This window comes from Leifsonia sp. 1010 (assembly GCF_031455295.1).
Lineage (GTDB): Bacteria > Actinomycetota > Actinomycetes > Actinomycetales > Microbacteriaceae > Leifsonia.
In genome coordinates, this window is sequence record NZ_JAVDSL010000001.1 from 562,569 (window position 1) to 620,239 (window position 57,671).

A 57,671-nucleotide genomic window follows, 5' to 3' on the forward strand; every position below is an offset into this window, starting at 1 on the left:
GACCGGCTCACGGTGAAGAAGGACGGGCGCCGCTTCGTCACCCCGATGCTGCTGACCATCATCGCGATCAGCCTCATCGACGTGGTCTTCGCCGTCGATTCCATCCCCGCGATCTACGGTCTCACCAGCGAGGCGTACATCGTCTTCACCGCCAACGCCTTCGCCCTGATGGGACTCCGCCAGCTGTACTTCCTCATCGGCGGCCTCCTCGAGCGGCTCGTCTACCTGTCGCAGGGCCTCGCGGTCATCCTGGGCTTCATCGGCGTCAAGCTCGTCTTCCACGCGCTGCACGTCAACGAGCTGCCCTTCATCAACGGCGGCCGGCACGTGGAGTGGATCCCCGAGATCCCGACCTGGTTCTCGCTCCTCTTCATCGGAGCGACGATCGCGGTGGCCGCCACGGCCAGCCTCCTGAAGACGCGCGGCGACCGCCGCGCCGAGATCCAGGACGAACCGGAGCTCAGCTCGGACGCGCGTCCGCAGCGGTGACCGGGGAGGTCGAGGGGTCGTTCCGCCACGCACGCAGGGTGTGACGGAAGCCGACGAGCTCGTGGCCGACCACCTCGACCACCGCGCCGAGCGCGACCAGCCCGATCACGGTGCTCAGGGCGGTGAGCTGGCCCGGCTGTTCCAGGTCGACGGGCTCGCCGGGATGCGTCAGAGCGCCGACGACGACCGCCGCGGCGAGAGGCGCGAGGGTGATCAGCAGGAGCGGCAGGTGCGTGAGGTCGAACGACCGGAGCAGCACGCTCCAGATCAGGAAGATCAGCACGATCGTGGCGGCCAGGGGGACCGCGAGGGCGAGCGCGACACCCAGCAGTGAGACGCCTCCCTTCTCCACTGCGATCGTGGTCAGGTGCAGGCCGGCGCCGATGGCCGCGATCGTCCCGAACAGGGCGAGGTGCGCGTAGCGCCAGCCGAACGCCCGCTCCGGCCGCCGTTCCAGCACCAGCCGCGACGGCACCAGGAAGTAGCTCCACCAGACGGCGGCCGCCATCACCAGACCGGAGGAGGCGATCAGCACGGCCTCGGGCGACCATCCCGCCTCCTGCGTGAGTGCGCCGACGGCGGCCGTCGTCCCGGCGATGACCTCGCCGATGGTGATCAGTGTCAGCAGGCCGAACCGTTCGGCGAGGTGACCGGGGTTCCAGGGCGAGAAGCCGTACAGCCGGGTCGCCGCCACCGGGGCGATCATCTCGGCGAGCGCGAGCACCACGATCGCCGAGACGGTGGCTCCCACCGGCAGCGGCACGATCGCCGTCAGCAGCCAGCCCACCTGCGCCACCGAGATGATGACGACGTACGAGATGGCGTTGCGGCGATGGTCGGGGTCGGTCCGCGCCGCCCGCAGCCACAGCACGATCAGCGGCACCCGCATGATGATGTAGCCGATCACCATCAGCAGGTTGTTCGGGCTCTCGCCATCCGCCGCGCGCTCGAAGCTGACGGGAAGGCCGTACGTGAGCACGATCACCCCGATCATCTGCACGATGGTCGCCAGACGGATGAGCACGTCGTCGTTGCCGTAGGCGGACGAGAACCAGGTGAAGTTGAGCCACGCCCAGCTGACCGCCCACACCGCGAACGCGTAGGCCCCGAGAGCCGGCCAGACGTCGCCGTGCGCGAGCTGCTCGGCGAGCTGATCCGACGCGGCGGCGAAGGCGACGACGTACGTGAGGTCGTACAGCAGTTCGAGGGGAGTCGTGGTCCGGCCGCGCTCCTTCGGGTTCCTCCCGGGCATGGGGCGGATGCGATGCCGCAGCTCCAGCCGCAACTGGTCAGTGAAGTCCGATTCGCCGCCCACGCGCCCTCCCTGGTCAGAGTCTTGCGCATCCCGGGCGGCGGAGGGTAGCTCTCGGCCTAGGGGGCGCCGATCCGCTCGGTGAGCAGGTCGAGCAGCGCCTCCGCGGCACGGCCGGGGCGTCGACGGGCGATGGCGCTGAGCCGCCAGTCCACGGGTTCGGTCAGGGGGCGCACGACGGCTCCCTCCGCCGGGATGATGGTCAGCTCCGGCAGGGCGGCCACGCCCAGTCCCGCGGCGACGAAGCGCGGGATCTCGCCCAGGTCGGACAACTCGGTGGGCACCCGACGAGTCAGGCCGAGGGCCTGCAGCGCGCGATCGAGGGTGACGCGGTTGCCGAAGCCGACACGCGAGTCCACCCAGGCCTCCTCCGCCAGGTCGGCGAGCGCGACAGTGCGGCGGCGGGCGAGCGGGTGATCCTCCGGCAGCACGGCGAGGAACGGGGAGTCGACCAGCGGTCGCATGATGAGGTCGGGAACCGCGTCGGGCAGGCCGTGGAACGCGATGTCGAGCCGCCCCTGGCGCACCTCCTCCACCAGGCCGGTGGATCCGCTGGGCGACGGGCCGAGGCGGAGGTCGACGTGTGGATGCCGCCGGTGGAACTCGCCCATGATGCCCGGCAGGTCGATGGTGGTCAGGTTCGTGAAGATGCCGACCCGGACCGTGCCGCGCAGGGGGCCGTGCTCGTCGGTGAACTCGCGCATCCTCTCCACGGCGTCGATCGCGCTGCGCGCCTCGGGCAGCACGGTCCGGCCCGCCTCGGTGAGCCGCACGCCGTGCGCATCCCGCTCGAACAGCGCCGTCCCGAGTTCCGATTCGAGACTCCGGATGCCCGCAGAGACAGTCGACTGCGCCGCGAAGACGCGGGCAGCGGCGCGCGTGAAGTTGAGCTCGTCGGCCACGGCGACGAGGTACTCGAGCTGGCGCGTGTCCATAGATGCAGCCTAGCGTCGACGATCGCTCATATCGATCGTCAGCATCGGCTATTTCCGTTGGACTCGATGCTCGCCGAGGAGCACCATCGAAGCATGACCAGCACGCTCGACTTCTCCGCCCCCACCGGCTCCGCTCCCCGGATGGAGGCCGCACCGGGCCGCACCCGGCGCTCCTTCCGCCTGCGCCACGGCGCCGGCTTCTGGGTCATCGCGGCGGCGTTCCTCGCCGTGATGGCCTTCTCGACCATCCCCACTCCGCTGTACGCGTTCTACCAGGCACGCGACGGCTTCCCGACCTGGGTGGTGACCGTCATCTTCGCCGCGTACGCGGTCGGCGTCATCGCCAGCCTCTTCCTCATCGGCCACCTGAGCGACATCGCCGGCCGACGCAGGATGGTGCTCATCGCCGTGCTCATCGAGATCGTCTCCGCCGCCCTCTTCCTGGTCTGGAACGATGTCGCCGGCCTGATCGTCGCGCGCACCCTCTCCGGAATCGGTGTCGGCGCCTTGACGGCGAGCGCGACCGCGCACCTCAGCGAGCTGCGCGCCGTCGCCCGGCCGGACGAGGGGCCCGCGACCGCCGGGACCGTCTCCACGGTCGTCAACACGGGCGGACTCGCGCTCGGCCCGCTGATCGGCGGAGCGTTCGCACAGTTCCTGCCCGAGCCGCTGCTGCTCCCGTACGCGGTGTTCCTCGTCGTGCTCGCGGTCGCGGCCGTCGCCGTCGCCCTCGTTCCGGAGACTGTGGAGTGCGCGGAAGAGCGTCCGGCGTACCGCCCGCAGCGGATCTCGCTGCCCGCCGAAGCGCGAGGAGCCTTCTCCGCCGCGGCCGTCGCCGCCTTCGCCGGCTTCGCGGTCTTCGGGCTGTTCACGTCGCTGGCCCCGAGCGTGCTCGTCGTCACCCTCCACCAGACCTCGCACCTGCTGGCCGGGTTCGTCCCGTTCGCGGTGTTCGCAGCGTCGGCGATCTCGCAGATCGTCTTCGCCCGGGTCTCCTCCCGCGCGCAGCTGATCCTGGCCCTCGTCCTCATGCTCGTCGGGCTCGCGGGCCTCGCGGCCGGCGTGCTGACGGCCTCGTTCGCGGTCTTCCTGGTCAGCGGTGTGCTGGCGGGCGCCGGTGTCGGTCTCCAGTTCCGCTCGGCGATCGCCGCGGCGGCCTCGCTCGCCGCCCCGGAGCGCCGCGGTGAGGTGCTCGCCGCGATCTTCCTGATCGCGTACATCGGTCTGGCGGTGCCCGTGCTGCTCGTCGGCATGGCCCTCATCTTCTGGCCGCTCGTGCCGGTGCTGGTGGTGTTCGACGCCGCGGTCGCGGCGCTGTCGGTTCCCGCTGGCCTGCGGATGCTGCGCCGGGCTTGACCCGTCCGGTCTCAGTGGACCGAGGTGAACGTCCCGAGCGCGTCGTCCGCGAGGGCGGAGCGGAGAGCCGGGAGGGTCCCCTCATCCACGTTGACGATCGACTGCCCGTCGGATGAGGTCCCGGTTCCGGCGGTCGGCATCGTGAAGGCGTGGATGCTGGACGGGCCGTCGAGGCGCATGCTCGCCGCGAGCCCGATCATCGTCGGGAGGTCGAACTGCTCGTCGAGGCTGAGGTACCGGCCGGTCGCTCCGGCGAACGACGTGACGGCGGCCGGGTCGGCGAGCGTCCCGCGGCTGAGCAGCTTGGCGACGATGGCCCGCAGGAGCGCCTGCTGGTTGGCCACGCGCTGGTAGTCGGCCGTCGGGAACGCGTACCGCTCCCGGGCGAAGGCGAGAGCCTGGGCGCCGTCGAGGTGGTTCATGCCCTGAACGAAGGTGTAGTGCGGCTTCTTGACCGTGGTGAAGCCGACCGGGCTGTCCACATCCACTCCGCCGAGCGCGTCCGTCATCCCTTCGAGGCCCTGGAAGTCGATGATCGCGACGTGGTCGATGTGCGTCTGGAGCAGTTGCTCGACCGTCTGGATCACCAGCGGCGTCCCGCCCCAGGCGAGCGCGGCATTGATCTTGGCCGTGCCCTTGCCGGGGATCGGAACCCAGAGGTCGCGCATGATCGACATGATGTAGACGTCTTTGCGGTCGGCGTCGATGTGCACGAGCATCATGGTGTCGGAGCGCTGGTCGGACTCGGTGCTCTGCCCGACGGTCGTCGGATCTCCGCGGGAATCGGAGCCGATGAGCAGGATGTTCATGGCGCCGGTCGAGACGGGGGTCGGCCGGGTCGCGGCGGGCGGGAAGGCGCGCGGGATGTGCGTCACCGTGGAGTTGAAGGTCGATGCGACGCTGCCGGCGTAGTACAACCCTCCGCCGACCACGGAGCCCGCCACGACGGTGGCCACGGCGAGCAGCGTGGTCGCGACGATGGAGACCACCGACCGACGACGCGGCTCCTTCCGGGTGCGGCGGTGCCAGCGGTGAGGTGAACGTGTGGTCTGCGCGATCATGATGACCGTCTCCGGCACTCCCCCAGGAGCGTCTCATCTGACTTCGCTCGAGCTTTCGGGCGAGATGAGGATTTCTCATCTGCGCTTGAGGCTACGCTTGTTATCCCCAGAAGTCCCCGTTAATGAGGACATAATTTGTACCCCGGTTACCCCCAGTTCGCGGGGCTCAACTCAGGGCCATACCCGGAACCCGCGCGCGGATCGCGTTCATCGTCGCCTCGTCCGAGACGCCCTGGAAGTCGTACCGCGGGGTGCACGGAGCGATCAGCGCCGTCACCTCGTCCTCCGTGAGCTCGACATCCCTGTATCGGCACTTCCCCACCCGCGAAGCGCTGCTGCTCGCCGTCTACGCGGCGGAGATCGACGGACTCGAGGGCGCGGTGGACGAGCTGCTGGCGAAAGAGGCGCCGCTCGACGCTTTCCGCAGCTGGTCGCGGCAGCTGGCCGAGCTGGTGCGCATCAAGCACGGGCTCGGGAAGCGCTGGCCAGCCCCTCGGCGTAGGCGGTGATCGACGCCACCTACGCGCCGGTGACCAACGCGATCGGACGGCTGCTGGATGCGGCGGTCGCCGACGGCGACATCGGGCCGGGAGCCGACCCCGGCGACATCCTGCTTCTGCTCAGCGCGCTCTGGCGGGTCCCGGCCGGGCCGGACGGCCTCGCGCAGGCGGACCGGCTGCTGGAGGTGGTGGTCGCGTCGCTGCCGGCACCCCGCGGCCGGAGCTGACATCCAACTCCGGCCGCGGGTGATGCGTCAGATGCCGCGCGCGAGGCGGTAGTAGGCGGCGTTCGCGTCGAGATCGCGGCGCACCGAGCGGAGCGTCGTCGTGTCGTCGATGACGATGAGCTCGGTGCGCAGCATGCGGGCGAAGTCCTCGAAGACCTCGACCCCGACCGCGGTGCTCATCACCGTGTGGTGCGCCGCGCCGGCCTCGAGCCACGCGGTCGCCGACGTCGTGAAGTCGGGCTGCGGCTTCCACACCGCGCGGCCGACCGGCAGCTTCGGCAGCGGAGCCGACGGCTCGACCACCTCGACCACGTTGGCGACCAGGCGGAACCGGTCGCGCACATCCGACAGCGCCACGACGACCGCCGGACCCGGGTCCGCCGTGAAGACGAGTCGGACCGGGTCGTCCTTGCCGCCGATGCCGAGCGGGTGCACCTCGAGCGTCGGCGTCGCCGAGCTGAGCGACGGGCTCACCTCGAGCATGTGCGCGCCCAGGATGCGCTCGTCGCCGGGCGTCAGGTCGTACGTGTAGTCCTCCATGAGGGATGCGCCGCCGGGCAGGCCCGCGCCCATCACGTTGGCCGCGCGCACCAGGACGGCGGTCTTCCAGTCGCCCTCAGCACCGAAACCGTAACCCTCGGCCATCAGCCGCTGGACGGCGAGCCCGGGCAGCTGCTTCAGGGCGCCCAGATCCTCGAAACTTGTCGTGAACGCGCCGAAACCGCCCTCCTCCAGGAAAGAACGCAGGCCCAGCTCGATGGCCGCGCCGTCGCGCAGTGACTGGTGGCGCTCGCCGCCGCGGCGCAGCTCCGGAGCGACGTCGTACTGCTCCTCGTACTCGGCGACGAGGGCGTCGACGGCGTCGGCCGGCGCCGCGGCGACCGCATCCGCCAGCTCGTTCACGCCCCACGTGTTCACCTGGACACCGAAGATGTGCTCGGCCTCGGTCTTGTCGCCCTCGGTGACGGCGACGAAGCGCATGTTGTCGCCGAAGCGGGCGAGCTTCAGCGTGCGGGTGGCGGCCCGGCCGGCCGCTGCGCGCATCCACGTGCCGACGCGTGCCGAGACGACCGGGTTCGAGACGTGCCCGGCGACCGTGGTGCGCGGCACGCCGAGGCGCGTCAGGATGTAGCCGAACTCGCGGTCGCCGTGGGCGGCCTGGTTGAGGTTCATGAAGTCGAAGTCGATCTCGGCCCAGGGCAGCTCGACGTTCGCCTGCGTGTGCAGGTGGAGCAGCGGCTTCTGCAGCGCGTCGAGGCCGGCGATCCACATCTTCGCGGGGCTGAAGGTGTGCATCCACGCGATCACGCCGATGACGCGGTCGTCGGCGTTCGCCTCGAGCATGATGCGGCGGATGGCGTCGGCGTCGGTGAGGACCGGCTTCCACACGATCTTCACGGGCACGTCGGGCGACGCGCCCAGCTCGTCGGCGATGGCGCGGGACTGCTCGGCGACCTGCGCGAGGGTCTCCGGTCCGTACAGGTGCTGGCTCCCGGTGATGAACCAGACCTCGTAGACGTCGAGGGAGGTGATGAGCTTCGGCATCAGGCGGTGGGTCCTTCCGGGGTCTGTCCGTAGACGTTCTGGTAACGGTCGAAGAGGCGGTCGATCGCCTCCTGAGGAATGGGGACGACATCGCCGCCCTGGCGCGCGATGTGCATCGTGCGGGCGACATCCTCGGCCATGACGGCGGCCTTCACGGCGTCGCGCGCGTCGGAGCCGATGGTGAAGACGCCGTGGTTCTGCATGAGCACGGCGCGGCTGCGGTGACCGGTGAGCGTCGACACGATGCCGCGGCCGATGGAGTCGTCGCCGATGATCGCGAACGGCCCGACCGGGATCTCACCGCCGAACTCGTCGGCCATCGCGGTGATGGCGCACGGGATGGGCTCGGCGCGCGCCGCCCAGGCGGTCGCGTAGGTGGAGTGCGTGTGCACGACGCCGCCGACCTCGGGCATGCTGCGGTAGACGAATGCGTGGGCGGCGGTGTCGGACGACGGCGACCGCTCGGAGCCGAGCGACCCGGGGACGACCTCGCCGTCGAGGGTGCAGAGGATCATGTTCTCGGGCGCGAGGTCGTCGTAGTCGACGCCGCTCGGCTTGATGACGAACAGGTCCTCGCCCGGCACGCGGCCGGAGACGTTGCCGCCGGTCCAGACGACCAGCTGGTAGCGGACCAGCTCGGCGTGCAGGGCGGCGACGCGCTCGCGGACGGCGCGGACGGCCGGGGACTCGGGGGTCGGAGTGGCGGCGTTTGCGTCGGTCGGGGTCTGGGCGTCGGTCACTGGTCGGATCCTTCCGTTGGGCGATCGGCGGAGGCGGTGGTGTCGGGCAGGGCGGTCACGGCCGCGCGCTCCACGGCGAGGCCGGCGTCGTAGCGGTCGAGGTAGGCGGCGAAGCCGGCGACGTCCTCCGGCCGCGGCTCGGCGGTCTCGAAGGCGACATCGCGGAACACGCGCTCGCGCAGGTAGGTGTCGAGGTCCTGGCCGTTCTCGGCTCGCGCATCCAGGTAGGCGGCGAGGACGGCGATCCCCCAAGCCCCGCCCTCCGAGGCGGTGTGCGCGACGGAGACGGGAGCGTCGAGGGCACCGGCCAGGAAGCGCTGGGCGACGCCGGCGGTGCGGAACACGCCGCCGTGGGCGAGCATCCGGTCGAGCGCGACGCCCTCGCGTGCGAGGACGCGCATCCCGAGCGCCAGGGTCGCGAACACCCCGTAGACCTCCGCGCGCACCAGGTTGCCGAGGGTGAAGCGGCTGCCCGGCGTGCGGACGAGGAGCGGACGACCCTCGGTGAGCCCGGCGATGGGCTCGCCCGCGAGGTGGTTGTAGGCGAGCAGGCCGCCGGCGTCATCGTCACCGGTCAGCGCCTCCCGCAGCAGGGTGTCGAACACGGCGTCGGGATCGGCGGGGCGGCCGGACGCGGCGGCGAAGCGGCCGAAGAGTCCGGCCCACTCGGCGAGCTCACTGGCACCGTTGTTGCAGTGGACCATGGCGACCGGGTCGCCTGCGGGGGTGGTCACCACATCCAGCTCGTCGTGCACCTCGGCCAGCGGACGCTCCAGTACAACCATGGCGAAGATGCTGGTGCCGGCGCTCACATTGCCAGTGCGCGGTGCGACGGATGCCGTCGCGACCATGCCGGTGCCGGCGTCGCCCTCGGGCGGGCACAGGGTCGCGCCGGGACGCAACGTGCCGGACGGGTCGAGGAGCGCAGCACCCTCAGCGGTCAGGTCGCCCGCGGGCTCTCCGGCGGAGAGAACTTCGGGCAGCAGGTCGCGGAGCGGAGGGATGCGGCCGGCGGCGAGCCGGTCGTAGCGGCCGACGAGCTCGGCGTCGTAGTCGCCGGTCGCGGGGTCGATCGGGAACATGCCCGACGCATCCCCGACCCCGAGCACCTGGCGCCCGGTGAGCCGACGGTGCACGTACCCGGCCAGCGTGGTGACGGACCGGACGCCCGGGAGGTGGGGTTCGGCGTCGAGGACGGCCTGGTGCAGGTGGGCGATCGACCAGCGGAGCGGGATGTTGACGCCCAGCAGGTCGGTCAGCTCGCGTGCCGCCGCTCCCGTGTTCGTGTTGCGCCAGGTGCGGAACGGCACGAGCAGCTCGCCCGCCTCGTCGAAGGCGAGGTAGCCGTGCATCATCGCCGAGACGCCGAGGGAGCCGACGGTGGTCGGCGCGACGCCGTGGCGGGTCTGCGCGTCGGCGGCCAGGGCGGCGTACGCCGCTTGGAGGCCGGACCAGACCTCCTCGATCGGGTAGGTCCAGAGGCGGTCGACGTAGGAGTTCTCCCACTCGTGGGCGCCGACGGCGAGGACGACCGACGGGTCATCCGCATCCACCAGGCAGGCCTTGATGCGGGTCGAGCCGAACTCGATCCCGAGCGCGGTGCGGCCCGACTCGATGGCCTCGCGGGCGCGGGCGGCGGCTGCGTCTCCGGGAGCCGCAGGGGCGGCGTCGGCTGGCACCATGGTGGCATCCACTCCTTTGTGACCGGTCACATTGACGGTTCGAGTGTACGGCACGCGCCCGTCGGCGCGCCACTCCGCGCGGGCGGCGCTCGGCGCGGGCGCCGCGTCTCCCTGGCGGCCGCGCATATTCGTGCCGAATGTGCGGAATGGCGCGAGCATTCCGCACATTCGGCACGAATCTGGGCGGTGGCAGCACCGGCGGGACGAAGATTTGGCCCAAATTGTCGGAAAGACAGTCGCTATCCCGCGATTTGGCACAAATGTGCGGAGCGGCGCTGGGTCACCGAGATTCGTGCTGAATGTGCGGAATGGCGCGAGCATTCCGCACATTCGGCACGAATCTGCGGCGGCGGCACCGGCGGGATGAAGATTTGGCCCAAATCGTCGGAAAGGCCGTCGCTATCCCACGACTTGGCGCAAATCTACGGAGCGGCTGGGCCACGAGATTCGTGCCGAATGTGCGGAATGGCACGAGCAATCCGCACATTCGGCACGAATCTGCGGCGGCGGCACCGGCGGGACGGAGATTTCGCGCAAATCGTCGGAAAGACAGTCGCTATCCCACGATTTGGCGCAAATCTCGCGCGGCGGAGGGGCGCGCGGCGGAGGGGCGCGCGGCGGAGGGGCGCGCGGCGGTCAGGCGGAGTCGCGGACGACGAGGACGGGGGCCACGGGCTCCTCGAACGCGAGGTCACCGCCCTCCAGCAGCGCGACCAGGCGCGCGACACAGCGGCGGCCGAGCTCGGCGAACTCCTGCCGGACCGTCGTCAGCGGCGGCGCGAAGAACGCCGCCTCGGGGATGTCGTCGAAGCCGACGACGGCCAGATCGTCCGGGATCGAACGCCCCGCGACCCGCGCAGCGTGCAGCACGCCGAGCGCCATCTGGTCGTTCGAGGCGAAGACGGCGCGGATGGAGCGGTCGGCCACGAGTTCAGCGCCGATGGCCGCGCCCGAGGCTGCCGTCCAGTCCCCTTCGCGCGACACCACGGCGTCGGCGCCCGCGGCCGCCATCTCGGCGAGGAAGCCGTCGCGCCGGGCGCGCGCCTCCGTCCAGTCGCCCGGTCCGCTCAGGTGCGCGATGCGGCGGTGCCCGGCCGCCAGGAGATGCCGCGTGGCGAGGCGTGCGCCGAGCTCCTGATCGACGAAGACGCCCTCGTCGCCGGCGCCGCCCGCGCCGTGCAGGGTCACCGACGGCAGGGAGAGCGAGAACTGGCCCATCGCATCCTGAACCCGCTGCTGCGGTGCGATCACGACGATCCCCTCGACGGCCTGCTCGCGCAGATGCCCGATGGCCGCCTGCAAATCGGACGGGTCGAGGGACGCGGCGTGGGCCACGGTGACGGTGTAACCGGCGGCGCGGCCGGCATTCTCCACGGCGTCGATGCTCGAGGCCGGGCCGAAGAGGGAGGAGGCCGACGCGGCCAGCACCCCGATGGTCCGCGAGCGCGCAGTGGTCAGCATGCGGGCAGCGCGGTTCGGCCGGAAGTCGAGGTCGGCCATCGCGGCGAGCACCCGGGCACGGGTCTCCGGCCGGATGCTCGGGTGGTCGTTGAGCACGCGGGAGACGGTCTGGCGCGAGACGCCGGCGGCCGCGGCGACCTCGCGCACGCCCGGGGGCCGACCGACCTCGCTCACGCCTGCACCTCCGACACACCCACACCCTAGGGGGCGGCGGGTTCAGAGGGCCAACCGGGGCCGACCGCAGGAGCGATCGGCCGTAGTGTCGAAGGCATGACCACATCCACACCCTCCGACACGTCGTCAGCCGCATCCGCCGCGTCCTCCGCACCGAAGCGACCCATCGCTCTCGTCACCGGCGCCTCCCGCGGCATCGGCAAGGCGATCGCCGTCGAGCTCGGGCGCTCGCACCACATCCTGGTCGGCGGGCGGGACGCGGCGGCCGTGGATGCGGTGGTCGCCGAGCTGCCGTCGGCCGAGCCGTACGTGGCCGACCTGGTCGCCGACCTGTCCGGCGCCTCGTTTCCGCCGCTGCCCGACCGACTCGACGTGCTCGTCCACTCGGCCGGCGTGGAAGACGGCGGCACGATCGAGGAGACCGACGCGGACGTGTGGCGGCACGTCTTCGAGGTGAATGTGTTCGCCGTCGCCGCGCTCACGCGGCGAGCGCTTCCGGCACTGCGGGCCGCGGAAGGGCTGGTGGTCGCCATCAACAGCGGCTCGGGCCTCTCCAGCGGGCCAGGCGGCGGGGTCTATGCGGGCTCCAAGTTCGCACTGCGGGCGCTCACCGACGCGTTGCGCGAGGAGGAGCGTCCCCGCGGGGTGCGCGTCAGCAGCATCCACCCGGGCCGGGTCGACACCGACATGCAACGTGCTCTCGTCGCCCGCGAGGGCCTCGACTACGACACGACGTACACGATCACGCCCGAGATGGTCGCGGCGACCGTCCGCACCGCGGTCGACCTGCCCCCCACCGGCACCGTCGAGTCCCTCAGCGTGCGCCCCGTCCACCGCCGCTGACCCATCCCGCCGCTCGGCCCCGACCGTCGAGTACACAAAAACTGCACGCCGGAGGGCTCCGAGGCGTGCAGTTTTTGTGTACTCGACGGGGGATGGGAGGGAGGGGGGGCTACTTCGAGGGGTCCTCGGGGCCGCCGCCGGAGGTGGTGTCCTCGCCGGGCTCGGGGGCGCTGCCGTCGGAGCCGGAGCCGTCGGGCAGGTCGTCGGCGTCGGGGCGGTTCTTCTCGTCGCTCATTGCGTGTCCTTCCGTTTCTGTCCTGACCGCGCGACGGTACGCCGATCCGCCGCCGAGGTCCATCGGGGCTGCGGGCGACGGCGCGCCGGAGTACGGATGGAGGCGACGGAACGGGAGGAGCACCGATGGCATTCTTCGTGATCACCGGCGGCAGCGGAACGATCGGCACGACCATCGCACCGCGGCTGATCGCCGACGGGCACCGCGTGCGCACTCTGGATGCGGTAAAAGCACCCGACGACGCCACCTGGGAGCACGTGGTCGCCGAGATCCAGGACGTCGACGCGCTCACAAAGCACTTCGCGGGCGCAGACATCGTGCTGCATCTGGCGGGCTACCCGACCGAGCGCGCGTGGAACGACATCCTCACCGTCAACATCGACGGGACGCGGAACGTGCTCGAAGCGGCGCGGGTCGCGGGGGTGCAGCGCGTCCTGCTGGCGAGCTCCATCCACGCGGTCGGCTTCGCGCGCGCGGCCGACGTGCGCGACGTGGAGGTGCTCCCGCCCCGCCCGGACACGTACTACGGCGTGAGCAAGGCGGCGATGGAAGCGCTCGGCAGCCTGTACGCGGACCGGTTCGGCATGACCGTCGTGTCGGCGCGCATCTGCCAGTTCGGCGACCGCCCGACCGACACGCTCGGCGTCGCCACGTGGTTCTCGCCGGGCGACGCCGTCCGGCTCATGGAGGCCGCGGCGGCGCTGGACCGGCCGGGTCACGCCGTGGTGTGGGGCGTGTCGGCGAACCGCCCCGGCTGGTTCTCGACGACGGCGGGCGAGTCGATCGGATTCGTGGCGCGGGACGACGCGGTCGCCGTGCTGGAGCGCGACGGCGAGGACCGGGGCATGCCGGACGAGCGGGGCGTCATCGGCGGGTCCTTCGCCTCTGACGACCACCCGGTCGGTCAGGAGTGGTGAGGCCGTGTTCGACGAGCACGGTGACGCCGACACCGAACCGGCCCCCTGGGCGGTAGCCACCACTCACCGCGAGGCGACCATGACCTCCGCGAGCGAGAGCTGGCTACCTCGATCGAGGGCGACGCGGAGGTACCGGTAGTCGCCGTCGAGCTTCACCGCCGTCGTAGCCGCCCAGGGCTCGTAGACATGCACGGCCGTGATCTGGCTGCCTCCGAGGTACGCCGGATTCGAATTGGGGATGGGGCTGTTCGAGGCCAGCACGTAGAACTCGTTGTACGAGGGATGAGAGCCCGCGGCGTGATGGATGGTGACGGTGCCGACGGCCGTCGGATCTCCGAGATCGAGCTGCCACCACGAGTACGCGTCGCTCCCTGACGTGGCCGAGACGGAGCCTGCGGACGGGTTCGCGTCGGTGTTGCCGTCGACCGCCTTGGCGGCACCGGACGAGTACGGGTCGAGGGTCGACGACTGCGTCGGCGTGCCGAGCGCGGCCAGGTTGGCGACCCCGGGTGTGTTGGTGGACGCCGGCTCCGGCGACGGGTTGGGCACCGCCCGCCACAACTGGTTGGTTCCACCGTTGCATCCGTGCATGCCGATGGTGGTGTTCTCGGAGTCCTGAGCCCACCAGAGATCGAGGCACTCTCCGGTGTACTGGTTCTGGATCTTCCAGGCGCCCTTCACCTGCTGCGTCGGCGCCCAGCGGTACGAAGCGTCGTTCCCGTCACAGGCCCCGTCGAGGACGGCCTCCGCGCCCTGCGCTTTCCAGCGCAGACACGTTCCCGTCTCCGCGTTTCGGATGAGACCGCCCCCGTTGCTGCCGGCGACTTCTTCCCACTGGAACCGAGCCTTGTCGGTCGCCGGGTTCTTCGACAGTACCGACCGCACGCGCTGGTCGGGGTTTCCGCCCGGAGCGGGAGCCGTCGACAGCACGCCGCCCGCGGACGAGACAGGGGCGAGCGACACGAGACCGCCGGCGGTGAGGAGCTCCGGCGAACTCCACACCATGTTGGATTCGGTGGAGCACGGATACAGCATGAGGCGCGAGTCGTCCTTCGTGGCACCGCCTCGGACGTTCAGGCACGTCCCGGTCCCCTGATTGCGTAGCGTCCCATCCGGAGCGGCCGTCCACGTCGTCGCCGCCGATCGCACGCAGGGCAGCGTGCTGACCGACTCGCCCGCTCCGGTCAGGCACATCGTTCCGGATGCGACGGACTCGTCGACCAGGATGTCGTCAGCGTCCGGGACCACGGGGTCTTGGAACACGCTGATCCGGAAGCCGCCCGTAACGGGCTTGAACAGCCACTTCTGGGCCGCCGTTCCTGCGCACGAGAAGATGGCCACCTCCCGCCCCGGTGAGTACAGGCCGCCCTGGGCAGTCAGGCAGCGATCCGACCCTGCTCCGACGATCGGGCCGCCGACCGACGTCGCCTCCGGCAGAGACCGCTTCGTGCGCGTCTGCGTCGTCTTCGCGATCTGCAGGAGCGAGTCCGGATGGGTACAGTCCACCGTGGTGGCGTGGTCGGGGAACCCGGGTTCGAACTTCGTCGCTCCGAGGCAGTAATTGGTCGCCTTATTGAGCAGCCTGGCGCCGTTCGCACCGGGACGGACCAACCAGCGGGCGGAGTCGTCCTTGCACCACCCCATGTGCGTGGAACTCGTTCGCGACTCGCGCTTGAGGCAGTAGCCGGACGCGGAATTGACGATCCAGCCCCAGCCGTCGTTCGCCTTGTCCTTGACGAACGTCCAGTCCCAGTAGCCGTCCGGCGACGCTGGACGGAAGCCCACCGGGCGCGCCCAACCGGACGTCGACGCCCAGGACGACGCCAGGTGCCGCCTGGAGTCCGACGCGACGTTGATGCGGGACTCGGCGGGAAACCCCGGTGTGGCGTTCGGACGCCAGATCGCCACCACCCCGGCGACGTCGTCCACATAGGGGCCGCCGTTGTCGCCGCAGATGGAGTCTTCGGTGTTCACCGCTGACATGACCGTCGCGCACACGTTCTGGTCCTCGTTGTGCCCGAGGCCGATGATGTGGCCGATCTCGTGCGTGAAGATGGTCTGGCGAAGCGTATCGGTCGCCGTCTCCATCCACACGGTCGCGATGTTCAGGACTCCGCCTGCGAACCTTCCCGTGCCCCTGGCGCACTTCGGTGACGCGTTTGCGTAGGTTGCCGGCCCCAACTCCTCCTGGACGTTGAACTTCACGCTGACGCCGCCGGCCGGGACCGGGGCCGCCTCATCGATCACCGAGATGCTCACACCGGTGGTGCCGGACCATGCCGACCACGCAACCGCCGCCCGCGTCAACGACGAGCGGTAGGTTGCGGGTGCCGCTGCCGGGTACTTGATGTAGAGCGCCGCCGAGCCGGAGTACTTGCAGGTCGTCGACTTGCGTACCCACGCGGCTGCAGGATCCGCCGCAACTCCGACCGGCACGAGTAACGCTGCGGCCGCCACCGGCGCCGCAAGAAGACCCACCAACCGAGACCATCGCGATCTGCGCATCGCAGATACCACCTTCGTTCCACCCAGACGCGTCGACCCCCGTCCCTCACCCGGCACGCCGGAAGGAACCCTGTCTACGACCGTGACGGGCAGAGAAGTCCCGTCATAGACGAGGACGCGCAACACCCGCCGGTCGTGACGCCTGCGCCGCACGGCTTATTTGTCCTGAAATCCACGTCACCCGCGTCCCGTACACTGCGAGCGTGACCGCCGCATCCAGCCCGGATCGGGGAGGCGCCCTCCTCCGACGGCTCACCCTCGGAGACGCCATCGGCATCGGCCTAGGGTCGATGATCGGCGCCGGGGTCTTCGCCGCTTTCTCCCCCGCCGCTTCCGCCGCGGGCGCGGGGCTGCTCGTCGGGTTGGCGATCGCGGGGTTCATCGCGTTCTGCAACGCGACGTCGTCGGCCCAGCTGGCCGCCCAGTACCCGACCTCGGGCGGCACCTACGTCTACGGGCGTGAACGCCTCGGCGAGTGGGCGGGCTTCTTCGCGGGCTGGTCGTTCGTCGTCGGGAAGACGGCCAGCTCGGCCGCGATGGCGCTGACTTTCGCGACCTACGCCGTGCCGGGTCCGTGGGTGAAGCCGGTCGCGATCGCGGCGGTCGCCGTGCTCACGCTGGTCAACAGCGTCGGCGTGACGCGGACGGCGCTGCTGACGCGCATCCTCGTCGCCGTCTCGCTGGTCGCGCTGACAGTCGCGGTCGTCATCGGTTTCACGCACACCGCGCCGAGCGCCGCGCAACCGGGACCCGCGGTCACCGCCTACGGCATCCTCCAGTCGGCGGGGTTCCTGTTCTTCGCGTTTGCCGGATACGCCCGCATCGCCACCATGGGCGAGGAGGTGGTGGAGCCGGAACGCACGATCCCGCGGGCCATCGTGACGGCACTCGGCATCACGCTCGTCGTCTACGTGCTGGTCGCGCTCGCGACGCTGCACGCTCTCGGCGCGGCCGGGTTGGCCGAGGTGGCCGCTCCACTCGGGGCGGTGGCCGACACCAGCGGCGCGGCCTGGCCGGGCGTCGTCATCCGGATCGGCGCAGCGGCCGCAGCGCTCGGCGCCCTGCTCGCGATGATCGCGGGGATCGGGCGGACGAGCCTTGCGATGGCGCGCCAGAGCGACCTCCCCTCGTGGTTCGCGGACGTGCACCCGCGCTACCGGGTTCCGTACCGGGCCGAGCTCGCCGTGGGACTGGTCGTCTGCGTGCTGGTCGCCGTCACGGATCTGCGCGGCGCGATCGGCTTCTCGTCCTTCGGCGTGCTGCTCTACTACCTGATCGCCAACGCGTCCGCCTGGACGCAGGACCGCGCGCACCGCAGGTATCCGCAGTTCCTCGCCGTCGCGGGCGCGATCGGCTGCGTCGTGCTCGTCGCCACCCTCCCGGTCGCCGCCATCGTCGCCGGGATCGTGGTGATCGCCGTCGGGATCGGCTACCGTTTCGTGCGACTGCGGGTGACCCGGCGACCGCAGCGCGGAGAGGAGAACCGATGACCGTCCGCATCGAACTGATCGGCGGCCCGACGGCCCTGATCGAGCTGGGCGGCCTCCGCATCCTCACCGATCCGACGTTCGACCCGCCGGGCGACCACCCTGTCGGCGAACGCGTGCTGGTGAAGACGACCGGGCCGAGCCGAACCCCGGAGCAGATCGGCGCAGTGGATCTGGTGCTCCTCTCGCACGACCAGCACCCGGACAACCTCGACGACCGGGGGCGCGTGTTCGTCCGCGACGCACCGCTGACGGTGAGCACGACAGCAGCCGCCGAGCGCGTCGAAGGGACGGTTCGCGGGCTCGGCCCGTGGACGCACCTGACCATCCCGCGCCCGGACGGTTCGGAGTTGCGGGTGCACGCCGTGCCCGCACAGCACGGGCCGGACGGCACCGAGGCGTCGTCGGGTCCGGTTCTCGGATTCGTCCTGGCCGGCGACGGGATGCCGACGGTGTACGTGAGCGGCGACAACGCCTCGCTGCGTGTCGTCGAGGAGGTCGCCGAGAACCTCGGGCCGATCGACGTCGCGGTGCTCCACGTCGGCGCAGCACGCACGGCGCGCTTGGATGCGTTCCTCACGTTGGCCGCGGAGAAGGCGGCCCGCGCGGCTGCCCTGTTGGGCGACGCCGTCGTCGTCCCGGTGCACGCGGAGGGCTGGGCGCACTTCACCCAGGGCCAGGAGGACGTGCGTACCGCGTTCGCGGAGCACGGCTTGACCGCTCGGCTGCGTATGGTCCCGCCGGGCGGGATCGTGGAACTCGACGAACGCACCGAACAGACCGACGACCCCGACGACACCGACCACACCGAGGAGCCGCGATGACCGACCACGCCCGCACCGAAGCGATCGACCCGAGCGTTCCGCCCTCGGGCCCCGGCTGCGTCGAATGCACGCAGACCGGCAGCTGGTGGCTCCACCTCCGGCGCTGCGCCGCCTGCGGTCACGTCGGCTGCTGCGACGACTCGCTGAACACCCACGCAACGAAGCACGCAGAGGCCACGGGGCATCCCATCATCCGCAGCTACGAGCCCGGCGAGGACTGGTTCTGGGACTACCGCCGTCAGGGCTTCGTCGGCGGCCCCGAACTCGCGCCGCCGCTCAGCCACCCGGAGGACCAGACCGTCCCCGGCCCCGCGGAGCGCGTTCCGCACGATTGGGAGCGCCAGCTGGAGCAGCGCCCGTAACGCGAATTCCACCGCGTCGACAACATATTCGCTATAGTCCCGATCAGCGACGTGCGAAAGGGGGAATCGTGACCGACCCGGTCGAACCTCTGCCGCGCGCCGCAGACGAGCCCCGCCGCAGGACCCTGCGCCTCGCTCTCCTGGGACTCGCGGGAGCCGGTCTGCTGACCGCTCTCGGCTTCGCCCTCCAGCCTGCCTCCGCCTCCGCGGACGAGGCTCCTCCGCCTCAGCACTCTCTGCTGGGATCCGTCGTCAACGGAACGGTCGGTGCGCTGCTTCCCGGCAGCTCGCCGTCGCCGAGCGCCGGGTCCGGCTCGTCAGGCGGGCTCGTCGGTTCGGTGCTGGCGCCGGTCACCGGTGCCGTGGATCCGCTGGTCACGTCGCTGCCCGTCGTGGGCGGTGTGGTCGACACGCTCCTCGGCCCGACTCCGACGGGTTCGGTCGTCGGAGTCGTCGACGGCGTCGTCGGCGGGGTCACCGGCTCGGGAGGCGGCACGACATCGCCCACTCCGCCCCCGCCACCTGCGGGTGAGCCGACGCCTCCCCCCACCACGACTGCCCCCGGAGACGGAAGCGCCACCCCGGGCACCGCGACGGGAACCGTCGATCCGGTGGCCGCGCCCGTTGCCGCCCCAGCTGCGGCCGGCGCGCCCGCGGCCACAGAGTCCGACGCGGACTCCGCAGCCGACCACGCCGCGGAATGCCCCGCTCCGACCGCCACTCCCGCGCCCTCCCCGGACGCTGCTTCGGCCGTGGCCACTCCGGCCGACGGCCCCATCCACGGGCCCGCGTTCAGCCCCACCTCGTCGACCGAGGGCGTGCTCACCTCGTCCGGCTCCGGTGGCTCCGGCTCCGCAGCCGAGCCGGTCGACGCCTGGATCCCGCCGTTCGCGCCGTACGACACGTCGTGCGCCGCGCGCTCAACCGAACCCTCCTCCGCTCCGCCGGGCGACCACGACGTCAGCCCCGGCTGATCCCCCTCCTCCGGATGGAGGCTTGACGCCTCCACTCACAGCAGCGGCCCGAACATGCTTCGGTGTCGCGCCGGTTCGAATGACGCCCGCGCTGGGCGTGAGCCGACGCGCCGACCCGCGCTCCTGAGACCCCGGAGAAGGGCGACCCCTCTGCGCGGGCGCCTGCATCCTCCTGGTTCCCGGACGCGTGGACGCGCGTCATGAATCTCGGAGGACAGCTCGTGGAACGAGCAGAAAGCACAACGGAAGAACGTGCGACCGGCCGCGGAGAGCGAACACTGTTCGACCAGGCCTGGTCCGAACTGGATGACGCCCTCGCGTCCGATGGTCCTGATGCGGCGACGGAGGTGGCCCGTCGTCGATGGTTCGACCTCCTGGCCGGCCCGGTTCCGGATCGCGCCGCGACGATCCAGGGGCTGCCACGCGGGTCGCTGACCGGGCGGCCGCTGCTGGCGCTGCTGGCCGGCCACACCGACCCCACCACGCTCCCGCACCGCGCGGGTGGTCTGCGGCGGGTCGGCGAGTCCACCGCCGCGCTCCAGGACACCGGCCCCGAACTGCGCCGGATCGATCGGGCCATCCTGCTGGCCGACCAGGCGCAGGTGCACCTCGCGCTCGGCCGTGCGCAGAGCGCCGCGGCCGCGGCGCGAGGTGCCGCGACCGAGCTCGAGCACCTCAGCGCGGACGACCGCCGGAACGCGGACACGGTGAGCGGCCTGCACACGCACGTGGGCACGAGCCTGCTGTACACGGGCAACGGCGGGGAGGCGCTGGCCGCGTTCGAACGCGGCCTGGCGCACGCTCATCCTCTCGCCACCGGGCCGTCGCTCGGCAACGTCGTGATGCTCGCCCTGCTCAACGCGAGGAACGGCGACGGCGGAGAGGCGAGAGAGCACATCCGCACGGCTCGCTCGCGTGCTCGGCAGCTCCGGCACGACGACGCCATGCTGCTGAGCGTCGCCGAGGCGATCCTCGCCCTCGACGACCTCGATCAGGATGCGGCGAGGGAGCACCTCGCCGACGCGGCGGTCGACCTGCGGACGACCCCGCACTGGATGCCCTACGCCGTCACGGCCGCGACGCTCGAACTGGTCTGCGGTCACCCCGGCCGCGGACTCGCCCACCTCGATCAGACGATCGGGGGACGAGGCGCGGAGGGCCGGTCGGGCGCCGTGCGGGCAGCGCTCGCGACCGCTCGGGCGGTGCTCGAGCTGGCTCTCGGTCATCCCGATTCGGCGGAGGCCGTGCTCGAACGCGACGCCGGCGAGGTCGAGAAGCGAATCGGCTCGGCGCGCGTGCAGCTCTTCCTCGGCCGGCATGGGGCCGCGCTGCAACAGCTGCGGCCCCTCTCCAACGCGGTGCTGACGACCCGCCGGCGCGCCGAGGCGGTCGCCCTGGAGGCGGCGGCGCTGCTGCGCTTCTCCGACGAGGACCGCGTGACGTCGGTCGTCGACCACCTCGGCGCCATCATCGAACGGAGCGGGCTGCTGCTGCCCCTCGCACTGCTCCCGGCGGCGGATCTCGCCCGCGTGACGCACGCCCTCGCCGCCCTCGGGTACGGCGAGACGCTGGAGCTCGACCGGATCGGAGCTCTGGTGCGCGGAAAGGGACCCGACATCCCGCTGACGCCGCGGGAGACGGCCGTCCTCGCGACGCTGCTGCAGCATCCATCGCACAGTGCGATCGCGGCTGCGCTCAATGTGTCGGTGAACACCGTCAAGTCGCAGCTGCGGAGCGTCTACCGCAAGCTGGGCGTCTCCACGCGCGATGAGGCGATCGCGGTCGCGCTCGATCGCCACCTGCTGGTGGAGAGGGAGTGAGGATCGTGGGACGCGACTCAGGGCCGCAGCGCGGGCTCCGCGCCGTCGCCGCGGTCTCCGGTCGGCGCCCGCATGATGCCTGCACGGAGCACGCGGTCGCCCAGCAGCCAGGCGATCCCGGCCGCGGCGAGCTGGCTCACCACTCGGCCCAGCAGGGTGAGCAGAAGGATCGGCGCAGCGAGATCGTCCGGCGACATCACCGGCAGCGAGACCAGGAACAGCAGGACGGCCGTGACGAGCGCCCCGACCGCGTAATGCCAGGGTCGGAGCGGCCCGCGCCGGCCGAGCGCGAGCAGGGTGACGTCGAATCCCACGCCCGCGATGACGAGGGGGATCAGGATGAGCGCTCCGAGTGGCGTGAAGCCGATCGCCAGCAGGCCGACCAGCGCGAACGCGATGGTGGTCGTCCAGGGGAAGCCGACCAGCCGTCGCGCGAGGAACGGCAGGATGCTGTGCATGCCTGCGGCGAGCGCGTAGGCGGGCGGGAAGAGCGCCGCGAGCAGGGCGGTCACCGGCGCCACGAGGATGAGCAGGAGCGCACCGAGCGCGCCGAATGCCGCGATGATGAGAAGCGCGCGCGTGCTCAGTCGCCTGGTACCCCGCCGGGTCGGGCTCGTCGACATCCCGCGCCTCCTTCCGAATACAGGCATTTCATCTTGCCCGGTTTCCGACAGGCCCGCGGCCCGAAACACTTCGATCGGCGAATAAAGAAAGATGGTGGTCGCGTTGCGTACACGGTGGTGGCCCAGCGGCGCGGCGCGCCCGACGAGGGGTGAATGATGGATTCGGGAGGATCAGTGGACGACGAGACGGTCGGCGACTCGGGGCCCGAGCGCTCATCCGCCGACCGGGTGGCGCTCGACGCCCTCAAGGACGCGGTCGACGCCGGCGACTGGGACGCGGCGACCGGGGCCGTCCGCACCGGATGGTTCCCGCTGGTCAGCGGGCACGGTGAGGCCACCCGCCTCCTGCTCGAGCAGGTCCCGACCTCGGAGCTCCGGTCGCACCCGCTCCTTGCCATGCTGCTGGGCATCGCCTACAACGGACTCGGTTTCCACCGGGTGCGCGCGCTGCGCTACTTCGTGATCGCCGTCCGCTCGGCCCGATCACCGCGCAACGCCGCCCTGAGTCCCGTGGACCGCGCCCTGATCCGGTCCGCCGAGGCGAGCGCGTACCGGTTGATCGGGCGGCCGGGAATGGCGATCGGTCCCGCCGACGCGGCCGTCGCGACGCTCGACCGCCTCGGTGAGGACGAGCGCCGACAGCTGACCGAGCTTCCGCGCATGTACGCGCAGGTGGGCATCTCGCTCTACTACGCAGGCGAGGTGGAGCAGGCGATGGAGACCTTCTCCAAAGGACTGGCCGCCTCCCCCACCACACCGCCCTCCCCGGGGTTCGGCAACCTCGCCATGCTCGCGGGCATCCATGCGCTCCAGGGCGACCTGCCCGAAGCACGAGCGCACGTCGAGTACGCCCGCACCGGCCCGTGGACGGACCGGCAGCGGAGGATGTACACGGGCACCTTCTACCAGCTGGCCGAGGCGATGCTCGCGCTCGAGCGGTTGGACGCCGCCACGGCGCGGGAACATCTCGCCGAGATGGAGCACGACCGGCGGAGCATCGAGCACTGGGTCGCCGAGGCGCGCGTCGAAGCGCTCGCCCTGCTGGTGGACGGCAGACCCGGCGAGGCCCTGGCCGGGCTTGAGGCGTATGCGTCGATGAGGGCCGGCGAGGCGCGGTCGGCCTCCGCACGCCATGAACTCGGCCGGATGCGCGCCCTGCAGCAACTCGCGCTCGGCAACCCCGACGCCGCCTCCGTCATCGTCGAACGGGACACGGTCGCGGGCCCCGACCAGCACATCGCCCGCGCGCGGGTCCACGTCTCGCTCGGCCGGAACGGATCGGCGCTGAGCGAACTGCGTGCGGCGGTGCGCGGCCCCCTCACCGCGCGGCAGACCGCGGAGGCGGCCGCCCTGGAGGCTGCGGTGCTGCTCCGGCTCGCGCCCACCTCCCGCACCCGCGGCGTCGTGGAGCACCTGGGGGCGGTGCTGGAGCGCACCGGACAACGACTGGCGCTGGCCCTGCTCCCCGCAGACGACCTCGACCGGGTCGTGTCCGCCCTCGACGACGTCGGCTACGGCCAGGTGACCCGCGATGTACCGCTGCGCTCGCTGCTCCCGGTCGCCGAGCCGGACCTGCTGCTCACCGACCGCGAGCTCGCCGTGCTGGCGGAGCTGATGAAGACGGGATCCGTCGCGGAGATCGCCGCAGCCCTCGTGGTGTCGGCAAACACGGTCAAGTCGCAGCTGCGAAGCGTTTACCGAAAGCTCGGGGTCAACAGCCGGGAGGATGCGATCGCGGTCGCGCTGACGCGCAACCTGCTCGTCGAGCGCGACTGAGGCGGAGAGAGCGGAGAGCGGTCGAGAGCGCCGGGAGCGCCGGGAGCGCCGAGGGTGAGCGCAGGGTGAATTCGGTCCGCCGGTGGCTCCGGGGCACGTAGCGTTCTCTTGCACGCCCGCTCACCCTCCCGCCCCATCCCTCACCCCAGGAACGACATGACCATCGACGAGAGCACCCCGACTCTCCGTCGTCCCGACCTCGACGCGCACACCGCCACGCGGTGGCACCGGGCGCTGCCGGACGACCTGGCCGCGCTCCTGCGCAACGCGCACGCCGACGAGCAGCAAGCGCTGGGATCGCAGCGACGGGCGGCCTACCTGCTGACCCGTCAGGTGATCAGCGGGCTGCTGCACGCCGGATACCCGGCGCGGCTCGTCGCCGCCGAGCTCGGCGTGCGCGGCGAATCGATCCGGACCCGAGCCCAGGCGGGATGGATCGGGCTCGCCGACATCGCCGTGCTCACCGGCCTCGACGAGGGCGAGCTCGCCCGGCGGTGCGTCGCGACCGCCGCCGTGATCGACGACGGCCGCCTCTTCAGCGACGAGCTGGTGCGTGTCCTCTCCGCGCCCGCCGCATCCTCCGGCACCCGGGACACCGTGGTCGGCGCGTGACCGGAAAAAACTTCGCAAACCGGCGTCATGATTCCGGATATTCGCGATCTCTTAGGTGGTGCATGACCCGAACGTGCGCCACCGGCGGCGACCCGAAACGCTGCCGCGTAGATCGGTGCCGATCGAACGGTGCCGAATCCGGGAGACCCGAACCCCGCTCGACGCCGAGAGTGCCCGCGACCCGGCGGGCGCTCTCGGCGTGCACACAGAAAGCCCCCGTCATGCCCGACCCGTTCGCGCCGCCGATGACCGGCGCACTGCTCGCCCTGCTCGACGACCTCCGCCCCGGCGACTGGCTCGCCCTCGCCTCGGCCAACGCGCCCATGCTCGAGAGGACGCGGTCGCTGACCGTCGACGCCTCCCTCGAGCAGGTGGCCGCCACCGTCTTCGACATCCTGCCGATCAGCCGTGACACGCACCAGCCGCTCACCGGCTGGGCGGTGGAGGCGGACGATCCGCGCTTCACCGACCTCGCCGACGCCGTGCAGGGTTTGGCGACCGACGGTTCCGGGCGGCGTCAGGAGCTCTTCGCCCTCCCCGACGACGTCCTGGTCGACAACGCCGGCGGCATCTCGAGCACGATCCGCGTGCCCTGGGACGGCGCCCCGTTCCTCTTCCTCGTGTGCGTCGGCGGCGCGCGCCATGAACCCACCGACCTCCGGCGACGGCGGGCTCTCGCCGGGATCTGCTGACCGGGCGGACGAGCACAACGTGCGCGAAAACGACGAGAACGAGACCGTGTCCGACCGTTCGGACACGGACCTCGTCGAGTCCGCGCGCGCCGGAGACGACGACGCGTTCGCCGAGCTGTGGCTCCGTCACGCTTCCGCCGGCCGGACGGTGGCCCGCTCGTTCAGCACCGAGGACCCGGATGACGTCGTCGCCGAGGCCTACGCCCGCATCCTGAAGGCGGTTCGGGACGGGCGCGGACCGAGCGCCGGGTTCCGGCCCTACCTCTTCACCACGATCCGCAACGTCGCCGCAGCCTGGGGCGGCGCCCGGCGTGATGTCCCGATCGAAGACGCGACGACGATCGAAGACCCGGAGACGACCGAAGCGGCCAGCATGGATGCGCTCGACCGGTCGCTCACCGCCCGCGCGTTCCGCTCGCTCCCGCAGCGCTGGCAGGAGGTGCTCTGGTACAGCGAGGTCGAGGGGATGAGCCCGGCCACCGTCGCACCGCTGCTCGGCCTGACCCCGAACGGCACGGCGGCGCTGGCGTACCGGGCGCGCGAAGGGCTGCGCCAGGCGTGGATCCAGGCGCACATCTCGGCCAGCCCAGAAGGATCCGACTGCCGCTGGACCACCGAACGCCTCGGCGCCTACAGCCGCGGCGCACTCGGAAAACGCGAGACCGCGCGGCTCGAACGGCACCTGACCGAATGCGCCAAGTGCTCCATCGTGGCGGCGGAAGCGCAGAACGTGGGCTCTCGGCTGACGCTCGTGCTGCTTCCGCTGCTGCTCGGCGTGGGCGGGGCGGCGGCGTACGCGGCCAGCCTGCAGCGCGGGGCGGCGGCGGTGGCGGGCGGTGCGGTCGGGGGTGCGGTGGCGGCCGGCGGCGGGGCCGGCGGGAGCGTCGGCGGCGGGTCGGGTGCCTCAGGCGGCCATTCCGCCGGGGCGGCGGGTACGGCGCGCGCCGGGCGGTCGGCCCGGAGTGGCGGGCATGGAGCCGCCTTCGGCGTCGGCGCGACCATCGTCGGAGTGGCGGCGGCGGCCGGTGTCGTCGGCGCGGTCGTCCTGGGGCCGCAGCTCTTCGCATCCACTCGACAGGAGGTGACCGCAGCGCAGCCGACGGATGCCCCGTCGGCTGCGGTGCCGGACGCGCCCGGTGCGACGGGCGGCACCACGCCGGAGCCGCAAGCGCCTGTGGGCTCGCCGCCGCCGGTCGCGCCCGTGGTGCCCGACCCGGCTCGTGAGGATGCGCCACCGGTCGCGCGGCCGGTCGTGCCGGCGGTGCCGGCGGTGCCGGCGGTGCCGACCGCCTCGGTGCCGGCCGTCGTGCCGCCGGTCGCGCCGCCGGTCGGTCCTCCGGCCGTTCCGCCGGCGGCACCCGTCGTCGCCTCGACCTTCCCCTCGGGCTTCGAGACCGCCGCGACGTCCCTCGCCCTGACCGGGAGCGGCGCACCCGGTGCCACCATCGCCGTCACCGGATCGCCCGTGGCATCGGCCGCCCGGGTGGCGACCTCCTCGTCCTCCACCTCGTCGTCGGCCGTTCTGGGCAGCGCGACGGTCGCGCCCGACGGCTCGTGGAGCCTCGACGCCGACCTGGGCGGACTCGCGGACGGCACCTGGGACCTCTCCGTCACGCAGACACGGAGCGGCCTGACCTCGGCACCCGCGTCCGTGCGGATCGGCGTCGACCGCACGGCGCTTCCGCCCGTCATCTTCAGCGCGGACACGGGCGCCGGAGACCTCGCCGCCCGGCTCGCGCCCATCCTCACCGGCACGGCGGAGCCCGGTGCGACGATCGTGGTGTCCGACCACGGCACGGCGGTCGCCACCGTCACAGCCGGTGCGGACGGCGCGTGGACGTCTCCCGAGCTGATCGCGATCTCACCCGCGTACAGCCTGACGGCCCGGGAGACGGACGTGCTCGGCAACGTCTCGGCCGAATCCGCACCGCTTGTCGGGACGGCGATCGTGCCGACCGTCACCGCCCTGGGGTCACCCGGGACCGTCGCGATCACCGTGCACGGCCTCCGCGGTTCGACGGTGCAGGTCTGGGCCGACGGCGAGTCGACGCCGTACACGCTCACCCTCGACGCGGCGGGGGATGCGTCCCAGGTCTACAGCTGGACCGCGGGCGACCACCGCATCGGCGCCGTGTACCTCTCCGGCGCGCGCCACGGCGTCCTCAGCGACGTGCCCGTCACGCTGCCCTGACGCGCGTCCGGCTCGCCGGTAACGAGGCGACCGGGCACCGGGCTCCCGAATCCCTCCTCCGTTTCGCGCGGCTTGCCGGAGTGCCGGCGACGGCATCCTCCCTTCCCCACCGCACCAGAACGGAGGAGATCCGCACCGCCACACCGTCCGCCGCACAAAACGGAGGACATTCCGCCCGCCCGCTCCGCGATCCCCTCCGTTCCCCGCGGCGATGCAGCGCATCGGCGGCCGAATCCTCCGTTCCCGACTGGAACGGAAAGGGAGGACATCCGCGCCGCCACTCCGGCAAGCCGCGCGAAACGGAGGACATCCCGCCCCACCGCACCGCGATCCCCTCCGTTTCGCGCGGAGGCGCAGCGCGTCGACGGCCGCATTCTCCGTTCCCGACGCGGACAGAAACGGAGGGGATCCGCACCGAGACGTCGGCAGGCTGCGCGAAACGGAGGACATCCCGCCCCACCGCTCCGCAGTCCCCTCCGTTTTGTGCGGGGGCGCGGCGCGTCGGCGGCCGCATCCTCCGTTCCGGACTGAGACGGGAACGGAGAGTGACACGGTGAGGACAGGTCCCGAACGCCTCCGGGGAGACCGGGAGACGCGCTGCGGTGGACCGAGCCGGGAAAACCCGGCCCACCGCGACCGCACGAGCGGCACCGCGAGGCGGCGGGCCGAATGCGCCGCGCTCACAGGCCCTGTCGAGCGACCCTGCTTAAGAGAGTGACGACGGGCCGGATCATGACGCGGGTTTCGGAAAAAAGTGCGGCGGGGAGGTTCCCGTCCTCCCCGCCGCGCGACGGAGAGGGCTTACCCAGCCTCTCCCTCGGCCGGTCGCTGACCAGATCGGGTCTGGTTCATCGCTTCCGGAGCCTTGGCCGGCGACGCAGCAGGAGCAGTCCGGCTCCGGCGATGAGCGCGGCCAGCGCGGTCATCGCCCAGGCCAGCGAACCGAGCAGGTCGCTTCCGGTGCTCGCCAGCCCGTGCACGGCCGGGTCGGTCACCGTGGCGCACGCCGTCGCACCGTCGCCGCACCGCTCGTCGCCGGTGGACGGATCCCACGGGCCGTTCGGCGTCTCGACGCTGGCGCGGTTGGTGGTGTCCTGCGGCGCGATGAGCTTCGCGGCCAGTGTGATGGTCGCCTTGTCGCCTGCGGCGATGCCCGGGATCACCCAGTGCAGCTCGCCGTCGGTCGCCTTCGCGGCCGCGGGATTGGCGCCGAGCACCTGGATTCCGGCGGGCAGGTGGTCGGTGACGGCCACATCCTTCGCGTCGATCTGTCCGTCGTTGGTGACGGTGATCGTGTAGACGATCGTGTCGCCGACTGCCGCCGTCGACCGGTCGGCGGTCTTCGCGATCCGCAGGTGTCCGACGTCGAAGCGGTTGGTCACGGTGACCGTCGCCGCGGCGCCTGCCGCGATCGTCACCGTGCCGTCGGCCGGGTCCATCGTGGTGGCGGTCGCAAGCCCGGCGTCGGTCTCCTCGATGGCGCAGGATGCGCCCGCGATCAGGCCATCGATCGATGCGGAGTAGCCGTTCGCCTTCGACAGGACCACCGTGCCGTCGGTGCCGAGGTCGATCGGGGTGACCACCCCGTCCACCTCGTAGGTGCAGGTGACCTGCATGGTGAACGGGCCGGCGCCGAACGAGGCCACGCCGTCGCCGATCCGCTTCTTGTCGATGACGAGGGAGCCGGTGTCGAACGTGTTCGCGATCGTCACCTCGGCCGGTGCCCCCGCCGGGACGGTGACGCCGCTGCTCGGTGCGATGGACACGGCGGTCGCCCCACCGGTCGCGGTCTCGGTCACGTCGCAGTGCGCGCGCTGGATGAGGCCGGTCACCGTGGCCGTGTAGCCGTTCGCGTCGTCGAGGGTGACGAGTCCGGCGTTGGGCAGCGGGATGGTGAGCGTCTGGCCGTCCTTCTGCCAGGTGCAGATGAGCTGCGCCGTGAACGGACCGGCACCGTAGCGGGCCACGCCGTCGCCGACGCGCTGCTTGACGATCGTCACGCTGCCCGCGGAGAACGTGTTGGTCACGCTCACGGTGACCGTCGGCACGGAGCCGTCGGTCGCACCCGGGATGGTGACGGTCGGGGTGTCCACAGTGCTTCCGGTCGCGCCGCCGTCGGTCGTCTCCACCACCGAGCACTCGGTGCCCGCCGGGTAGACGCCCGGCACGGTGAGGGTCTGGCCGCCCACGATGGAGAGGTCGCCGTCGAACAGCGTCTGGTCGCCCGCGTAGACGCAGGTGACGTGGATGGTGAAGGGCCCGTCACCGTATCCCGCCGCCGCGTCGCCGTCGACGATCTTGGTGATCGCGAGGGTGCCGGCAGCGTAGTGGTTGGTGATGTCGGCGGTCGTCGTCTGCGGTCCGGTGCCGAGCAGCACGGTCGCCTGCGTCCCGTCGGTCGCCGGCGCTCCGTCGACCGAGACGGCGACGTGGTTCGGCGAGGCCGCCGCACCATCCGCATCCGTCTCCGTCACGACGCAGCTGGACCGCGCCGGGAGACCGCTGATCGTGTGCGACCCGCCGTCCTGGAGGGTGAACGCGGCGTCCCCGGCGGCGAGCGGGATGCTCTGGCCGAGCGGTGCCGTGCAGACCACGCTCACGCCGAACGGCCCGAAGGCGCCGGCCGTCGCCGCGGTGTCCACGTGCTTCGTCACGGTCAGGTCGGTCGTCCCGTAGTCGTTGACGATGGAGATCTTCTGGGCGTCCGGCACGGGCGCCGTCGCGTCGGCTGCTGCGATCGTGACGGAACCGGGCGTGACGGTCCGGCTCGCCTCGCCGTAGGAGCCGTCCGCGCCGTGCTCCACCACCGCGCACTGGGCGCCGGTCGGGATGCCGTCGATCCGCGCGGTGTACTGGTTCGCCGCGCTCAGCGTCACCGTGGCATTCGCCGCGAGACCGACGGCGACGCCGCCGATGGTGCAGCTGACATCCGCCTGGAAGCTGGTCGGCGCGTACTGCGCCGCCGCTCCGGTGACGGTCTTGGTGATCTGCAGCGGACCGCCGGTGAGGATGACGCCCGCCTTGATCGGCTCCTGGGGTCCGGCCGGCTGCGAGCCCGTGACATACGTCGGGTAGAAGCCGAACGAGTTCCAGGCGCGGACGGCGGTCACCGGTGCGGTCACCGGCGCGCGGTGGTCGCCGGCGGCGACGGTCGGCACGTTCGTGCTCGTGTAGGTGACCTTCACGGCGGCGCCGGCCGCGAGGGTGCCGGATGCGGTGCCGCTGAAGTCGAAGACCATCTTGACACCCGTCACATCCGCCGCCTGGATGGTCGAGCCGACCTGGCTCGACGGAACCCACGCGCCGGCGGGGCAGGAGGAGCCCGGCGTGATGTCGGCGGCGCACGGCTTGGCGGCGGTGGTCACGTACCAGGTCATCACCGCACCCGCGGCGTCACCGGTCGGCTGGAAGGTCAGGTCGCCGAGGAACTTCGGCGTGTACACGGAACCGCGGGCCGACGAGTCGACCACGCCGGTGTCGCCGGGGTACGGGAAGACGTCGACCGCGGTCAGCGTCTTGGCCGCGACGTTTCCGCCGTTGACCATCTCGAGCTTCCAGTCGTCGGTCGCGCCGATCGCGCTGACCGCGGCGCACGGGTACCGGTAGTAGCCGTCTGCGTCGGCGGTGCAGGGAAGGGCCGGGTTGACGACGTTCTGCGCGAGTCCGGTGGACGACTTGACGCCCTTGGACGCGGTGAACGATCCCTGCGACAGCGTCGTCACGACGTTGCTGGTCGAGCAGGTGTTGCCGACGAAGGTCACGGCTCGCCCGTTGCCCGGGTTGAGGGCCGTGCAGTCCGCGCTGGTGAGCTGGCGGTCGGTGGACACGCCGAAGGTGTTCACGGCCGTCTTCGCCGGGGCGAGTCCCGGCTTGATCTGCAGACCGATGGTGATGCTGTAGGTCTCGCCGGGCGCGAGCTGGGAGCCCGCCGGCCAGGTGAACCGGATGGTGCCGGTGGCGGCGTCGTAGGTGCGCGTGATCACGGCGCCGTCGACGGGCAGCGTTCCGCCGGTGGTGGTGCTGAAGGTCGGGACGTTGGTCGGCACGTAGAGGAGCGACCCGTCGGCCGGCAGGGTGTCCGTCACCACCGGGTTCGCGAGGCTGCCGGTTCCGCTGTTCTTGAACCGCAGGGTCCAGTTCACCTCGCGTCCGGAGGCCGCCTGACCCGGGCTGGTCTTCTCGACCTGGAGCTTCGCGGTGCCCGGGTCGACCGTGAAGGTCGCGCTGGCGTTCGCCTGGGTGGCGTGCACGTCGTTGTAGGCCGCGTCGGCGGTGACCGTATCGGAGATCGTGCCCGCAGCGGTCTCACCCGGCATGGGCTGAGCCACGACCGTCGAGGTCACGGGACCGCTGCCGTCACGCAGGGTCGTCCGGAGCGACACGTTGAGCCGGACATCGTCCTTGTCCTCCGAGGCGGAGAAGGCGGCGCCGTCGGCACGCGTGTAGGTGTACCGCAGGCCGGTCACATCCGCGGCGGCGACGCCGGCGGGGAGGGCCGCAGAACCGATCGCGGTCGGCGTTCCCGACTGCCACTGGGCGTTCGCGCCCTGACCCGTGCGTGCATCCACCTGGACGCGGTCGGCGCCGGTCGGCGTGTTGGGCAGCGTGAACGACTTCAGGGTGAAGGCGTTCCAGAAGCTGTCATCCGCATCCTCGATGACGAGGACCTTGGGCGACAGGGTCCCGGTCGACCGGGCACGCAGGTTGACCTGGATGGGGTCGACGGGGTTCGCCTGCAGGGTGCTGGTCGGGTTGAACGTCTTGCCGGTCGTGACCTGGAGGTTGCCGTTCTGGAGCGTCACCGTGACGCCCTGCTCGTCGGCGGCCTGCACGGCCGGGTAGACGTCGTCGTGGAGCGTGGCGTGCGCGTTGTTGACGATGGTGCTGGGCACGGGAGCCGTCCCGCCGGTGCGGGTCGTCTTGCGCAGCTGCGCCGTCAGCGTCAGGCCCACCTTCTGCAGCGGGGCGATCGTGCCGCCGGTGCCGTCGCTTCCCTTGGCGTTGGTGCCGCGGAGGAGCGCGCTGACCGCGACGACGTCGCTGAGGTCCGCCGGGGTCTTCGCCATGGCCTGCGCCAGCGTGACCGTCTCGGTCGTCGTGCTGCCGTCGGCGGCCAGGTGGAGCAGGGAGACGCTGCTGGCGTTCGTCTGGACGCCCGACGCCTGACTCAGGTCGACCACGATCTTCGTCAGGTTCAGCTGCTCGAACGGGTTGGCCGCGGCGTCGTACGGCGCGAACACGCACGGGTCGGAGGTGGCGGCGTTCACGCACTCGGTCGGGTCGGAGAGCCGCAGCTGCCAGGTGTTGCTGGTGGACGTGTTGGTCGCCGTCGTCGTGTACGTCGTGCTGGGGTAGGCGGAGGCCGGGACATCGGGCTGCGGGATGACGAGCGTCTGCGGAGAGGCCGTCTTCGTGACCTTGGTGGTGAACGTCGGGTCGATGATCGTGACGTGGTCGTTCGCGTCCCGGCTGACCGGTGCGCCGCTGAACGGCTGCGCGCCGACCCGCACGGTGTTGTCGACCGCCCCCGGCGAACCGGCGAGGTTGTACGTGCGCGTGCCGGTCACCCAGTCGGTGGCGGCGCCGCCCCGGACGGCGTTGCGGATGGCGAGGTCGAGGTGCACGGCGCGGCCGCCCGGCTGGGCGCTCGCGCTCACCGCGGCGACGCCGCTGCCGACCGCGGGGGCGGTCGGGTCGCCGGTGGACTGGATGCGCGCGGCGCGGTTCGGGCTCTCGATCACGGTCAGGCGCACGCCCTGGGTGCTCGCACGCTCCGCCGCGGTGAGGGTGTAACCGGGGAACACACCGTCACAGGCGTTGGCCGTCGGGCAGGCGGCGGAGGTGATGTCGTTCCACTGCGTCCCATCGAACAGCTCGACCTTAAGGACCTTGTCCCAGCGGATCTGCGGGTCGAGCGTCGCACCTGCGGTCGAGGTGGGCGTGATCGCGTCGATGCGGACCAGGTCGAACGCCTGGAAGACGCTGCCCTCGATCGGGCTCGGCACGGCCGGATCCTGGATGGTCATCGACTGCATCCCGCTCACCTGGCTGCCCCAGCCGAGCGTCACGCCGGTGGTGGCGCCGGACTGCGCCTGGACGACCTTGGTGCCGTCCCAGCTCTTCGCGGCGAGCAGCGGGCCGGGGCCGCCCTGCGTCGCCTGCACGCCGACCGTGGCGCAGTCGGCGACGGGCTGGCTGGTGATGCCGGAGCCGGCGACGGTGCCTGACGCCTGACTGACCGCGCAGTTCTGGTACGGGGTGATGGTCGGGTAGGTGCCGGGGTTGGTGGGGCCGCTGCCGTCGCGGAGCTGGCCGCGGGCGGTGAAGGTGATGGCCGGCTTGACGTTGGTCGCCTGGCCGAAGCCGTCGGCGTCCGTGAAGGTGAAGCGCAGGCCGCGGACGTCGGAGTGCGTCGTCCCGTTCGGCAGCACGCTGTCGAGCGTCGTCGAGTACGTCTTGGAGGCGGCGGTCGCGTCCACGACGGTCAGCGTCTTCCACGTCGTGCCGTCTGTCGTGTATTCGATGGTCAGCTTGGAGCCGGACGGCACACCGGTCGGAGCGATCGCGGTGGCGTCGAAGGCGTTCCAGTAGGGCGCGCTCGCGGTGTCCTGCGGCTCGGTGATCACGATCGTGTCCGGGCGGACGGAGCTCGTGCCGGTCGGCGTCTGTGCCGAGAGCTGGACGAGGCTCGTCCCTCCCGGGATCACGGTGCTGGGCGTGATGGTCTTGTCGAGGGTCAGTTTGACCTCGGGGAAGTACACGTCGAGGTTGGCGTTCGCGGTGTCGGTCGCGGTTCCGGCCGGGTTGGCGCCCTCGACCGTCGCGGCGTTCGGGTAGGTGACGAAACCGGAGCCGGCGGGTCCCGCGTCCGTCGTCGTGTTGACGGTGAAGGGGATGCTGGCGGTGGCGCCCGGGGCGATCGAACCGGTGTAGACGATCTGGAAGCCGGTCAGGTACTGCCCGCCGCTGAGCGTGGGTGCGCCGGGCAGACCGGACGCCTGGTCGACCGTCGAGTCGGCGGGCGCCGTCCCGGAGTTGACGAACCAGTGGACGATGGCGCCGGTCGCGCCCTGCGGCCACGCGGCCGCGGAGGTGAAGCCGCCGAAGGTGACCTTGTTCGTGAAGAAGGTGCCGGAGCCCGGCTCGGTCACCGTCAGGCTGGTGAGCGGGCCGGTCGAGGTGTTCTTGGCGATGACCGTGGCGACGGACGAGTCGCCCGCGGGGATCTGCGGGTCGACGAACGACTTGTCGGCCGACACCGAGACGGTGAGCGGGGCGACGATCTGCTGGGCGGACGCGAGGGGCGCCTGGCCGTCTCCATTCGGGGTGCTGACGGTCGCGCCGACCTGGTTGGTGCGGGTTCCTCCGGTCACCAGGCTCGCGCCTCCGGTGCGGCCGGTCGCGCGCTGCACCAGGGTGAGGGCGACCGATCCGGCGGCGCCGCCGGCGTCGATGGTGTCACCGGTGCTCGACGAGAACACGAAGCGGAGGCCGGTCACGTCACCCGGCTGCACGCCGGACGGCAGCTGCGGCGTGGCGCCGACCGGTCCGTCGACGGGGCCGCCCGCGGTGAGCGCGATGACCTGGACCTGGTCGGCTCCGGCGGGGAACGTCACGGCACCGAAGCCCGCGAGGTCGTAGAACTCGAAGGTGCTGCCGGCCGCGGCGGGGTCTGCCGGCTCGGCGATCGTCAAGCTCGTGGCGGGGATGTTGGAGGTGTTGGCCACGGTCAGTGCCACCTGCGAGGTCTCGCCCGGGTTGTACTGGGTCGAACCGGGCGTCCAGGTCTTGGACACGGACGCGGTGATGACGTCCGGGACGTGCACCGTCACCGGCACGGAGCCGCTGACGGTCGACGCGTTCGTCGCGGTGAAGGTCGCGTTGTTGGTCAGCTGCGTGCCGTCGAGGGACTTGTCCACGTTCTGCGGCATGGTGACCTGGATCTGCACCGACCCGGTCGTGCCCGCGGCGAGACCCGTGCTCGCCGGGACGGTGTTCGGGACGCTGTCTGCGAACGCGACCGTGATCGTGTTGCCGTCGACCGTCGTGGTGGCGCTGCCCGCACCGACGACGGTCGGCTTGCCCACGATCTGCAGCGGCGCCGGGACGGGGTCCGTCAGCACCGCGTTGACGCATCCCGTCGTCGTGGACGAGCAGCCGTAGTTGATCGTGTAGAGGAAGCTCTGCCCGGGGGTGACCTCCGTGACGTTCGCCGTCTTGGAGAGGTTGAGCACACCGGAGCCCAGGTCGTCGGCGTTGGCCGCTGGCGCTCCGACGGCCACCGCGCCGATCAGCGCGAGGACGATGCCCGCGGCGACGCTGGCCGGGGCGCGGAGCGTACGGCGGCGGGCGTGGGCACCGCGAGCAGGCAGGAACAACGAACGGAGTCGGGTAAGCAAGACGTAGTCCTTCGGGCAGAACAGTCGGAGATCGCGAAGGTGCGGGAACACGCGACGCGTCGGGTACAGCCGGAGTCTTTCCGAATCGCGGAGGCAGGTGAGCGTTTTTCACCCCGGGTTCACCCCGGTAGAGGGCCGTTTTCCCCCGTACTGGGGGCAGAACGGGCGGGTCAGCGGGTCAGCGCAGGACGAGCACAGCCGCGGTGACCACCCACAGGACGGCGACGAACACCGTGTCCCGCAGCCGCCACTGCGGTGGGGTGCGTTCGGTGCGGCGCGGGTGGGCGCCGAACGCGCGGGACTCCATGGTGAGCGCGACCCGGTCGGCGTGACGGATGCTGGAGGCGAGGAGCGGCACCACCATCGCGGAGGCGCGGCGCGCGGCGGCGATGGGCCCGCGGCCGGGGGCTACGCCGCGCACCCGCATCGCGCGACGGATCGCGGCGAGCTCGGAGGCGAAGAGCGGTACGAACCGGTAGGCCGCGACGGCGGTGTACGCGAACCGGTACGGAACGCGCAGCTGCGCGGTGAGGGCGCGGGCGAGGTCGGGTCCGCTCGTCGTGAGGCCGCCGACGAGCGCCAGCGCGAGGATCGCGGCGATTCGCAGCGCAGTCGTCAGACCGACGAGCAGCGCGCCGGTCGTGAACTGGTACGAACCCGCCGCGGACAGGACGGTCGGGTCGGCGGTTGTGGTCGGTTCCGCCCACAGGCCGAAGCCGATCGCCGTCACGAGGACGCCGGCCGGGATCCCGACGAGGAGCAGTACGAATGCGCGCGGCGAGAGGCGGGCGCCGGCCAGGAGGAGGACGACAGCCGCGATGAGGAGCACGAGCGGCACGAGCGCATCCCGGGTGACGAGCAGCCCGATCCACGCGGGGACGACCGCGGCGACCTTCGCGAGCGGGTTCAGGCGCGCGAGGAACCCGGGTGGGCGCTCCGCGAGATGCGGTGCGGTGGCGGTCGCGGTCATCGGGCGCCAGGGAGGTCGGCGAGCCGGGTGAGGCCGCGCAGTGGCTCGGGCACCGAGGGGTCCGCGAGGGCGCGCGCCAGGGCGGGCTGGCGGAGTCCGTGCGACTCGAGCAGCGCAGGGTCGCCGAGGATGCGGGCCGTCTCGCCCACGGCGGGCAGCCGGCCGCCCGCGACGATCGCCACGTGGGAGGCGTACTCGGCGATCAGCCCGAGGTCGTGCGTCACGGCGATCACGGTGGTGCCGCCGCGGTTGAGCTCGGCGAGGAGGTCGAGCAGCTCGGTCGCGCGGGCGCGGTCCTGGCCGAACGTCGGCTCGTCGAGCACCAGCACCGGCGCTCCCTCGATGAGCGCCGTGCCCACCGAGAGTCGACGCTTCTGCCCGCCGGAGAGGAGGAAGGGATGCGCGGAGCGGTAGTCGGCGAGTCCCAGGACGGCGAGCATCGCATCCACGCGCTCCGCGATCTCGGCCGCGGGCAGGCGTCGCTGCCGCAGCCCGAACGCCAGCTCGTCCTCGACGCTGTGCGTGACGAACTGGTGCTCGGGGTTCTGGAAGACGAACCCGACGGTCTCGCGCAGCGCACGGACGGATGCCCGCGCCGGGTCGAGCCCGAGCACGTCGATGACCGAGCGGGGGGCGCGCGCGACTCCGGCGATCGCCTGCACGAGCGTGGTCTTGCCGGCGCCGTTCGGCCCGACGACCGCGAGGAACTCCCCGCGCCCGACGCGCAGCGACACATCCTCCAGCACGGTCCGCCGCCCGCGCTGCACCGTGAGCCCGTCGACGCGAACCGCCGCCGCCGCGTGCTCCTCCCGCTCGCGCTCCTCGCCCTCGGTGGTCTCCGCCCACCGTCGAGTACGCACACTTTGCACACGATCAGGCTCCGGAGCGTGCAAAGTTTGCGTACTCGACGGTGGGTGGGAGAGGGCTTGGGTGAGGTCGGAGGGAGTGAGGGGCAGGGGATCGAGGGGGATGCCGGCGGCGCGCAGACGCAGAGCCGCGGTTGTCGCCGTGGGCAGCCAGACGCCGAGCTGGTTCAGCTCCTCGGCGCGATCGCGGATCAGCTCGCGCGCCGGACCGTACGCGAACGGACGGCCCGCCGCGTCGAGCACCAGGACGGTGTCGGCGATCGGAAGCGCCAGGTCCAGGTCGTGCTCGATCAGCACCACCGACCGCGTCGATCCCGTGCCCGTCAGTCGCCGGAGAAGCCGGTAGACCTCCTCGGCGCCGACGGGGTCGAGATTGGAGGTCGGCTCGTCCAGGACGAGCAGCGGGGCGTCGAGCGCCAACGCGCACGCGATCGCCAGCCGCTGACGTCCCCCGCCGGAGAGCGTGTCGGGGTCGTCGTCCCGGCGCTCCCACAGGCCGACGGACCGGAGCGCCGACTCGGCCCGGGCTTCGACCTCGGGGACCGGGACCAGACGGTTCTCCGGCCCGAAGCGCACCTCGTCGAGGACCGTGCGCGCGACGAGCTGCGCATCCGGATCCTGGAACACCATGCCGGTGTGCTCGCTCAGCTCGGCGACCGTCGCATCCCGCGTCAGCACACCGCCGACCCGGACCGTCCCCTCGAGGTCGGCGGGGACGGCGTGCGGCACCAGCCCGTTCAAGGTCAGCGCGAACGTGGACTTGCCGCATCCACTCGGTCCGAGGACGAGCAGCACCTCACCCGGTGCGACGGTGACGTCGATGCCGTCGGGGGTCCAGCCGGCGGCTCCGTCGTGTCGCACACGCACGCCGTGCGCCCCGGCGGCGGGGATGGATGCGGGGGTGGATGCGGGGGCGTCGGATGCGGACGGAACGGCGTCCACGGACCTCCGATCGCCCACGGACACCCCTCCTCTCGCCGACCTCGTCCACGCTACGGCACGCGTCGGGACGGCGCGAAGAAATCGGAAGCGGAGTTACGACGGGTCGCATCCGGCTTCATCGCCTCCGTTTCTGCCGCAGCGCCCGCGCGTCGGCCGGGTTCTCCTCCGTTCCGGTGCGTTGTGGAAAGGGAGGAGATCGAGTGCGACGCGCCGCAGAACAGCGGGAAACGGAGGCGGCTAGCAGCGGATGCGGCCGAATCTCCTCCGTTTCGGCAGCGGCGGGCAGGCAGGCGGGCAGGCGGCCGGCCGCGAACGCTACGCCCGCGCCTCCTGCACGTCGCGGGTCTTCAGGGTCCAGTACGTGGTGACGGGATGCGTCCCCAGCACGATCTTGCCGCGCGAGTGCAGGTTCTGCAGGTCGTCGAAGGCGTACTTGACGTCGGAGAGCGGATAGAACCCCGAGATCAGCAGCGTGAACGCACGTTCCTCGGCCAGCTGCGCCAGCCGGCCGAGCTGTGCGGTGCCGTGCGCCATCGTCTCCGGGTCGTCCTGCAGCAGCCGCAGCTCGGTGTCGCGGCGGTCCTCGCTCGACCGGTACCGCGACGGCGGGACGCCGAGCGACTCTGCGAGGGCGCGGCCGTCCTGCCCGAAGTTGTCGATCAGGGCCGTGACTCCGCCGGGCGCCTCGGCGCGGATGCGCTCTTCGATCGCCTCGCCGTATCGCACCGGCCGGATGCCGAGCTGGCGCAGGTAGTCGAAGTTGCGGTCACCGCAGGTGCCGATGACCCGGGCGCCGCGATGCTTCGCCAGCTGCGCCTCGATGCTGCCGACGCCACCCGCCGCTGCGGACACCACGACGGTGTCGTCGGGTCCGATGCGGAGGTCGTCGAGGGTGTCCAGGGCGGTCACGCCGGCGAGGTAGAGGCCGCCGGCGACCTCCCACGGCACGTGCGGCGGTTTCGGCACCAGCGCACCCACCGGGACCACGACGTGCTCCGCGTGAGCGCCTGCCCGGACGTGCCCGATGACCGGTGCCCCCTTCCGGAAGCGCCCGCCGGCGTCCCCGGTCACGACGATCCCCGCGAAGTCGCTTCCCGAGCCGCGCGGGAACGGCTCGTCCGCCCACGCCTCCTCACGGCCGGCGCGGATGAACGCCTCGATGTGGTTGATCCCCGTCGCGATCACCTCGACGAGCACCTCGTCCGCACTCGGATTCGGCAGGGGCCGGCTCCGCTTCTCGAGGACGTCCACATCCCCATTGCCGTCGTACTCGAAGACCACCGTCTCCCCGGGCTTCTTCGCCATGGGATGCTCCTTCTGCCGTCGGCCGGGCCGGCCGTGGCGTCAGGATATACCTAGCTTGGCTAGAAACTCTACAATCTACGGTTCGCTGCCAGGAAACGGGCCGCTGACGACCGCTGACGACCCCTGTCAGAACGACGCCGCGTGCTCGAAGTGCAGCTCCAAGGGCTCGACCGGCACATCGAGGTTCGCCCCACCACGGTAGCGAGTGCCGATGTGACGCGACGGGAGCCGGGAGTTCCCGGCGCCGAACAGCCGCTCGCGCAGCGTCCCCGACGTGGTGCCCTCCTCCGGCAGCCGGCCGCGGCGACGCAGCTCCGGGACCACCAACTCGGCGAAGTCGCGCGCCGTGTCGAAGGAGTGGTACTGCCGGAGGTTGATGCCGTCGAGGCCGTCCTCGTCCAGCCAGCGCTCGATCTCATCCGCAACGGTCTTCGGGTCGCCGACGACGAGGAACCGCTCGTCGCGGCCCACCTTAATGAAATCGAGCGCCTGACCGACCGTGGTGTCGAGCGGCAGGTACGGCACCTTCTCGGCCGGGAAATCGGCTCGGGCGAGCGCCTCCCGCACGGTGATGTCACGCGGGAACGCCGTCAGGTCGACCGGCAGGCTGCTGTGCGCGAGGATGCCGTCGAGGCTCGCGCGCTCGCGGTACAGGCGCCACTTGTCCTCCGCCTCCTCCTGCGTCCGGCCGACGATGACGCCGGCCATCGCGATGAAGCGGATGTCGTCGCGCTCGCGCCCGTGCCGCACGGCCGCCTCGCGCATCCCGTCGGCGTTGCGCCGGAACTCCTCGCTCGTGCGCCCGCCGGTGAACACCACCTCGGCGTGCCGGCCGGCGAACTCGATGCCCGCGGGCGACCCGGTCGCCTGGAACAGCGTCGGCGTCCGCTGGATCGACGGATGGACGATGTGCGGCCCGGCGACGCGGAAGCGCTTTCCGACGTGGTCGATGTACCGCACCTTCGACGGGTCGGTGAACACCCCGGCCGCGCGGTCGGCGACGACCGCGTCGTCATCCCACGAGCCCTCCCACAGCTTGTAGAGCACGTCGAGGTACTCGTCGGCGTAGCGGTACCGCTCGTCGTGCGGAACCTCGCCGTCGAGGCCGAAGTTGCGGGCGGCGTTGGGCAGGTACGACGTGACGATGTTCCAGCCGATGCGCCCCTTGGTGAGGTGGTCGAGCGTCGACATGCGGCGGGCGAAGGCGAACGGCGGCTCGTACGTGGTCGAGAACGTGACGCCGAATCCGAGCCGCTCGGTCACCGCGGCCATCGCCGGGACGAGCAGCAGCGGATCGAGGTTCGGGCTCTGCAGCCCCTCCCGCAGCGCCGTCTCCGGGCCGCCGCGGAACACGTCGTACGCTCCGATCACGTCGGCGAGGAAGATGCCGTCGAAGCCGCCGTGCTCGAGCAGCTGCGCCAGCTCCAGCCAGTAGTCGAGGTCGGCGAAGCGCTCCCGGTTGTTGCCGGGGAGCGTCCACAGGCCGTGCGTGATGTGACTCACGCAGGCCATCTCGAAGAGGTTGACGAAGAGCTGCTTGGGCTCGCTCATGCGGCGGTCTCGCTTTCAGGGGTGGTGGCGGCTCGCGCGGCCGGATCGAACTCCGGGATGGCGGCGATCAGGGCACGAGTGTACGGGTGCGCGGGCCGTTCGAAGACATCATCCGGCGAGCCCTCCTCCACCACCACCCCGTCCTTCATGACGAGGACGCGGTCGCTGAGGTGACTGATGACGCCGAGGTCGTGCGAGATGAACAGATACGCGACGCCCGACTCGCGCTGCAGCTCCGCGAGGAGGTCGAGGATCTGCGCCTGGATGGTGACGTCGAGCGCCGAGACGGCCTCGTCCAGCACGATGACATCCGGACGTGGTGCGAGCGCGCGGGCGATGGCGACGCGCTGTCGCTGGCCGCCCGAGAGCTTGAGCGGGAACCGCGGGAGGACGTTCGCGGGAAGGCCGACCTGCTGCAGCAGTTCGAGCACCCGCGCGCGCCGCTCCTCTGCCGACGCGAACCGCACGGAGCGCAACGCGTCGAGCAGGATGCGCTCGACGTTCCAGCGCGGATCGAACGAGCTCAGCGGGTCCTGGTACACGACGGCGATGCGACTCCGGAGACCCCGCCGCCGGCTCTCGGCTAGCGGCGCCCAGGGCTGTCCGAGCAGCCGAACGGTGCCGCCGTCGAGGGCCTCCAGTCCGAGGGCCAGACGCGCGGTGGTGCTCTTGCCCGAACCGGACTCGCCCACGATGCCGAGCGTCTCCCCGGCGCGCAGCGAGAAGGAGACGCGGTCGACGGCCGTGGTGACCGTGCCGTCGGAGGTGTGGAAGCGCTTCACCAGATCGGTCGCCTCCAGCACGACGGCGCCGGCCGGCGGCTTGGTCGGCACCGCGGCAGCACCCGGGGTGAGGGCGTGCCCGCGGGTCGCCTCGCCCGGAACCGCGGCGATCAGAGCGCGCGTGTACTCGTGCGCCGGCGCTCCGAGCACCTGGCCGGCCGGCCCCTGCTCCAGCACGTCGCCGCCCCGCATCACGAGGATGTGGTCGGCGAGCCGGGCGACCACCGAGAGGTCGTGGCTGATCAGGATCACGGAGGCGCCGCGCTCCTTCATCAGCTCGAGCTGATCGAGCACCTGCGCCTGCACGGTCACGTCGAGCGCGGTGGTGGGCTCGTCCGCGATCACGATGTCCGGATCGAGGGCGATGGCGGAGGCGATCAGAGCGCGCTGCCGCAGGCCGCCGGAGAGCTGGTCGGGGCGCTGCTTCGCGCGGACGGCCGGGAACGGCACGCCCACGCGCGTCAGCAGGTCGAGCACGCGCTCCCGGCGCGCCCGGCGCCCGCCCCAGCCGTGCAGGCGGAGCGCCTCGTCGATCTCACGTCCGACCGGGCGCAGCGGGTCGAGCGACACCAGCGCATCCTGCAGCACGAAGCCGATGTCGCGGCCGCGGATGCGCTTCCACTCGCGCGGGCCGAACCCGCGGACGTCCTCGTGGTGGATGGTCAGCTCGTCCGCCTCGACCACCGCCGAGCGGCCCGCGAGGCCGACCAGCGAGCGGGCCGTGACCGACTTGCCCGAGCCGGACTCACCGACGATCGCGACGCACTCCCCGGGCCGCAGGTCGAAGCTCACGCCGTGGACGACCGGACGCAGCGCGCCGTCGACACGGAACGCCGTGCGGAGGTTGCGCACCCGCAGCCGGGTCGCCGGCCAGTCCAGTTCCTCGACGATGGCGTCGGTCTCCGCGGCCTCCGTGGTCTCCGTCGCCTCCGCGGCCTCCGTACTGATGCTCACGACCGCTCTCCCTTCTCCAGGCGTGCCTGGATGTGCCGTCCGATGGTCGTCGCGGCGAGCGCCACGGCGACGATCACGAGTCCGGGGATGACGACGAGCCACCACGCCGTCGTCAGGTACTGGCGCCCCGCATCCAGCAGGGCACCCCATTCCGAGGCGGGCGGCGCGACGCCGAGACCGAGGAACGAGAGGCTCGACGCCCACACGATCGACTGTCCGATCGACAGGGCGAACACCGCCACCAGGGGCCGCAAGGCGTTCGGAAGGATGTGCGCGCGCAGGATGCGCCACCGCGAGTGCCCGAGCGCGGTCGCCGCCTCGACATACCCGGAGTTGCGCGCTCCGAGGATCTGCCCGCGGATCATCCGCGCGTACCCGGGGGCGGTTCCGATGCCCACCGCGAAGACCTGCGTCGCGGCGCTCGGGCCGGCGATCGCGATCAGCAGCAGGGCGAGGAGCAGGGCCGGGAATGCGAAGAGGATCTCCACGAACCGGTCGATCACGACCGCCACCGGCTTAACCCCGAGGGCGGCGAGCGTGCCGAGCACGAGTGCGAGACCCACACTGACGGCCGCGGCTCCGAGCCCGATGGTCAGCGAGTCACGGGCGCCCCAGACCACGCGGGTGTAGAGGTCGCGGCCGGACTCGTCCGTGCCGAAGGGATGCGCGAGGCTCGGCTGCTGCAGCGCCGCCTGGTAGTCGATCGCCGTCGGGAGATGCGTCGTCAGCGCCTGCGGCGCGATCACGGCGACCAGCAGGAGCACGGCGAAGGCGACCGCGAGCACCAGCCCCCACGGCACGCGACCGAGACGGGTGGCGAGCGTCGGGCGGACCGCCGCGGCGGCGGGGGACGGAGGCGTTCCGAGCGCGGTCATGTCAGCTCCAGGCGGGGGTCGATGACGGTGTAGACGACGTCCACGATGAGGTTCGCGGCCACATACACGACGGCCACCAGAGTGACGATGCCGGTGACCACCGGGAGGTCCTGCGCGTTGACCGCGCCGACCAGCACCGAGCCGATGCCCGGGCGCGAGAAGATCGACTCCACGATCACGGCACCGGAGAGGGTCGCCCCCAGCGCCCAGCCGGAGAGCGTCACGGCCGGGATGACCGCGTGCCGGAGCACGTGCCGCAGCCGGATGCCCCACTCGCCCATGCCGCGCATCCGCGCCGACAGCACGAACGGCTGATCGAGCGACCGCTCGAACTCGGTGCGCACGCTCTGAGCCATGAACCCGGCGAGCGGGATGGCCAGGGTCAGCGCCGGCAGCACGATCCCGGCGGGCGAAGATCCGCTGATGATCGGGAACCAGTGCAGTCCGAGGCCGAAGACCAGGAGCAGGATGATGCCGAGCCAGTAGGCGGGAAGCCCGGCGGTCACCACATCCACCGTCGACCCGAAGCCCGCCAGCCGCGGCCCGCGACCAGCCGTCAGCGTGACCCAGACGACCATGATCAGCCACGCGAACGCGATGGCCGTCAACGAGAGGGTCAGCGTGCTGCCGAGCTGCTCGCCGATCACCGCGGTGACCGGCCGGTACTGCTGGTACGAGGTGCCGAAGTCGCCCGACACCAGCCCGCGGAGGTAGTCGAGGTACTGCACGATCACCGGCTTGGTCAGCCCGTACTGCTGGTTGATCTGCGCCAGCTCCTCCGGGGTGCGCGCCTGCGCCTGACCGGCCCGGATGTTGAGGATGGTCGTCGCGCGGTCGCCGGGCAGCGCCAGCTGGGCGAAGAACGCGACGGTGGCCGCACCCCACAGCACCACGACGGCGGCGCCGATCTTGCGCAGCAGCGTGATCGCGACCGCGCGACCCCGGCGGGGCCGGATCGCTTTCTGCGCGATCGGCCCCTGCGCGGCTCCCGACGGAGTGGCGGCGGTCAGCTCACTTGACGAAGTAGGCGTCATAGAACGTCGGTCCTCCCTGTGCGTTCTCCTGCCACACCCCGCGCAGCTTCGGAGCGACCGCGAGCGTGCTCAGCCGGTCGTAGACGCCGATGGACAGCGCGTGCTCGGCGATGTAGTCCTGCGCCTTCTCGTAGGCGGCGTTCTGCGCCTCCACGGTCGGGGCCGAGTTGCCGTCGAGGATGTACTGCTCGAGCGTCGGGTCGTTGTAGAACGCGGCGTTGGAGTAGTTGGGGTGGTCCGGGGTCGACGGGCGCCAGTTGATGTAGAGGATGCCGGCGGTGACGGCCGTCCAGTAGCCGGCGGCCAGGTCGTGCGTGTCCGGTCCGGCGTATTTGCCCGAGAAGAACTCGCTCTGCGGAACCGGCACGAGCTTCACGTCGAAGCCGACCTTCGCGGCCTGCTCCTTGACGCCCTGCAGGATGGCCGCGCCGTCCGCGTTGATGATCGAGCCTGCGCCGTAGGGCAGCGAGACGGTCAGCTTCGTGCCGTCCTTCGCGCGGACGCCCGTGCTTCCCTGGCGCGTCCACCCGGCCGCGTCGAGCAGCGCATCCGCCTTCTTCAGGTCTCGGCTGTACCAGTCGGCCGCCTTCTCGCTGTAGCCGGGCGTCGTCTGGCTGACGCCGCCGTTGCCCTCGAACGGGATGACTCCCCGGCCGATGGTGTCGACGATCTGCTTGCGGTCGAGGCTGTAGGCGAACGCCTGGCGGACCTTCTCGTCGGTGAACGGACCCTGCTGTGTGTTGAACGAGATCTGCTGCGGACGGCCCCGCGTCACGTACTTCTCCAGCTGGTAGCCGCCGGACTTCAGCGTGCTCCACTGGACGGCCGGGACGTCGTAGATGGCGTCCACCTGGCCGCCCTGCAGCGCGGCGACGCGGGTGGTCGGGTCGGCCACGAACTTCCAGTCGATCTCGTCGACGTAGGCGGCTCCGGTGTGCTTCGCGTTGGCCGGAGGCGACGTGTAGTCCTTGTTCTTCTTCAGGATGATGTCCTGGCCGCGGTTCCACTTGTCGACGACGAACGCCCCGGAGCCGATCGGCGCCTCGCAGTTCTGCTCCTTGCTGCGGGTTTCGAGCGCGTGCTGCGACTGGATGCCGAAGTAGCCCTGCGACAGGTTGTCGGCCAGGCGCGGGTACGGCCGGGAGAGGTCGATCTGGAGGGTGGTGTCGTCGACGGCCTTCGCATCCTTGTAGTAGCCGTCGAGCCAGACCTGCGCGGTGCTGTTGCCGCCCTTCAGCCAGTAGTCGAAGTTGTAGGCGACGGCCGCGGCGGTGAGCGGCGTCCCGTCGGTGAACTTCACGTCCTTCTTCAGGTCGAAGGTCCAGGTCAGTCCGTCGTCGGACTGCTTCCAGGAGGTCGCGAGCCACGGGACCACCTTGTGGTCCTCATCCAGCGACGTCAGGTTGTCGAGCACCTGGTAGGAGAGGTACGCCTGCTCGATCCAGCCGCCGAACACGCAGGCCGGTTCCTGCTGGTGGGCGTACACGATCGTTCCGCCGTCGACCTTGGTGCCGCCGCCGGATGCGGCGTCGGAGCCGGAGGCGCAGGCGGACAGCGCCAGCGCGCCGGTCAGGACGACGGCTGCGGCGCCGAGGGAACGGGTGGGACGGGAACGCATGAGGACTCCTCTGGCATCGGGGATGCGCATCAGAATGCGGGAGTCCGCAAGCGGCGTCGATGCTGCGTGTCCTTCTGTTTCGCTCCCGTCACATCCCGTCACGCAGGCTTCCGCGCCGCGCCCGGCGGCGCTATGCGCTCAGTGCGACAGCAGCGACTTGAGCACGATGACGACCACGCCGAACAGCCCGGTCACCACCGCCCCCACCAGGCACACCCACACTCCGCGGCCCCGGACACGGAAGACCAGGAACCCGAGCAGGGCGAGGAGCAGGACGCACAGCCACAGCGCCAGGAAGACGCCGACGTCGGCCGGAAGGATGCGCAGCGAGGCGAGGAGCAGCGGGACGCTCGGGATGACCGCGGCCTCCAGCATCCCGCTCGACTCGAACAGCGCGTGCCGCAGCGAGTCGAGCATCCGGTCGCCCAGGCGGTCGGCGTCGCCGTGGAACCCGAGCGCGTCGGAGTACACGTGCGCCATCCAGAACACGACGATGCTGACCAGGCTGAACACGAGGATCTGCACGGCCGAGCCGCTGTCCTCGTTGTCGACCGAGGTCGCCGCGATCACGCTGGCGTAGACGATCGTCCCGTAGATCGCCGCGGGTGTTCCCCAGTGCCGCCACAGCGCGCGGTGGACCCGGACGCCGTCGTGCTCGTCGACGGGCGGGTTGAGGTCCATGGATCCCATGGCACCCATTGTGTCCGACGGAGGGTGCCGCGCGCCTCTGTCAATCCCTGGCCGCGCCGTGCGCCCGGTGATCGAGTGGGACCATGGCACCAACAGGAGGCACGGCAATGCTGGCGAGCTTCGAGGGGATCCCTGTGGACCCGGCCCTGGAGATCATCCCGCTGACCGACACATCGTGGCGCGTCACCGACACCCGCGTCGCACCGACCGATCCCGGCGGCCTGCTCGCGTACGTCGAGCACGACGACACGGGATTCACCGTGCTCGTGCTGCGTCCCGGCTTCACCGAGAGCGCGCGGACAGAGAGCCTCGCGTCGGCCCTCTCACTCATCGGCTCGCGGCTGGCGGGCGCGGCGCGGGCGTGAGGCCGCGCGCGGACGGTCAGATTCCTCCGCTGAGCGAGCACGCCCGGAGCTCGCCGTCGGCCGAGACCACGATGCCGTCCGGCAGGTCGTATCCCGGAGGCGCGTAGATGACGCCGCCGCCGATCGTGCGTCCCCGCGGCTGGAGGCCGGTCAGCGCCTCCGGCCCGACGTCGTCCCTCCGCGGGTTGTCGCCGCACGTGAAGTCGCGATGGTCGTATTGGACCCGGGTCGGGATGGCGCGCGGCCACCAGTCGGCGGTTGCGTCATGGACCTGCACGAAGAACGTCGCGACTCCCACGAGCACGGCGCAGCAGATGACCCCGATCGCCAGGACGGCCCAGCGCCTCCGGCCCTGTGGTTCTCTCACCTGCCCTTTCCCTGCCTGACCTGACGCACCCAGGGCGAGAGGACGTTCTGTCCGGGCTTCGGGGTGTCGATGAAGCCGTTCAGGTTCACCTCGAACTCGTCGCCGTCGGGCAGCCCCGCTCGCACCCAGGTTCCGCCCGAACACGCGGCGCCGGAGCGTTCCGGCGTGCCGTCGGTGTACGCCAGGCAGATGCCGAATTGGCCGGTGCCGCGGAGAAGGTAGATGTCCCAGCCGTCGGCCGTGCCCTGGTAGCGGGAGGTGGACATGTCGCCGCCCTGGACCTCCGGGATGAGGTCGGTCGGGATGCGATCCTCCGCCGTTCGCTTCCCGTCGAACGGCGTCGGCGGGAACACGCACCCGCTCAATCCCGCCGCGACCACCGCCGCCATCACCGTCGCGAACACCCACCGCCGCATCGCATACCCCCCGAACGGCACGCTAGCAGCAGCCCGCCCTGCGGCCCAGAGCCGGCGGCCCGGCCGCAGAAACGGAGGCGATCGGGCCCGGTACCTGCCCTGGACACCTCCGTTCCTCGTCGGCGCGCGGGCACATCCTGCTTTTCTCCTCCCTTTGCGACGCGGCGGTGCGCCGGGCTGCCCTATGCGGAAAGGGAGGTGATCCGGCGCGACGCGCCGCGGATCGGACACGAAGGGAGGGGGTCGCGGACCGGAGGTGCGAGATGTCCTCCGTTTGCGCGGGCGGGCGGCCGCCGCGACCCGACCCTGGCCCGGCCGCGCGGGCGCGGCTACCGTGGCGGGCATGAGCCCGTCGAAGAAGTCCGAGACGTTCCTCGAGGTGGAGGGGCAGGAGGTGCGCATCTCGAGCCCCGACAAGGTCGTCTTCCCCGAGCCCGGGCTGACCAAGCTCGACCTCGCGCGCTACTACGTCGCGGTGGCGGACGGCGCGCTGCGCGGCGCCGGCGGCCGCCCGATGGTGCTGAAGCGCTTCGTGAAGGGGCTGACGCAGGAGCCGTTCTTCCAGAAGCGAGTGCCGGAGACTACATCGACACGGCCACGCTGCACTACGCCAGCGGCACGTCGGCGGAGGAGGCGGTGGTCCGGGATGCGGCCGGGCTCGCCTGGGTGTCCAACCTCGGCTGCCTCGACCTCAACCCGCATGCGGTCCGCGCGGAGGACCTCGACCATCCCGACGAGCTGCGCGTGGACCTCGACCCGATGCCGGGTGTCGACTGGTCGCAGATCGTGGACGTCGCGTTCGTCGCCCGCGAGGTGCTCGACGATCACGGACTGGTCGGCTGGCCGAAGACGAGCGGATCGCGCGGCCTGCACATCCTGGTCCGCATCGCGCCCGAGTGGGGGTTCGCCGACGTGCGGCTGGCGGCGGAGACGCTGGCCCGCGAGGTCGAGAACCGCGCGCCCGGCCTAGCCACCGCCCGGTGGTGGAAGGAGGAGCGCGGCGAGAGCGTGTTCGTCGACTTCAACCAGAACGCGAAAGACCGCACGGTGGCATCGGCCTACTCCATCCGGCCGTTGCCCGACGCCCGCGTGTCGACCCCGCTCGACTGGGACGAGGTGCGCGAGCGGCGCCCGGAGGAGTTCACCGTCCGGACCGTGCTCGACCGCTTCGCCGAGCGCGGCGACCCGCACGAGGGCATCGACGACGCCGTCGGTTCGCTGGACGCGCTGCTCGCGCTCGCGAAGAAGCTGGGGCCGGCCGAGAAGCCGCCGCGCAGCGGGGACGGCGCCGGGCGCCGCGTCTCGCAGATGCCCCTCATCGAGGTCGCCCGCACGAAGACGAAGCCCGAGGCGGTGGATGCGCTCGAGCAGTGGAAGACCGCCCACCCGGACGTCGCGGCGCAGCTGCACCCGGCGGACGAACTGGTCGACGGGATGCGCGGCTCCAGCTCGCTCTGGTACCGCGTCCGGGTGAACCTGCAGCACGTTCCCGAGCCCGATCGCCCGGAGCAGGAGCCGCTGATCGCCGACTACGACCCGTGGGCCGGGCGGCAGTGGCCCGGCCGGGAGTAGCCCGGCCGGGAGTAGCCGTCGCGAGTACGCCCGCTCAGGCCGGCGCGATCACGGGCAGGAGCTGACCCGCGATCACATCGTCGAAGTCGGCTCCGACTACGCCGATGAGCGGAGCGGTGAACATCGCGGAAAGCGCGTGGGAGGCCGCACCCGGCGCGCCCACCGGGGTCACCGATACGCCGTCGCCGCGGTCGGTCACCGCGAGCGGCACGAAGCGCACCGCCCCGGCTGACCCGGCCCAGCCGGACGAGACGACCTCCGCGCCCGACGCATCCGTCGCCGTCCTCCCCGCGAGGCGGTCGAGCACCGGCCGTACGAACGCCTCGAACGAGACGAAGGCGGCGGTGGGCGTTCCGGGGAGGGCGAGCCACGGCACGCCGCCCCAGCTGCCGTGCGCCTGGGGGCGGCCGGGTCGCATTGCGACGCGGCCGAGCATCCCGCCCGGTGATGCCGCGGCGAGGCGGCCGAGCAGGTCGTGGGTTCCCGCGCCGAGGCCGCCGGTCGAGACGATCACGTCGGCGTCCTGCGAGGCGGCGTCGAGGGCCGCCCGCAGGGCCGCCTCCGTGTCACCGGCACGGTGCACACCCGTCACCTCGCACCCCAGTGAGCGGGCCGCGGCGGTGAGGTAGACGCCGTTCGAATCGGGGATGACGCAGGCGGCGGCATCCCGCTCGTCACCGAACGGTCGGCCGGCTCCCGCCAGTTCGTCGCCGCTGGAGACCACCGCGACGCGCGGACGCCGGTGCACAAGAACCGTGCTGTGCCCCGTCGCCGCGAGCAGCGCGAGCGCACGAGCGGTGAGCGGGGTGCCCGCGGGCAGCAGCGACGCCCCGGCCGCGACGTCCTCCCCCGCCCGCCGGATGTTCGATTTGGCGGGCGGCCACAAAGTCACCGTCGCGTCGCCCGTGAACCGGCCGGCGACGGTGAGCTCGATCGGGACGACGAGGTCCGCCCCGGCGGGCAGAGGCGCGCCGGTCATCACGCGCACGGCCTCCCCCGGCCGGATCGGGACCGGACGGTGGTCCCCGGCCCGGGCTCCCTCGGCGACGGTCAATGTCACGGGGTTCGCCGCGCTCGCCCCAGCGAGGTCGGCCGCCCGCACGGCGAATCCGTCCATCGCGGAGTTGTCGAACAGCGGGACCGGGAGTCGGGCGGCCAGATCACGGGCCGTCACGCGGCCGACCGCGTCGACGACCGCGACCTCTTCCGCAGGCAGAGGCCGCACCGGCTCGAGCACGGCGGCGCGGTATTCGTCGACGGTCAGCGCGGTCGCATCCATCTCCACCTCCCGGGGATCTGTCACACACGCTAGGCGGGCGCGATGACGGCCTCGTTGCCCCCGCGCACTCGCCCCGTTACGTTCCCCTCACAGCACCGGGCAGCGGGCGAGAGGTGTTCGTTACGCCGCTTTCACGCACGGAGCGGTCGGCGGAAACACGGGCTTCCTAGCGTGGGGTCACCCACTTCACCCGCAGGTTCCCCGCAGGAGGTCCACCGATGACCAGCACCGTCTCCGCTCCGGCCACGACCGGGACCGCAACCCCCGAGTCGACCGCTTCCGAGTCGACCGCCCCCGCCACACCCCTGACCATCCGCCCCGGCCGCTGGATCGAGGGATGGAACGCCGAAGACCCCGCGCAGTGGCGCGACCAGGGCGCCGCCATCGCCCAGCGCAACCTGCGCTGGTCGATCTTCGCCGAGTTCCTCGGCTTCGTCGTCTGGCAGCTGTGGTCGATCGTGGTCGTGTCGCTTCCCGCGGCCGGCTTCACCTTCGACACCGCGCAGACGTTCTGGCTGATCTCGATGCCGAGCCTGGTCGGGGCGACGCTCCGCTTTCCCTACACGTTCATGGTCCCGCGCTTCGGCGGGCGCAACTGGACGATGATCTCGGCGGCGCTGCTGCTCATCCCGGCGATCGGCCTGGCCGTCTGCGTCGCCAACCCGCAGACGCCGTTCGGCGTGATGCTGCTGGTCGCGGCCCTGGCCGGGTTCGGCGGCGGCAATTTCGCCAGCTCGATGGCGAACATCACGTTCTTCTACCCGCAGCGGAAGAAGGGATGGGCGCTCGGCCTCAACGCTGCCGGCGGCAACCTCGGCGCGGCCGTAGCACAGTTCGCCGTCCCGATCGTCATCACCATCGGAGCCGGCGCGACCCTGCAGCTGCCCCTCGCGGGCCTGATCTGGGTGCCGCTCATCATCGTGGCGATCGTCGGCGCCTGGCGGCGCATGGACAACCTGACCAACGCCCGCGCCGACCTGACCGCCTCCCTGGCCGCGCTGAAGGCCCCGGAGCTGTGGCTGATGGCCCTGCTCTACATCGGGACGTTCGGGTCGTTCATCGGCTTCTCCGGCGTCTTCCCGAAGCTGATCGCCGACCAGTTCCCGTCGTTCAGCTCCTTCCCGGTGGCCGGCGCGACGCTCTCACTCGCCTTCCTCGGTGCGCTCGTCGGCTCACTGGCCCGTCCGTTCGGCGGCCGGTTGGCGGACCGGTTCGGCGGCAGTGTCATCACGATCGCGGCCTTCGTCGTCATGGGCGCGGGCGCACTCGCGGTGGTCCTCACCCTTCCGCTGGACAACTTCTGGCTGTTCCTCGCCTTCTTCCTCGTGCTGTTCATCGCGAGCGGCGCGGGCAACGGGGCGACCTACCGGATGATCCCCACCCTGTTCGCGCTGCGTGCCGGCGCCGCCGACGGCCACAGCACGGCGGGCGACGTCTCCGCCCAGCGCACCGCGGCAGCAGCTCTTGGAATCGTGTCGGCCTTCGGCGCATACGGCGGGTTCGTCATCCCGCAGGTGCTCGGCCTCTCCAAGACCTCGACCGGGGGCTACGAGTCCGGCCTGCTGTGGTTCGTCGCCGCGTACGCCGTCCTGCTCGCCGTGACCGTCGGCGTGGCCCTGCACGGGCGTCGCCGCGGGGTCCGGATCTAGGGCGACGCCGTCCATGGCCGCCGACAGCCACTGCCCGTACTGCGCTCTGCAGTGCGCGATGACGCTGACCCCGGACCCGCTCGCGGCGACCCCGGTCACCGTGGCCGGGCGCGCGTTCCCGACGAACCGCGGCGGTCTCTGCAAGAAGGGCTGGACGTCGGCCGAGCTCCTGCGGACGCCCGACCGGCTCACCGTCCCGCTGGTCCGTCGAGACGGCGAGCTGCGGCCAGCGACCTGGGACGACGCCCTCGGGATGATCGCCGAACGCCTCGCGGCCCTCCGACGGGAGCACGGGGCCGACGCGGTCGGCGTCTTCGGCGGCGGCGGTCTCACCAACGAGAAGGCCTACGTGCTCGGCAAGTTCGCCCGGTTGGCACTCGGCACCTCGCGCATCGACTACAACGGGCGCTTCTGCATGTCGTCGGCGGCGGCAGCGGGCAACCGGGCGTTCGGCGTCGACCGGGGGATGCCGTTCCCGGTGACCGACCTCGACGACGCGGACACCATCCTGCTTCTCGGCTCGAACGTCGCGGCGACCATGCCGCCGTTCCTCGGCCATCTCTCCGGCGCACGCGCGGCCGGCGGGTTCATCGTGGTCGACCCGCGGCGGTCGCAGACGGCGCAGCTCACGGCGGACGGCGCCGGCATCCACCTGCAGCCCGCGCCCGGCACCGACCTCGTCCTGCTGCTCGGGCTGCTGCACGTGGTGCTGGCCGACGGCCTCGCCGACACGGCGTACCTCGAAGCGCGCACGACCGGCTTCGACGCGGTGCGCCGGAGCGTCGCGGGATGGTGGCCCGAGCGGGTGCAGGAGCACACGGGCGTCCCGGTCGGGCAGCTGCGGGTGGTCGCCCGCCGCCTCGCGCGCGGGCGCGGGACCTTCATCCTCACCGGGCGCGGCGTGGAGCAGCATGTGGACGGCACGGACACCGCGACAGCCGCCATCAACCTGGCGCTGGCCCTCGGCCTGGTCGGCCGCCCCGGATCCGGCTACGGCACGCTCACCGGCCAGGGCAACGGACAGGGCGGGCGGGAGCACGGGCAGAAATGCGACCAGCTGCCGGGCTACCGCAAGATCACCGACCCGGCGGCTCGCGCCGCGGTCGCCGCGGTCTGGGGCGTCGACCCGGCCGTCATCCCCGGCCCCGGCGTCCCCGCCGTCGAACTGCTCGGGATGCTCGGGCAGCGGCCCGACGGCGTGCGGGCGCTGCTCGTGCACGGCTCCAACGTGGTCGTCTCCGGCCCGGACGCCGGTGCCATCCGCTCCGGGCTCGAGGCGCTCGACCTCCTCGTCGTCTGCGACTTCGTCCTCTCGGAGACCGCCGAGCTGGCCGACGTGGTGCTGCCGGTGACGCAGTGGGCGGAGGAGGAGGGCACGATGACGAACCTGGAGGGTCGCGTCCTTCGACGGCGGCGCGCCCTCGATCCGCCGCCCGGGGTGCGCAGCGAGCTCGACATCCTCGCCGACCTCGCGCACCGGCTGAATGCGCCGTCGACGTGGCCGACCGACCCGGCGGAGGTCTTCGACGAACTCGCCCGGGCCTCCGCGGGCGGTGTCGCCGATTACTCCGGGCTCAGCCACGCCGTCCTCGACGCACAGGCGGAGATCGGGGAGGCGGCCCACTGGCCGTACCCCGCCGGATCGACGGGGACGCCCCGCCTCTTCCTCGACCGCTTCGGCCACGACGACGGACGAGCGCGCCTCGTCGCCGTGCGGGCCCGCGAGCTCACGACCGGGCGCCGGCCGGGCGAGCTCACCCTGATCACCGGCCGCCTGCTGGAGCACTACCAGTCGGGGGCGCAGACGCGCCGGGTTCCCGAGCTCGTCACCGCGCAGCCGGAGGTGCGGGCCGAGCTGCATCCGGCCACGGCCGCCCGGCTGGGCATCGCCGACGGCGACCGGGTCGTCGTCGGCAACTCGCGCGGCGCTGTGACGGCACGCGCCCTGCTCTCGACCGGGATGCGCCTCGACACGGTGTTCCTGCCGTTCCATTTCGCCGGCCGGCAGTGCGCCAACCTGCTCACCGAGGCGGCCGTCGACCCGATCTCGGCGATGCCCGAGTTCAAGCGGACCGCCGTGACGGTCCGCCCCGCTGTGGAAGAGGAGGCGGCATGAGCGGACGGCCGCTGCGCGTCGTCCTGGTCGGCTACGGCCCGGTCGGTGCCCGTTTCGTCGAGGAGCTGCTGCCCTCCGTCGCCGGCGGAGACGCGACGCTCACCGTGGTGGGCGCAGAGCGCGAGGACGCCTACAACCGCGTCCTCGTCGCCGAATACGCGGTCGGGGCGGCCGCACGCGAGCGGCTCGACCTGACCGACACCGCGGCGGCGCGCGCGGCCGGTGCCGACATCCGGCTCGGCGAGGTCGCGACGGCGATCGACCGCGAGCGCCAGCGGGTGCTGCTCGACACCGGCGAGGAGCTCCCCTACGACCGGCTCGTGCTCGCCACGGGTGCGCGCGCGAACATCCCGACGCTCGACGGCCTCCAGCACGCCCGGCGCGACCGCTCGGCGGCGCCCGGAGCCGCGCTCGACCAGGGCGCGCGGCCGCTGCCGACCGGCGTCGTCGCCCTGCGCGACCTTGCCGACGCCGAGGCGGTCGCCCCCGTGGTCGCCGGCGGCGGCACCATCGTCGTGCTCGGAGCCGGAGTACTCGGGATGGAGTTCGCGCTGCTCGCCGCCGAGCACGGCGCGCAGGTGGTCGTCGTCCATCACGGTCCGACGCCGATGGCGCGCAACCTCGACGAGACGGGCGGTCGGATGCTGAGCCGCGCCTCCCGCACGCTCGGCGTCGGCATGGCCGCGCATGCGCGCGCCGAGAGCATCGGCTTCCGCGACGAGCCGAGCGGACCGGTGTTCGACGGCATCGGCTGCGCCGACGGCACGTACATCGCCGGCGACCTGCTGGTGCTGTCCTGCGGTGTCGGCGCGCGGATGGAGCTGGCGCTGGCCGCCGGTCTCGCGTGCTCGTCCGGCATCCTCGTCGACGAGGAGCTGCGCAGCTGGAGCGACCCGGACGTCTTCGCCCTCGGCGACTGCGCACAGGTCGCGTCGCCCGAGGACGCGGGAGCCGACGGCCGCGTCCCCGGCGCGCCGTCCGGGCTGATCGGTCCGGGCTGGCGCCAGGCCGCCGCCCTCGCGCGGCGACTGCGCGCCGAGGCGGCGGGCGGATCCGCCGGGGCGGATGCCGCCGTGGCGCTGCGCGAGCGTCCGGCCGTCGTGATGCTGAAGGCGACCGGCCTCGACGTGGTCGCGGGAGGCGATCACGCTGCCGACGCCTGGGACGAGACCGCCGAGGTCGCCGTCTGGCTCGACCGGGCCCGGGGCGCCTACCTCAAGACCGTGGTCCGCGACGATGCGCTCACCGGATTCGTCTCCGTCGGCCTCCCCCACGCCGGCGCGGAACTGACACTGCTCTTCGAGCGCGGCGGCGCGCTCCCGGCCGAGCCGTCCGCACTGCTCCGGCTGGATGCCGCCGACGACGCGCACGGTCTCGCGGACGACCCGCAGGGTCCGGAGGCGACGGTGTGCTGGTGCAACGGGGTGACGGCCGGGCGTATCTCCGAGGCCGCGGCGGGAGGCTGCGGCACGGTCGACGCGGTCGGCCGCGAGACCCGCGCGGGAACCGGCTGCGGGGGATGCAAGGGCCGGATCGCGAGCCTCCTCGCGGCGGCGCAGGCGGTGCCGCGATGACGCCCGGTGTCACGACGCCTCACACGTCGAGCCGGTACCCCCGCTTCACGACGGTCGCCACCAGGCCGGGCGTTCCGAGGCTCTGCCGCAGCCGGCTGAGCGAGACCTCCATCGCGTGCTCGTCGTACTGGTCGGACGCGTCCGCCAGCGCGATCGACAGCTCCTTGCGCGACACGACCGCACCGTTCGCGGCAACGAGCGCCCGGAAGAGCGACAGCGAGGTCGGGGTCAGCCGGATCGGCGTCCCGCGGACGATCGCGATGCTCCCGCGCAGCTCGACGTCGCCGTGCCGGGTGGTGACCCGGCGGGTGGATCGCGCCTCCAGGTGCTCGCAGACCAGCCGGATGAGCGCACCCATCCGGAAGCGGTCCGGTTGCAGAGGGTCGATCCCCGCTGAGATGAGCGGGGCGACCGTGACCGGGCCGACCCCGGCCGCGACGACGTCGCTGCTCAGCGCATCCACCACCTCCGTGTAGCGGCCGCGGGCGAGCGCCGCCGCGAACAGGCCGTCGACCGCCGGGGCGCTCGTGAACGTCACGCAGTCCAGTTGGCGGCCGGCGATCGCCTCGACCAGGCGGGTGACGCGCTCGTCCGTGTCCGCGGCGACCGACCATGAGTACGGGGCGACCGTGATCACCGTGTCGCCGGCGTCGCGCAACCGCTGGAGCTGCGCCTCGTCGGGCTGACCGTGCAGCTGCACCGCGACGGTGATCCCGGACGGGAACTCGGCGATCAGCTTGCCGACCAGGGATGCGGTGGTCTCCTCGTCGCTCATCCCGGCGTCGTCGAGACCGGCCGCTCGCACCGCGCCGCGCGCCTTCGGGCCGCGCACCAGGATGGTCGACTCCGCGAGCGTGTGCTGCAGCGCCTCCCCCAGCCCGGCCGAGTCGGCGACCTCGAACCAGCGGCGCATCCCGTAGCTGGTGGTGGCCAGGAGCACGTCGGGCGCCGCCTCGATGATCCGCTCGGTGTCGGCGATGACAGGGGCATCGTCGTCGGCGTGA

General features: G+C 71.9%; 43 protein-coding genes and 1 pseudogene (2 of these 44 cut by a window edge). 20 read left to right on the forward strand and 24 right to left on the reverse strand.

Annotated elements, in window-relative coordinates:
* Positions 1-489: the 3' end of a TerC family protein gene (locus J2Y42_RS02700; protein ID WP_309854789.1), read on the forward strand. Its footprint begins 531 nt before the window's first position; only the last 489 of its 1,020 coding nucleotides appear in the window; the start codon falls outside the window, past its left edge; its stop codon occupies positions 487-489.
* On the opposite strand, the gene J2Y42_RS02705 is transcribed toward J2Y42_RS02700, so the two are convergent.
* Together J2Y42_RS02705 and J2Y42_RS02710 are read right to left on the reverse strand one after the other, a co-directional pair.
* Positions 461-1,804, reverse strand: a complete 1,344-nt coding sequence (locus J2Y42_RS02705) for a low temperature requirement protein A (protein ID WP_309854791.1) — start codon at positions 1,802-1,804, stop codon at positions 461-463. The genes J2Y42_RS02700 and J2Y42_RS02705 overlap by 29 nt on opposite strands.
* A gap of 56 nt (positions 1,805-1,860) precedes the next feature.
* Positions 1,861-2,736 carry a LysR family transcriptional regulator gene (locus J2Y42_RS02710; protein WP_309854793.1) on the reverse strand — a complete coding sequence of 292 codons (876 nt, stop codon included), beginning with the start codon at positions 2,734-2,736 and terminating at the stop codon, positions 1,861-1,863.
* A 93-nt stretch (positions 2,737-2,829) separates the two neighbouring features.
* On the opposite strand from J2Y42_RS02710, the gene J2Y42_RS02715 reads away from it, so the two are divergent.
* Positions 2,830-4,092, forward strand: a complete 1,263-nt coding sequence (locus J2Y42_RS02715) for an MFS transporter (protein WP_309854795.1) — start codon at positions 2,830-2,832, stop codon at positions 4,090-4,092.
* 11 nt (positions 4,093-4,103) lie between these two features.
* Here J2Y42_RS02715 and J2Y42_RS02720 read toward each other — a convergent pair whose 3' ends face one another.
* Complete coding sequence (locus tag J2Y42_RS02720) at positions 4,104-5,153, reverse strand: LCP family protein (RefSeq protein WP_309854797.1); 1,050 nt, start codon at positions 5,151-5,153, stop codon at positions 4,104-4,106.
* A gap of 287 nt (positions 5,154-5,440) precedes the next feature.
* On the opposite strand from J2Y42_RS02720, the gene J2Y42_RS02725 reads away from it, so the two are divergent.
* Positions 5,441-5,662, forward strand: coding sequence for a hypothetical protein (locus tag J2Y42_RS02725; RefSeq protein ID WP_309854799.1), 222 nt, complete (start codon positions 5,441-5,443; stop codon positions 5,660-5,662).
* Positions 5,659-5,880 carry a hypothetical protein gene (locus J2Y42_RS02730; protein ID WP_309854801.1) on the forward strand — a complete coding sequence of 74 codons (222 nt, stop codon included), beginning with the start codon at positions 5,659-5,661 and terminating at the stop codon, positions 5,878-5,880. Before J2Y42_RS02725 ends, J2Y42_RS02730 begins: the two co-directional genes overlap by 4 nt.
* A gap of 27 nt (positions 5,881-5,907) precedes the next feature.
* Here J2Y42_RS02730 and araA read toward each other — a convergent pair whose 3' ends face one another.
* The 4 genes from araA to J2Y42_RS02750 all read right to left on the reverse strand — a co-directional run bounded on the left by araA (position 5,908) and on the right by J2Y42_RS02750 (position 11,482).
* A complete protein-coding gene (gene araA, locus J2Y42_RS02735) occupies positions 5,908-7,425 on the reverse strand; it encodes an L-arabinose isomerase (RefSeq protein WP_309854803.1) in 1,518 nt (505 codons plus the stop codon).
* On the reverse strand, positions 7,425-8,165 hold the full coding sequence (locus J2Y42_RS02740; protein ID WP_309854805.1) for an L-ribulose-5-phosphate 4-epimerase: 741 nt from the start codon (positions 8,163-8,165) through the stop codon (positions 7,425-7,427). The genes araA and J2Y42_RS02740 overlap by 1 nt, the downstream gene beginning before the upstream one ends.
* On the reverse strand, positions 8,162-9,847 hold the full coding sequence (locus J2Y42_RS02745) for an FGGY-family carbohydrate kinase (protein WP_309854807.1): 1,686 nt from the start codon (positions 9,845-9,847) through the stop codon (positions 8,162-8,164). The genes J2Y42_RS02740 and J2Y42_RS02745 overlap by 4 nt, the downstream gene beginning before the upstream one ends.
* 636 nt (positions 9,848-10,483) lie before the next feature.
* Positions 10,484-11,482, reverse strand: a complete 999-nt coding sequence (locus J2Y42_RS02750) for a LacI family DNA-binding transcriptional regulator (protein ID WP_309854809.1) — start codon at positions 11,480-11,482, stop codon at positions 10,484-10,486.
* 96 nt (positions 11,483-11,578) lie between these two features.
* On the opposite strand from J2Y42_RS02750, the gene J2Y42_RS02755 reads away from it, so the two are divergent.
* The gene (locus J2Y42_RS02755) at positions 11,579-12,325 is read left to right on the forward strand and encodes an SDR family oxidoreductase (protein ID WP_309854811.1); all 747 of its coding nucleotides are present in this window, start codon (positions 11,579-11,581) and stop codon (positions 12,323-12,325) included.
* Positions 12,326-12,434: 109 nt separating this feature from the next.
* Here the strand turns inward: J2Y42_RS02755 and J2Y42_RS02760 are convergent, their stop codons facing one another.
* On the reverse strand, positions 12,435-12,560 hold the full coding sequence (locus J2Y42_RS02760; RefSeq protein WP_309854813.1) for a hypothetical protein: 126 nt from the start codon (positions 12,558-12,560) through the stop codon (positions 12,435-12,437).
* 125 nt (positions 12,561-12,685) lie between these two features.
* Between J2Y42_RS02760 and J2Y42_RS02765 the strand changes: the two genes are divergently transcribed.
* Positions 12,686-13,477, forward strand: a complete 792-nt coding sequence (locus tag J2Y42_RS02765; RefSeq protein ID WP_309854815.1) for an NAD(P)-dependent oxidoreductase — start codon at positions 12,686-12,688, stop codon at positions 13,475-13,477.
* 63 nt (positions 13,478-13,540) lie between these two features.
* Here J2Y42_RS02765 and J2Y42_RS02770 read toward each other — a convergent pair whose 3' ends face one another.
* Complete coding sequence (locus J2Y42_RS02770) at positions 13,541-15,913, reverse strand: ricin-type beta-trefoil lectin domain protein (RefSeq protein ID WP_309854817.1); 2,373 nt, start codon at positions 15,911-15,913, stop codon at positions 13,541-13,543.
* Positions 15,914-16,185: 272 nt separating this feature from the next.
* Between J2Y42_RS02770 and J2Y42_RS02775 the strand changes: the two genes are divergently transcribed.
* From J2Y42_RS02775 to J2Y42_RS02795, 5 genes are all read left to right on the forward strand, one after another.
* A complete protein-coding gene (locus J2Y42_RS02775; RefSeq protein ID WP_309854819.1) occupies positions 16,186-17,472 on the forward strand; it encodes an APC family permease in 1,287 nt (428 codons plus the stop codon).
* On the forward strand, positions 17,469-18,293 hold the full coding sequence (locus J2Y42_RS02780; RefSeq protein WP_309854821.1) for an MBL fold metallo-hydrolase: 825 nt from the start codon (positions 17,469-17,471) through the stop codon (positions 18,291-18,293). The genes J2Y42_RS02775 and J2Y42_RS02780 overlap by 4 nt, the downstream gene beginning before the upstream one ends.
* On the forward strand, positions 18,290-18,655 hold the full coding sequence (locus J2Y42_RS02785) for a UBP-type zinc finger domain-containing protein (protein ID WP_309854823.1): 366 nt from the start codon (positions 18,290-18,292) through the stop codon (positions 18,653-18,655). Before J2Y42_RS02780 ends, J2Y42_RS02785 begins: the two co-directional genes overlap by 4 nt.
* A gap of 68 nt (positions 18,656-18,723) precedes the next feature.
* On the forward strand, positions 18,724-19,629 hold the full coding sequence (locus tag J2Y42_RS02790) for a hypothetical protein (protein ID WP_309854825.1): 906 nt from the start codon (positions 18,724-18,726) through the stop codon (positions 19,627-19,629).
* A gap of 221 nt (positions 19,630-19,850) precedes the next feature.
* Positions 19,851-21,449, forward strand: coding sequence for a helix-turn-helix transcriptional regulator (locus tag J2Y42_RS02795; RefSeq protein ID WP_309854827.1), 1,599 nt, complete (start codon positions 19,851-19,853; stop codon positions 21,447-21,449).
* 17 nt (positions 21,450-21,466) lie between these two features.
* Here the strand turns inward: J2Y42_RS02795 and J2Y42_RS02800 are convergent, their stop codons facing one another.
* Positions 21,467-22,072 (reverse strand): hypothetical protein, encoded by a 606-nt coding sequence (locus J2Y42_RS02800; protein WP_309854829.1) that lies wholly within the window; start codon positions 22,070-22,072, stop codon positions 21,467-21,469.
* Positions 22,073-22,225: 153 nt separating this feature from the next.
* Between J2Y42_RS02800 and J2Y42_RS02805 the strand changes: the two genes are divergently transcribed.
* The 4 genes from J2Y42_RS02805 to J2Y42_RS02820 all read left to right on the forward strand — a co-directional run bounded on the left by J2Y42_RS02805 (position 22,226) and on the right by J2Y42_RS02820 (position 27,343).
* Positions 22,226-23,848, forward strand: coding sequence for a helix-turn-helix transcriptional regulator (locus tag J2Y42_RS02805; RefSeq protein WP_309854831.1), 1,623 nt, complete (start codon positions 22,226-22,228; stop codon positions 23,846-23,848).
* 156 nt (positions 23,849-24,004) lie between these two features.
* Positions 24,005-24,460 (forward strand): hypothetical protein, encoded by a 456-nt coding sequence (locus tag J2Y42_RS02810; protein ID WP_309854833.1) that lies wholly within the window; start codon positions 24,005-24,007, stop codon positions 24,458-24,460.
* 221 nt (positions 24,461-24,681) lie between these two features.
* The gene (locus J2Y42_RS02815; RefSeq protein ID WP_309854835.1) at positions 24,682-25,152 is read left to right on the forward strand and encodes a hypothetical protein; all 471 of its coding nucleotides are present in this window, start codon (positions 24,682-24,684) and stop codon (positions 25,150-25,152) included.
* Between the two features lie 19 nt (positions 25,153-25,171).
* Positions 25,172-27,343, forward strand: coding sequence for a sigma-70 family RNA polymerase sigma factor (locus tag J2Y42_RS02820; RefSeq protein WP_309854837.1), 2,172 nt, complete (start codon positions 25,172-25,174; stop codon positions 27,341-27,343).
* Between the two features lie 848 nt (positions 27,344-28,191).
* Here J2Y42_RS02820 and J2Y42_RS02825 read toward each other — a convergent pair.
* The 10 genes from J2Y42_RS02825 to J2Y42_RS02870 all read right to left on the reverse strand — a co-directional run bounded on the left by J2Y42_RS02825 (position 28,192) and on the right by J2Y42_RS02870 (position 47,329).
* Positions 28,192-35,742 carry a DUF5979 domain-containing protein gene (locus J2Y42_RS02825; RefSeq protein ID WP_309854839.1) on the reverse strand — a complete coding sequence of 2,517 codons (7,551 nt, stop codon included), beginning with the start codon at positions 35,740-35,742 and terminating at the stop codon, positions 28,192-28,194.
* A gap of 178 nt (positions 35,743-35,920) precedes the next feature.
* Positions 35,921-36,712: an energy-coupling factor transporter transmembrane component T gene (locus tag J2Y42_RS02830; RefSeq protein ID WP_309854841.1), complete on the reverse strand. Its 792-nt coding sequence runs from the start codon at positions 36,710-36,712 to the stop codon at positions 35,921-35,923.
* Entirely contained in the window at positions 36,709-38,538 is a 1,830-nt protein-coding gene (locus tag J2Y42_RS02835; protein WP_309854843.1) for an ABC transporter ATP-binding protein, read from the reverse strand. Before J2Y42_RS02835 ends, J2Y42_RS02830 begins: the two co-directional genes overlap by 4 nt.
* Positions 38,539-38,835: 297 nt before the next feature.
* On the reverse strand, positions 38,836-39,825 hold the full coding sequence (locus J2Y42_RS02840) for an NADP-dependent oxidoreductase (RefSeq protein ID WP_309854845.1): 990 nt from the start codon (positions 39,823-39,825) through the stop codon (positions 38,836-38,838).
* A gap of 126 nt (positions 39,826-39,951) precedes the next feature.
* Entirely contained in the window at positions 39,952-41,376 is a 1,425-nt protein-coding gene (locus tag J2Y42_RS02845; RefSeq protein ID WP_309854848.1) for an LLM class flavin-dependent oxidoreductase, read from the reverse strand.
* Positions 41,373-43,112 (reverse strand): ABC transporter ATP-binding protein, encoded by a 1,740-nt coding sequence (locus J2Y42_RS02850; protein ID WP_309854851.1) that lies wholly within the window; start codon positions 43,110-43,112, stop codon positions 41,373-41,375. The genes J2Y42_RS02845 and J2Y42_RS02850 overlap by 4 nt, the downstream gene beginning before the upstream one ends.
* Positions 43,109-43,987 (reverse strand): ABC transporter permease, encoded by an 879-nt coding sequence (locus tag J2Y42_RS02855; RefSeq protein ID WP_309854853.1) that lies wholly within the window; start codon positions 43,985-43,987, stop codon positions 43,109-43,111. The genes J2Y42_RS02850 and J2Y42_RS02855 overlap by 4 nt, the downstream gene beginning before the upstream one ends.
* Complete coding sequence (locus J2Y42_RS02860) at positions 43,984-45,021, reverse strand: ABC transporter permease (RefSeq protein WP_309854855.1); 1,038 nt, start codon at positions 45,019-45,021, stop codon at positions 43,984-43,986. The genes J2Y42_RS02855 and J2Y42_RS02860 overlap by 4 nt, the downstream gene beginning before the upstream one ends.
* Positions 44,999-46,639, reverse strand: a complete 1,641-nt coding sequence (locus J2Y42_RS02865; protein ID WP_309854857.1) for an ABC transporter substrate-binding protein — start codon at positions 46,637-46,639, stop codon at positions 44,999-45,001. Before J2Y42_RS02865 ends, J2Y42_RS02860 begins: the two co-directional genes overlap by 23 nt.
* A 138-nt stretch (positions 46,640-46,777) precedes the next feature.
* Positions 46,778-47,329: a hypothetical protein gene (locus tag J2Y42_RS02870; protein WP_309854859.1), complete on the reverse strand. Its 552-nt coding sequence runs from the start codon at positions 47,327-47,329 to the stop codon at positions 46,778-46,780.
* An 83-nt stretch (positions 47,330-47,412) separates the two neighbouring features.
* On the opposite strand from J2Y42_RS02870, the gene J2Y42_RS02875 reads away from it, so the two are divergent.
* Entirely contained in the window at positions 47,413-47,694 is a 282-nt protein-coding gene (locus tag J2Y42_RS02875; protein ID WP_309854861.1) for a hypothetical protein, read from the forward strand.
* Between the two features lie 16 nt (positions 47,695-47,710).
* Here J2Y42_RS02875 and J2Y42_RS02880 read toward each other — a convergent pair whose 3' ends face one another.
* Positions 47,711-48,061, reverse strand: coding sequence for a hypothetical protein (locus J2Y42_RS02880; RefSeq protein WP_309854863.1), 351 nt, complete (start codon positions 48,059-48,061; stop codon positions 47,711-47,713).
* Entirely contained in the window at positions 48,058-48,477 is a 420-nt protein-coding gene (locus J2Y42_RS02885) for a hypothetical protein (RefSeq protein ID WP_309854865.1), read from the reverse strand. Before J2Y42_RS02885 ends, J2Y42_RS02880 begins: the two co-directional genes overlap by 4 nt.
* A gap of 343 nt (positions 48,478-48,820) precedes the next feature.
* On the opposite strand from J2Y42_RS02885, the pseudogene J2Y42_RS02890 reads away from it, so the two are divergent.
* A pseudogene (locus tag J2Y42_RS02890) lies at positions 48,821-50,049 on the forward strand (DNA polymerase domain-containing protein).
* 34 nt (positions 50,050-50,083) lie between these two features.
* Here J2Y42_RS02890 and glp read toward each other — a convergent pair.
* Complete coding sequence (glp, locus tag J2Y42_RS02895) at positions 50,084-51,352, reverse strand: gephyrin-like molybdotransferase Glp (RefSeq protein WP_309854867.1); 1,269 nt, start codon at positions 51,350-51,352, stop codon at positions 50,084-50,086.
* A 194-nt stretch (positions 51,353-51,546) separates the two neighbouring features.
* On the opposite strand from glp, the gene J2Y42_RS02900 reads away from it, so the two are divergent.
* The 3 genes from J2Y42_RS02900 to J2Y42_RS02910 are packed head-to-tail and all read left to right on the forward strand — an operon-like array spanning position 51,547 to position 56,667.
* Complete coding sequence (locus tag J2Y42_RS02900; protein WP_309854869.1) at positions 51,547-52,977, forward strand: MFS transporter; 1,431 nt, start codon at positions 51,547-51,549, stop codon at positions 52,975-52,977.
* A gap of 13 nt (positions 52,978-52,990) precedes the next feature.
* The gene (locus J2Y42_RS02905; RefSeq protein ID WP_309854871.1) at positions 52,991-55,093 is read left to right on the forward strand and encodes a molybdopterin oxidoreductase family protein; all 2,103 of its coding nucleotides are present in this window, start codon (positions 52,991-52,993) and stop codon (positions 55,091-55,093) included.
* Entirely contained in the window at positions 55,090-56,667 is a 1,578-nt protein-coding gene (locus J2Y42_RS02910) for an FAD-dependent oxidoreductase (RefSeq protein WP_309854872.1), read from the forward strand. The genes J2Y42_RS02905 and J2Y42_RS02910 overlap by 4 nt, the downstream gene beginning before the upstream one ends.
* Positions 56,668-56,686: 19 nt before the next feature.
* Here the strand turns inward: J2Y42_RS02910 and J2Y42_RS02915 are convergent, their stop codons facing one another.
* Positions 56,687-57,671, reverse strand: the 3' portion of a protein-coding gene (locus J2Y42_RS02915) for a uroporphyrinogen-III synthase (RefSeq protein ID WP_309854874.1). The gene runs 170 nt beyond the window's last position; 985 of the gene's 1,155 nt are visible here — the last part of the coding sequence; its start codon lies beyond the right edge, outside the window — the gene reads right to left on this strand; the stop codon is at positions 56,687-56,689.

Bases quoted from the DNA above. Each gene is read 5' to 3' on its own strand.
- J2Y42_RS02805 (WP_309854831.1), top strand. From the start codon at position 22,226: ATGATGGATTCGGGAGGATCAGTGGACGACGAGACGGTCGGCGACTCG.
- J2Y42_RS02865 (WP_309854857.1), bottom strand. From the start codon at position 46,639: ATGCGTTCCCGTCCCACCCGTTCCCTCGGCGCCGCAGCCGTCGTCCTG.
- J2Y42_RS02710 (WP_309854793.1), bottom strand. From the start codon at position 2,736: ATGGACACGCGCCAGCTCGAGTACCTCGTCGCCGTGGCCGACGAGCTC.
- J2Y42_RS02900 (WP_309854869.1), top strand. From the start codon at position 51,547: ATGACCAGCACCGTCTCCGCTCCGGCCACGACCGGGACCGCAACCCCC.
- J2Y42_RS02860 (WP_309854855.1), bottom strand. From the start codon at position 45,021: ATGACGCCTACTTCGTCAAGTGAGCTGACCGCCGCCACTCCGTCGGGA.
- J2Y42_RS02745 (WP_309854807.1), bottom strand. From the start codon at position 9,847: ATGGTGCCAGCCGACGCCGCCCCTGCGGCTCCCGGAGACGCAGCCGCC.
- J2Y42_RS02830 (WP_309854841.1), bottom strand. From the start codon at position 36,712: ATGACCGCGACCGCCACCGCACCGCATCTCGCGGAGCGCCCACCCGGG.
- J2Y42_RS02905 (WP_309854871.1), top strand. From the start codon at position 52,991: ATGGCCGCCGACAGCCACTGCCCGTACTGCGCTCTGCAGTGCGCGATG.
- J2Y42_RS02765 (WP_309854815.1), top strand. From the start codon at position 12,686: ATGGCATTCTTCGTGATCACCGGCGGCAGCGGAACGATCGGCACGACC.
- J2Y42_RS02845 (WP_309854848.1), bottom strand. From the start codon at position 41,376: ATGAGCGAGCCCAAGCAGCTCTTCGTCAACCTCTTCGAGATGGCCTGC.
- J2Y42_RS02885 (WP_309854865.1), bottom strand. From the start codon at position 48,477: ATGCGGCGGTGGGTGTTCGCGACGGTGATGGCGGCGGTGGTCGCGGCG.
- J2Y42_RS02815 (WP_309854835.1), top strand. From the start codon at position 24,682: ATGCCCGACCCGTTCGCGCCGCCGATGACCGGCGCACTGCTCGCCCTG.
- J2Y42_RS02800 (WP_309854829.1), bottom strand. From the start codon at position 22,072: ATGTCGACGAGCCCGACCCGGCGGGGTACCAGGCGACTGAGCACGCGC.
- J2Y42_RS02720 (WP_309854797.1), bottom strand. From the start codon at position 5,153: ATGATCGCGCAGACCACACGTTCACCTCACCGCTGGCACCGCCGCACC.
- J2Y42_RS02760 (WP_309854813.1), bottom strand. From the start codon at position 12,560: ATGAGCGACGAGAAGAACCGCCCCGACGCCGACGACCTGCCCGACGGC.
- J2Y42_RS02870 (WP_309854859.1), bottom strand. From the start codon at position 47,329: ATGGGATCCATGGACCTCAACCCGCCCGTCGACGAGCACGACGGCGTC.
- J2Y42_RS02910 (WP_309854872.1), top strand. From the start codon at position 55,090: ATGAGCGGACGGCCGCTGCGCGTCGTCCTGGTCGGCTACGGCCCGGTC.
- J2Y42_RS02810 (WP_309854833.1), top strand. From the start codon at position 24,005: ATGACCATCGACGAGAGCACCCCGACTCTCCGTCGTCCCGACCTCGAC.
- J2Y42_RS02840 (WP_309854845.1), bottom strand. From the start codon at position 39,825: ATGGCGAAGAAGCCCGGGGAGACGGTGGTCTTCGAGTACGACGGCAAT.
- J2Y42_RS02785 (WP_309854823.1), top strand. From the start codon at position 18,290: ATGACCGACCACGCCCGCACCGAAGCGATCGACCCGAGCGTTCCGCCC.
- J2Y42_RS02780 (WP_309854821.1), top strand. From the start codon at position 17,469: ATGACCGTCCGCATCGAACTGATCGGCGGCCCGACGGCCCTGATCGAG.
- araA (WP_309854803.1), bottom strand. From the start codon at position 7,425: ATGCCGAAGCTCATCACCTCCCTCGACGTCTACGAGGTCTGGTTCATC.
- J2Y42_RS02875 (WP_309854861.1), top strand. From the start codon at position 47,413: ATGGCACCAACAGGAGGCACGGCAATGCTGGCGAGCTTCGAGGGGATC.
- J2Y42_RS02755 (WP_309854811.1), top strand. From the start codon at position 11,579: ATGACCACATCCACACCCTCCGACACGTCGTCAGCCGCATCCGCCGCG.
- J2Y42_RS02855 (WP_309854853.1), bottom strand. From the start codon at position 43,987: ATGACCGCGCTCGGAACGCCTCCGTCCCCCGCCGCCGCGGCGGTCCGC.
- J2Y42_RS02715 (WP_309854795.1), top strand. From the start codon at position 2,830: ATGACCAGCACGCTCGACTTCTCCGCCCCCACCGGCTCCGCTCCCCGG.